Consider the following 57,671-nt stretch of genomic DNA (forward strand, 5'->3'; position numbering starts at 1 on the left):
TTCGAATACATCGAAGTATTTTATAACCGCATACGTAGGCACTCGGCTTTGGGCTATGTCAGTCCGGCAGAGTATGAGCGCAAATGCGCATAACCTAGTGTCTACTTTTTGTGGGTAGGACCAGAACGGCGCAACTGGCCAGGAGTGACGCCCAACTTAGACCGCAAGACCCGTGTCAGATGCGCCTGATCCGAGAAGCCGCAGTCAAAAGCGATCTCTTTGATCGCCAGCACCCCCTCCTGCAGCATCTGGCGCGCCTTATCCACCCGAAGTGAGGTGACATAAGCATGAGGCGAACAGTCAAAAGAGTCAGCAAATTTACGTGAAAAGGTCCAGACACCCAAGCCCACGACATCCGCCAGATCATCCATCCGAATCGTATGTTGAATATTGGCGTGAATGTACTCAACCAGACGTCGTTTTTGTGCCGGTGTCAGGCCACCCAGAGAATCGCGATCTTTAAAGGTCACATTGGCATAGTGACGCAGCAGATGCACCGCCAGCTGCATCCCCAGCGACTCGGCATAAAGCGCCCCACCTAAACCCGAATCATGGGCTTCTGCATGGATCGCATCCACAATGGAAAGCAGCACCGGATCCTGCATCTGCAACAGATCATGCAGAAACACCTCTTCAATCGGCCGATCCAGTGCATCTCCCGCCACCCGGGACATCAGGTCATTCGACAGATAGACATGATCCACGTCGATCTCTTCGGTCCAGTGCCAGTGAGAGTCATTCATGCTGGTCAATAATGACAGGTCACCGGACGAGCAGACCTTTTTGCTCCAGCGTCCGTCAAAACAGCGCTGCATGGGGGTATGGCCCTTGCTGTAGCGGACAATCATATAATGGTCGATGGGTGGAATCGGCACATCTTGCCCCTGATAGCGGTAGGACCGCTGCGCAATACCGTTCCAGCCCAGATTATCGCTGGTGCTGAGCAGTTTGCCCGGCACCCATTTCGGAAGTTCATGTGGTTTGATTATATTCGGCATATGCATCAACTCTCCCAAACCTCAGCGACGCACTGAACTCACAGCAGCCACATCGGTTCGGCTTTGTCTTTTTTTATTTTTATCACGCACCCAACGTCGTGCATTGTCCGCCCAAACTCAACAGTGTGGACATTACGTATTCAGCAAGCCATATGCCAAAACAGGCATGACCCGTTAATGTATTGATTTAAAGCGACTTTAATTACAGGGATAGTAAACAGACAGCAGCAAAAGCGTTCGAAATTCAAACGTTCTGTTTGAACTTCATACGCATCATCCGTCCGATGCGAGGTCATCAGCAAACACCCTTAGAGTTAGGCCAGGGCGTTTCAGGTCAGCCTGAATGGTAAAAAAATGGGGGCGCAGCAGCGCTTTGCCCCCCAAAAAAATATTGACCAGCATCGGCGACGAATGCTGCAACATGTCTCCTCTGGATCATGTCAATCGGGGATCAGATGACAGTCCAGTATCTGCCTCTAGGACAGAGGTCTGATGGTGGCTGCAGAGATTAACTCTGCAGCAACGCATTCAGATAAGTATCCAACTGCTCCAACATCGCCGGATCTGTGCCAAACAAGCCCAGATGGCCATCAATGGATTGCAGTGGACGAAACTCACTGTCGGGAATCAACTGTTGCTCGGCCTGAGCATCAGCTGGCGGGAAAAACATGTCATGACTGATCGGCATGACAAAGGTTTTCGCCTTGATCCGTCCCAGTGCAGCGGCCAGATCACCCGCCGTATGACGACTGACATCAGCACGCTGCCATTTCCAGATCATCCGCAACAGGTTGTTGGGGTCCATCGGAGCAAAGTACCCGGTCATAAACTCATCAACAAAGGCACGCATGGAGTCGAAGCCCAATTCCCGGTGGCGGTTTGCCGCAAAGAAATCAGTGCTCCAGCCCATCACTGTCCAGAGTTTGGCATGGCGCTTCAGCCCGGCGATCATCTGCTCTGATGAAGCATAATGACCTTCTTTGTAGTTCGGGTCTGAAAGCAGTGCCTCGGCCAGGGTTTCAGCGAACATAAAATCATGCTCACTGTTTTTCGCCGTACCTGCGATCGGTGCCGCACGCTTCACGAACTCCGGATAGCGCACTGCCCATTCATAGGTTTGCTGGGCGCCCATTGATCCACCCACCACCAGCGCCAGGCTTTCAATGCCAAAGTGCTCGGTCAGCAGCCGGTATTGTGCTCTGACATCATCACTGATGCGCACAAATGGGAACGCAGGCCCCTGAAGACCCTCCCCCGCATTGCTGGGGGAGGTCGACAACCCATTGCCAATCTGGTTAACAATGATGATGAAGTACTTGGTGGGGTCCAGTGCGCGGCCTTCGCCGATATACACCTGCTCCATGATCTTACTGGTACCGGAGTACCAGGTCGGGATCAGGATGGCATTATCCTTGGCTGCATTGAGCTGTCCGAAAATGGACACTGCCAGCTTGCAGTTAGGGATCTTACCGCCCTCTTCCAGGTTTAAATCACCAATATCGATGAGTTCAAACGGGCCATGATTTTCCTGTGAGTAATAACCACTCATATCATTCACCTCTTATTATGATTAGGGTGTAAGCCTTTCAGTTTGAAGCCCGAATTACTTCATCTCGAAGCCAGGGTAACCCTGAGCTGCAACGTCATCACAATGCTTGTGGTAGTTACCCACACCGCCGATGTAAGAGATCAGGCGACGCGGTTTACCTTCAACGTTGGAACCCATGTACCAGGAGTCAGTTTTGACCACCAGTGTCTTGGCTGCCACCTCATCATGGTGTTCAACCCACTCAGTTTCAGTTTCCTGAGACACCTCAACCACTTTCTTGCCGTTTTTAATGGCGTGATCGATGCAGTTGGTGATCCAGTCCACCTGATACTGCAGACAGGTCGTCATGTTGCACAGCGCAGCAGACGGCGCCAGCGGTGCACCCGTGGTGAACAGGTTTGGATAACCGTGGATCTGCATGCCCATTGCGGTAGTGATCTCTTTCTGCCACTGCTCTTTCAGGGAGCGGTTACCACGACCACGGAAGTCGATACGACTCAGCGCGCCGGAACCGGCATCAAAACCGATCGCCAGAATGATCACATCCACTTCATGCACTTTGCCATCGGCGGTTTTAATGCCTTCAGCCACAAACTCTTCAATCGGTGCAGCCTGGCAATCCACCGCTTCCACGTTGTCCTGCAGGTAGACTTCAAGATATTTGTTTTCCAGCGGTACACGGTGGGTACCAAAGCCGTAGTCATCCTTGCCTGGAATCAGCAGGTCACACAGACGCTCATCATTGCCCAGACGGCTGCGCATTTTGCCGCGTACAAACTCAGAGATTTCTTCACTGACGCCTTCATCTACAAACATCTCAGGGAAAGATGCCAGCCACAGTGCCAGAGAGCCATTTTCCCAACGGTCTTCCAGAAGCGCCTGACGCTCTTCCGGTGTGCAGTCTGCCCAGGCTTTATCATGGAAATCGTAATCAAAACCGGCAAAGGTAGTACGCACTTTGGCTTTCAGTTCATTGAAACGATCACACCAGCCCGCCCAGTCTTGTTCACTGTATTTAGGGTTACGCATAGGGATGATGTACTGCGGCGTACGCACAAATACCTTCATGGAGCCCACTTCTGGGGCAATGGTCTGGATCACCTGAATACCGGTGGCGCCGGTACCAATCACCGCCACACGCTTGCCTTTCAGATCAACTTCACCTTTTGGCCACAGACCGGTGGTATACACTTCGCCTTTGAAGTTCTGCTGGCCTTTGAAACGATTTTCCAGTGGCGCAGACAACATGCCGCAACAGGCAACAAGGAACTGACAGTTAATTTTTTCACCGGCATCGGTGGTTACATTCCAGCGGCCAGTGGCTTCATCGAAATGCGCAGAAGCGATACGAGTGCTGAACTGAATATCTTTTTTCAGATCCAGGCGGTCGGCCACAAAGTTCAACCACTCTTCTGTTTCAGGCTGCGCAGGAAAACGCTCGCTGGGCTTCCAGGACTTATACAGCTCTTCAGAGAACCAATACTGATAAATTTCAGCCTGAGAATCGAAACGCGCACCCGGGTAACGGTTCCAGTACCAGGTACCACCCACACCGGTGCCGGTTTCATAGGCACGTACATTGAGTCCCATTTCACGTAAGCGGTGTAACTGGTATAAACCTGCAACCCCTGCACCAATTACCATTGCGTCTAATACTGTTACATTTTCAGAAGAAGGATTCATAACACATCTCCGTTTTTTATGATTATCCTGACTAAGGTCATGACATTGCTTAAACTTGCGTTTAGGCTGCCCCTATCAAATACCCTTTAAAACTATTCTCAGCGCGCCCGATTTTCTTGAACAAACTCAGGGATCTTTTGTAAAAATGCGTGTTTTGAATAAATAAAAACCAAGAAGGGTTGAGAACAAAAAAAGGGCAAGCGGAGTTATCAGGGGCAACAACTCGGACTTGCCTAAAAGAGAAAGGAACAGCTATCGGAACGAAATTTTCTGATATTTTATTTTATTGTCGTGCACATAAATGGTGGCATCAGCCTCTTCAAAGTGAGGTGCTGCATCCCACTTGAGATGAATCAGATCACCTTCAACCGTCATAGAGTCAACCCTGATTTTCTGCCTTAAACCCAAACGCTTACGCCCCAGGCAGCCAGAGTAGTACTGCTTGATATTACTGTCGCCCAAGTAAAACTTTTCATTTACCACCAACACAGAGGTACTGTCGTAGTCCTGCATGATCTCGTCGACTACCGCAAAAACCTCGTCAGCCTCAGCGGGCATTTCAATATATTGGTTATATAGAAAAAGATGATGATTCAGTATTTTTTTGGCCGACTTTGCAGATCTTGGTTTTGAATGATTCATCATATCCACTACCTTTTATTTTTTATGAACCATTTACGTACAGCAATGCAATGGCATTACCGAGTTACGCAGAGTTATTAAATTCTGAATACAGTAACTAATTAAACGTTACTGAAGCCGATCTGCCTTTTATTGAATATTTCTTTGTTTTTTTTGAAAATCCGACCGGCCTGATTAACTAAATAAACTGCAGAGCGATAGCACACCACCCCGCCTCAGACAGACAATATCGACAGGATATTTGCGCCCCGAAACGCCCTTTTCTGTTTCAAACAGCACTTAGTGATAGGTCTGAAAAAAAGCGAATTTGAAGGTGTCTGTCGGTGGGTTTCAGGCTAGGATTAATGAAACCCACATCAGCGATAAGGACTGATCATGTATAAACAGATGTACTACACCGACGACCTGACCAACATGTCGGAAGAGATCGTCTTCAAGCAGTTGCATGAGATTATCGAAAGCGGTGAGGAAGAGATAAAACCTACAGCGATTACCGTGCAGGATATAGCGGCAATCGCCCTGAACAACATCCCCCCAAAATACATCTGTAACGTGTTGGACAAGCATAATTTCCCCGCCAGTCTGAAAGCAGAACTGGAAAGTCTGGAGAAGTTTGCCCGTTATCAGGTGCTCAAGGCGATCCAGATCGTCAGAGATAACCCCCACGACTGAAGCCGGTACCAGGCAGCCTCTAACGTTCAAGACACAGAGCGGAGAAAACCGCTCTGACAGAGGACTCAAGTTTGAGATTGGAACGATACACCGGTGCTCGTTTACTCGACTATATAGATGAGCTGGCACGGCTGAGAATCGAAGTATTCAGAGCATTTCCCTACCTCTATGAAGGCGACCCTGCCTACGAAGCTCGTTACCTGAAAACCTATATTGAATCCCCGGGCAGTGTGATTGTTCTGGCGCTGGAAGGGGACAGCGTGGTGGGTGCAGCCAGCGGCATTCCGCTCAAATATGAAACCGATGTTGTCAAAAAACCCTTTCTTGACGCCGGTTATGATATCGACAGCCTGTTTTACTGCGGTGAATCCGTTTTGCTTGATCACTACCGCGGCCAGGGTATCGGTGTTGAATTTTTCAGGCACCGTGAAGCCCACGCCAAATCACTTGGCGGTTTCAGTCAGAGCTGTTTCTGTGCTGTGCAACGCCCGGCAGATCATCCGCTAAGGCCCACCGATTATGTGCCGCTGGACGGATTCTGGGAGAAACGCGGCTATACCAAACAACCGGAACTGACGACCCAGTTCAGTTGGCGCGAGCTAGGTGAAGCGTCGGAGTCACCCAAACCGATGACATTTTGGCTGAAAACGCTGTAAAAAAGCCGGCATACGCCGGCTTCATGATTTATTTGGCGTCCGCCGCCAGTTTGTCAGAGGTGTCTCGTAAGAAGGCAATAATCTGCCAGATCTCTTCGTCAGTATGACTCTCTCTGAACGACCCCATGATGGTGTCAGGACGACCATGGATAATCACTGAATACATATATTCCGGTGTATTGCCACCACCGGGACGCCATGGACCCGTCACCAGTGACGGTGCCCGTGAGCCTTTGCCCTCCGGGCCATGACAGAACAGACAGGTGTTACCAAACAGTTGTCGTCCCATGGCGATGGAATCCGGATTACCCAGATGTTTTTCCGCCAGTGCCGACAGGGCTTCCTCAGAAATGCCGTCACCCTGAAGGCCTTCAACTCCAAATGCCCACGCTCCCGATACGACGGCTGACAAAGCAACCGTCAGCGCCATTTTTTTAATCTGATGCATAGATAGATCCTAAAGTTCTGAGTGGAGCGGGCCTGCGACCCGCCCCGGATGTTACACCGTTAAACGGCCTTTATTTTTTATGCAGTGCGAACACAAACAGACCACCGCCTTTGGTGTTGTGTTTGAAGAATTCGCCATACACCAGTGGCCACAGGCTGCCACCGCCAGGACCTACCAGCACAGCAACATACTGAGTGTCGCCAACCATGTAGGTGGTTGGGTTAGAGTGAATACCGGTACCCACGTTGTATTCGTACAGGGTTTCGCCGGTATCGTCCTTAACAGCGCGGAAGAAACCTTCAGCATCACCGTTGAAGACCAGACCACCCGCCGTTGCCAGCACACCGCCTGTTGCAGGAACGTTCTGAGAACGCATCCATTCCAGTTCACCGGTGGTGCCGTTAAAGGCTTTCAGGTAACCCGCACCCGGATGCAGACGCAGGGTGTTGGTGCCCAGGAACCACTGACCCGGTTTAAACTCCTGCTTCTTGGCTTCCAGATCCATCGACATGTCGATAACAGGCACGTAGATCATGCCGGTACGCTTACTGTAAGCGGCCGGATGCCACTCTTTACCGCCACCCAGGGTAGGCGCGATATCAGTAGTTACTTTGCCTTCTGTTGGCACTTTATCCGGGTTCACTTTTGGACGGCAGTTGCTGTCAAAGCTCTCAACCCAGTTAACCCGCTGCATTGGCACAACCCAGTTACACTTGTAGGTATTGCGGTCAATGGAGTACAGGTGACCATTACGGTCAGCGTGCAGATAGGTTTTACGGCCTTCTTTATCCTTGATCAGGATCGCTTCGTTGGTACCGTCATAATCCCAGACATCGTGTGGGGTGTACTGGAAGTGTTTAACGATGGTGCCGTCTTTTGGATCGATCGCAACAGTAGAGCCGGTGTAGAGGTTATCCCCTTCACGGACACTGCCGTCAAAATCCGGTACCGGGTTACCTACACCGTACAGGATGTAGCCGGTCTCTTTATCATAAGAAGGCGGCAACCAAGGTGTACCACCGGCTGTTTTCCAGGAATCACCCGCCCAGGTTTTGGCAATTTTTTCTTTGCCGGTCACTGGTACTGTATGGGTTTTCCAGATCAGCTCGCCGGTATCGGCATCCAGCGCATACACAGTACCAGGGTTTGCACCCAGGTCACCGCCGGAGTTACCGATCACGATCATGCCGTTAATTACCATCGGCATTGAAGTCAGGATTTCACCAGTTTTGTAATCACCCAGTTTTTTCTCCCAGACGACTTCGCCGGTGTTGTTATCCAGCGCCACCATATGGGTGTCCAGAGTTGCCATGTAGACCTTGTCTTTGTACACAGCAACACCGCGGTTTACAGAACCACAGCAGAGTTTAGGACCCAGATCACCTGGCAATGCACGCTGATACTTCCACAGAACATCACCAGTGGTGCCATCCAGCGCAAACGCGATGTTATGGCTGGAGGTGACATACAGACGACCATTGACAGCCATGACCTGGCTGTCCTGAGCGCCAATCACGCCAAAAGACAGGTTCCATTTAGGCACCATGTCACTGACATTTTCCTGATTAATCTGGGTTAGCGGTGAATAGCGGGTACCTTCATAATCCCGGCCATAATGCAGCCAGTTGTTGGGGTCTTTGTCAGCATTCAGCAACATGTCATCGGTGACAAAGTTATTCAGGTGCGTACCTTCCAGTACGCTCACACCCAATGCGTGACTGTTCATCGAAACAGTCAGCGCCATCACTCCGATGCTGACGGCCCGTCCTACGCCAAATCTAACTGTCATATTTATGCCTCTTATATGTTTTTATGAACAAAAATATCGACAAATATCCCACTCTGCGGGTTATTTAATCATTTTGGTTTTTGGTGCAGGCATAAGAGGCGCAAAGGACATGCCAAAATCACATATCATTGATTTATATATCTTTATTATTAAACCCGACAGATTAAGTCGGAATTTTTAGAACAGACTGTGGCAACTGCGACAGTATGCCGCGAGACAAAAACAGAAAAGCCATGCAGAGCATGGCTTTTAAAGTAGAGAGGAACGCAGAATCAGTCTAATTCGTACTCTTCAGACTCAATCAGCAGGCCGTATTTTTTGATTTTACGGTGCAAAGTGGAACGACTCACACCCAGTGCCTTTGCGGCACGGGTCACAACCCAGCGATGCTGTTCCAGGATCTGTTCCAGCTCCTCTTTTTCTGACAGCGGTGCTGCTGCAGACTCATGATGACTGATAGATACCATGCGGGATGGCGGGTAACTACTTGGCACCTCTTCTTTCGAAGTTTCAACCGGTGCCAGTCTCTCTTCCTGAAATACTTCTTCAGGCAGATCTTCCAGTCGGATCATATCCTCTTCACGCATACAGAGTGCAAACTGCAATACGTTTTTCAGCTGACGGATGTTACCCGGCCACGCATAGTGAGACAGTTGCGCCAGGGCATCTTCGGCAATAAAGACCGTAGAGGCTTCACCCTCTTCACGGCAAAGCTCAGACAGCACACGGTTGATAATATGGGGTCGGTCCTCGCGCTCGCGCAAACTTGGCAGTCCAATTCTGAAACCACTGATACGGTAGTAAAGGTCTTCCCTGAAATCGCCACCGGCAACATACTCTTTCAGGTCACGGTGGGTAGCACAGATCACATTCAGATCGACCTTGATCGGATTTACATCACCCAGCGGAATGATCTCTTTTTCGGCCAGCACACGCAGCAGGCGAGCCTGCAGCTCCAGCGGCATATCACCGATCTCATCCAGGAACAGGGTACCGCCATTACTGGCCTGAATTTTACCCACCTTGCCGGACTTCAGTGCGCCAGTGAATGTACCGGCACTGTAGCCAAACAGTTCACTCTCAATCAGAGATTCCGGAATTGCAGCACAGTTAAGGGTGACAAATGGCTTATCACGACGTTCACTGCTGTTGTGCAGAGCCCGGGCCCATACCTCTTTACCGGTACCGGTTTCACCCTGCAGCAGAATACTGATGCCTTTATTCACAATACGTAGGCAGCGCGCTGCTTGTTTCTGCAGCCCAGAATCCTGGCCAGCCACTTCTTCCAGCGGATTAATATCCTGCTGAGGGGCTGAATTTTTACCCTGTTTTTTGACCAGATCCTGATTACGCATGTACGCCTTGGTAATCAGAGTGGATTCATTCACCGGTGGAATCAGGGTGGCAAAGAATTTACGACGTTGCTGACCATAACGGACATAATGTTCAACAATCACATTCTGTTCCAGTTGTGAAAAGGTCAGATCAAAGGTTTCGCAGAACTTACGGCCAACCAGTTCATAACGATCACGGCAGCCCAGGGCAAGCAACATCGGAGTTGTTGCAGCAATAATGGTGTCGTTGTCATTCACTGCAATGAGTGCTGTGGTCGGCGCCATCATCAGTGAAGTGGACATACTGATGACACGCTGGTTTTCATAGGCTTCGCGGAAAATCAAAGTTTCAATCTCATCCGCCGTTTCGCAGACCAGATTCAGTGCCAGCGCCTGCCCCATGCGATTACCGGTGGCGAAGGTAGAGACATCCAGCGCACCAAAGGGATTACCATCGGGTGCAATCAGTGGTGCGGCGGAACAGCTGAAGTTATGCAGGGTTGATCCGTAATGTTCTTCAGCATACACAGTGACAGGCAAGGCTTCAGTCAGACAGGTGCCAAGACCATTGGTACCCACCAGCGACTCGGTCCACAGACTGCCCTGACGCAGGCCTCTGGACTCCAGCTCGTGACCTACACCCGAGTCACAGAACGATTTAACCACTAAACCTTCAGCATTGGTCAGCAGTACTGTATAGCCACTGTTTTTGGAAACGGCCCGAATTTTGTCGAAAACCCCGGCTGAATCGGCCAGTAGTTTTTCCAGCGGTTCACGTTTTTGGCGAACCTCGGATTCGGTCAGATTTAGGACTTCGACTTTGGATTCCGGATCGATTTTGTAACGGTCGCGGCATCGGGTCCAGGAATTTTGAATGTACTGATTAACTTCGCTCTCGCCGCCATCCTTGCGGGTTGTGTCGGAACCAGCTTTGGCAGGTCCAGCCAAAAGCTTATCCTTATTATATGACATCACACTTCACCCTCACCTGGCGATCCATCTGTAATCTGCGGATGCTCAGGATTTTTTTATATTTATAGTGGTACTAAAAGTACATCGTAAAGTGTAGCAGCCCCGTAGTGCAAGCAAACCCCAAAGAATATGGGTTTTTACCTGTTTTCGGTCAGCACCAGCCCCTCGCCAGCATTCTACACTTCTGTTTTTGGTCAAACTTACCTGCCCCTTCCATTTGCTTCTCTCCAATATAGGAGAAAAAAAGGAGCGCGTTTGCACACGCTCAAAATTCTGCTTGGGAGCGCAGAAGCGAAGGTGGGACATGTCGATCAATTACAGTGCGCTAACACCGTAAGGTTTTAAAACAGTATTCAGTCTCCCGTTCTGTTTCAGGGTTTTCAGCATTTCATTAAACCGGGCTTCAGTCGCATCATCCGCTTTTCTCAGGCCCATGGCATAGGCGTAATTCAGCTTCTCATTGAGCAGCGCTTCAGCATCGTAGACCTTGAACTGATGGCCCTGCTGCTGGAAATACCCCAGTGTCACATTAGTGACGACAGCGCCATTAATTTTGCCATCCACAACCGCCTGCAGACGCGATTGTTCATCGTTAAAGCGCACTGCAATTGGAATATCAGCATGGTGTAACGCATGCGATGCAACACTTCCTGCGTTGACGCCAATCACACTATGCCGTTGTTGCAGATCAGCCAGTCCATTGACCGGATCGCTGTCAGCAGACATCACGAGTTTAAATTCAAGATTCAGGTAGGGTTGGGTAATCCGCAGATATTTGGATTCCCCGTCACCGAGACGTGCGACCCCGGTATAGAGGTCGCAGCCGGTTTTACGTGCATCACGTTTCTGCACAATCCAGGAAATTTTCAGTGATACACCCAGGGTGCTTGCCAGCTCACGCGCCAGATCAATCTGCATGCCGCCCACTTCTGGCATACGCACTGAAAACGGAGGCTGGAACGGATTAACACAGACTTCCAATTCGCCGGAGCTTTTAATTTCTTGCAGCGTATCCGCCATCAAGCCGGTGGACACCAGAAACATTAAAGCTGCGATAGCATTTCGCCCTACTCTGCAGCGCATAACTCACCTCACTCCTGGACTTCAGTCCCCAGCGATAAAATGTAGGTCACCAGTTCCCAGCGCTGTTCCGAAGTAAAACTGCGCTTCCAGGGTGGCATCACTAGCGCGCCACGGCGTTTACCGTTAGAGATAGTGTTGTAAAGGTATTCTGCTGTGAATTCGCGATTCTGCAGCTGCTTGGCTTTACCACCAGAGCCTTTATCGCCATGGCAGTAAACGCAGGTTTGGTTAAAACGTGCTTCACCGTTGGCAATGGATTCTTCCCGATCACTGAACACTTTCTCTTTCATTTCAGCGACGTATTCAGGGGTTTCAACCGGTTTTTTTGGTTTTTTAGCTTTACCGTCATCCGCTGGGGGCGCAACAGCACAGGCAACGCCACTGGCCAGAACACTCGCAACCAACAAACTACGACATACAACAGATTTAATTTCGAAAGACATACTACATTCCCAAGACTTTTACGGAGGTGAGGGGCGGTCATACCGCCCCTCTATTTTTATGTTTTTTACGCTGGATTATTCACCCAGAGTAAAGGCGATCAGTGCAGCACCGCCTGGCAGACCACCCATTTCAGGGAAGGCACTCGCCATGAAGCCTGGTGCATGAGAACCCATACCGGTTGAAGCCAGAATGTACTGCTTACCGTTTACGGAGTAGCTCACGATACCACCACGCAGACCTGAACCTGCGTTGAAGTTCCACACTTCCTTACCGTTTTCAGCGTTATACGCGTGAATGATACCCTTTGGTGAACCGTTAAATACCAGGTTACCGCCGGTGGTCAGAACACTGCTCAGACCTGGCAGTGGGTAATCAATAGACCACTTCAGTTTACCGGTGATTGGATCACGGGCATCCAGTCGCGCAGACGCTTTACCACCTGGAGGCGGTACAGCAACCAGCTTGCTAACACCCAGATACAGACCCGCCAGACCTACGCTTTCGTGCTCCTGCGCTGCAGGGACAACAACGTTACATACTTCCATAGCGTTGGTGTACCACAGACCCGTGTTAGGGTTGTATGCACCGTGGTTCCAGCTACGCGCACCCAACAGGTAAGGACAGATAGTGGTTTCTTCACCAACTGGCATTGGCAGACGTTTGCCCAGCTCACCAGTTTTAGGGTTGATGCCATCAACAAAGTTGATGTTCTGAGCCAGCGGCCATACGTTCTCGATGGCGCCATCTTTTTTATCTACAACGAATACGAAACCGCTCTTGTTCAGGTGAACCAGAACATCTTTGCCGTTGTGTTTCAGAGCTACTGCTTCATAAGAGGCGTCATAATCCCAAACATCGTGCGGGATTTCCTGACGGCCCCATTTCAGCTTGCCGGTTTTAGGATCGATCGCCAGCAGACTCGCACTCCACTTGTTGTCACCTACACGCTCAGCACCGTAGAAGTCTGGAGCCGCGTTTGCAGTACCAATGTAGATAGTGTCGGTTTTTTCATCGTAGGTGCCTGGCAGCCACGCGCCACTACCACCCACTTCACCGGAATCACCAGGCCAGCTCTTCGGATCATCTTTCTGCAGGATGTCGAAGGTCCACATAGGCTCACCCGTCTTGGCATTGACGGCGAAAATCTTACCCTGAGTTGGCTGGTCACCACCGGTAGTACCACCAAACAGCACGTCACCTGCCAGCTGTGGCGGAGATGAGAACAGGCAGCCGTAGCAGCTTTCCAGATCGGTGATCTGAGTAGACCACTTCTCTTTACCGGTTTTCTGATCCAGTGCGATGAAGCGACCGTCCAGAGAGCCGACGTATACGTTACCGTGACCAACGGTTACACCGCGGCTGGCTGCTACGTAGAATACTTCATTAACAATTTCATCCAGCTCTGGCTGGTAGTGCCAAATCTGCTCGCCGGTTGCAGCATTAAGTGCAAACACGTTGTTGTTTGGACCGATATAGTAAGCAACACCGTCGATAACAATCGGAGTCGCCTGCAGACCCATCTGAATATCACCTGGCTGATGAATCCAGGCCACTTTCAGCTTATTGATGTTACCCGCATTGATTTGATCAAGAGGACTGTAACGCCATGCATCAGAGGTACGATGGTACTGCGGCCAGTCATTCGGGCTAACCTTGGAAGAATCCGCTGCAACGGTTGTAGACACCAGACCAGACACTGCAACAGCAGATGCGATACTGGCCGACAGCATGAGTTTTCTTATTGTAATCACTTCATCTTCTCCATCTAACATTTTGAAAGCAGACCCGGACATCTTCCGTTAGAGTCGCGTCTGCGGCTGTAACCAATCAAGAGTGAGCAACAAGCAGGCCAAAATCATTCAAAAACACAACAACAAAACATAAGCCTATGTTATGTAAGTATTTTTTAATAACACTATTATTCTTTATAGACTGGCTACCGTTCTAAAAAATCCATTTAATATTTCCCGGTGACACACTCTGTTTCGTCCTGAGACAGTCTGTTCAGGATAAAAATCCCAATAAATCAAACAACCAACCGCCTGCATATCAAAATCGGTATGTCTTTTGCTTTATATTTCAGTGATGCCAATTTGCATCATTCAATAAAATGCAATGGAGAATAAAAATGAAATGGCAAAAACCAGAATTTAAAGATTTAAGAATCGGATTCGAAGTTACTATGTACTTTTCGAACCGTTAATCTGCTTCGCTGCAACTCCAGTCCCAGCCTGGAGTTGCTTCCTCTCATCAGCCACCACATCTGCACCGCCACACTCTGCAACAATTTCTGAAACAGTTTGTGCCAAACTGCACAAAACACACGACACTCACCTCAGTCTAGCTCAACCCGACAAACTTATATCATTGATTTTAAATACAAAATTAGCTGGCATGCATTTTGAATTGCTCCTACTGTTTTTTACTCAAATGGAGCAATTAAGGATGAAAAAAATAAAAACCCTTTCTGCACTGGCTTTGATGGCGGTGTTCAGTACTCAGGTGCTGGCGGGTATGCCTGGCATGCGAGGGACTCAGCATCTGGGGATCACCGTGCCAAACGTTAAAGAAGCGACTGCTTTCTTTAAAGATGTGATTGGTTGCGAGTCATTCTATTCAATCGGTCCTTTTGGTCCTTTTGATGATGACTGGATGACTGAAAACCTGAACGTAGATAAAAAAGCCGTCATCAAAACAGCTCACCTGATGCGCTGTGGCAACGGCCCTGCGCTGGAAATCTTCGAATACACTGCCCCTGACCAGAAAATGACGCCACCGCGTAACAGCGACATCGGTGGTCATCACCTGGCGTTCTATGTCGATGATATGGATGCAGCTGTCGCATTTCTTGAAGAGAAAGGCATCAAGGTTCTGGGTAAACCTCACACCTTTACCGATACCGGCATGAAAGGCCTAACCTGGGTATATTTCATGGCACCTTGGGGCATGCAGCTTGAAATCGTGAGCTACCCCTTTGGTCAGGGTTATGAAAAAGAAACCGGTCGTCGTATGTGGGATCCCCGCTACTAATACCAGATCGGCTTGACCAAATCGGGAACACCCAGCGGTGTTCCCGTTTTCGGGGGTGAACATGAAACGTTTATTTATTGCTTGTTTGTTACTGCTCAGTCAGCACGTCGCTGCACACTTTACCCATTTCGAACCCAGAATCCTGCATATCTATCAGGATAAGTCCGACATACTTGTTTTGATGCGCATGCCACTGCCGCTTGTACTGCTGGATGCCTCCTGGAAAGGAATTGATGCTAAAAATCAGGTGCCTTATACCAAACAGGCCGAGATGGAAGATGGGATCGACTATCTGCTCGACCGGGCTGCACTGACTGAAAAACCTGAACTGTTGATTGAAAAAATTTCTCAGGGCTACCGTTTTGAAATCAATCAATCACTAAGGTCAGCCCAGGTTGAGGCCATCCACCTTTTTAATTCCGATAACCGCCGTTCCTTTGTGGATATCGCTTCAGCGGAATCGAATTTTGACGGGTTCATGCTGCTTGAACCCGAAGCAATCAAGTTTTTCGATACCGGACTGGATATTAAATTCAGACTGCAAAACGCCTCGGTTATAGCGGATAACATGACCATTTTCAGTAAACTGGGTGACCAGTTTAATGCCATCAACCGGCTGGCGAATGTGGTCAATATTTACCGTAATGGTCAGCATCTATCGAATACCACGGTGGGCATTCTTGAGCTGTCGTCCCAACGCCTGCCCTCTGCATGGGAACGCGGGATCAGTGGTTTCTGGCAAGGCATGGAACACATTTTCATCGGCCTAGATCACGTACTGTTTATTCTGCTGATTTTCTTTACCTCAAACAGCATCATGCGACTGATTACACTGGCCACAGCGTTCACCATCGGGCATTCATTCAGTCTGTTGGTGGGTGACAATCTACTGATCAGTGCAGGCTTTTTCATACCCGCGATAGAACTGCTGATCGCATTATCGATTGCCGTCACGGCCGTCGCGCTGATCATGAATAAAGGGCACCATCTCACCAGCACACCGATGCTGTGCATTGGTTTTATTCATGGCTTTGGATTTTCCTTTGTGTTCCGGGAACTCGCAGAAGCATCAGGCCAGGGTAGAGACTGGCTGACACTGAGCACGTTTACACTGGGTATTGAGGCTGGCCAATTAATTATCTATTTGCTGGCATTTGGCTTTGCATGGTGTGTAAATCACTATCTCTCGCCTAAACGCTCACTGGCGTTTTATGTATCACTCTTCGCGTTGGCCGTCTCACAGTACTGGGTGCTAACGCGTATGCTGCCACTGCTTGATGCGGTGATCTGACAACAAAAAAGGCATGCTCTGCATGCCTTTTTTCCATCTATCTGGCGCTCACCGCTTAGATCACTGGTCAATGCCGTAATGCTTAATGACCCGACCTGTTTTCAGATCAACCACTGTAATGATCTGATTATTGTGCTGACGCAGCCATACCTGTTTATCCACCGCATCAACATGCAAAATGTCCGAATCCCGATTCATGTTTACGACACCCTCTGAACGAAACAGAGAAGTATCAATCACTTGCACGGATTGATCCGCTAATGCCAGATACAAACGATCATCCTTTTCATCAAACAAAATCTCGCCCCTGAAATCTCCAACCGGTATCTGACTTAACAGCGCGTTCTGCTCAAGGCTGTAAACCGAGATCAATGAACTGGCATAACTCAGTACATACAGAAGATTATGCCGATTAGACAGCCAGAACCGATCCGGACGTGACTCAAGCTTAAAGCGCTCTTTAACCGTACCAGAGGCTATATCCATCACAAAGATCGATTTCTTTTCGACATCTGCATAATAGAGTCGGTCGCCATGCAGCTTAATTTCACCCACTCTTCCTGGAACAGGCAGCTGAAAAAGACCGACCGGAGCGGACTTTAACTCATCATAAACCAGTACAGTATTATGGGATTCCCTGACAAAAGAAAACGAGGGTTTGTTTTCATCCTCAGGCATCGGAAAAGAAAAATATGCAGCTGCAGCACATAGGAGAGAAGTCGACAGCAGAACACCTGTGACTGTACGACGCTTCATAATAAAAACCTTTAGAGTTTTTAAAAAAATACCCGAAATAACATGATTTGATTTGAAGGGGCGATGAACTTAAATCATGTTATTTCGGGCGACTTCAGCCAAAACTGACTGCATCCAAACCTACCTGTATCTCGCATTACAGAGCAGACCCATTTGCATTTCGAAACACGTGCGAAGAATGTCACTGTTTTCAGTTTATTGGCCGACAAGACTCACAACACTCCATGAACTTAGTGAGGCGACAACCTGACCAAGGTCATCACTTAACTAAGAGCAATTTGAATGCCAAAATTTAAATAATTGATTTATATGAGTTTTTAATTTTAGCTTCCGCACACTATAGGCCAATCTGCAACACAGCGTTGCATCTGTGCTACACCTCGTTAATACAGTAAGCACAAATTGAACAACCACACCTGCCCGAAAATTATTTTATGGAAGGCCTCATTTTTTCCTAGGTCCCGAGTTATAAAATAACTACACAAAAAATATGAAACAGAGTGTTCCATTTTTTTGAAACACTCTGTACTAAAACACTGAGGCAGGAAAACCAACAGGTTTACCGTTCCGCAAAAAAAGAGCTTATCTAGCTGAAAAACCGTGAATTTCATTGCTCATCAACGAAATCAACACCCCCAAATCAGAAAAAACCTTTGAAATAAAGTTGGCATCAATTCTGCAAATATAAAGATGAATTGCAGAAGCATTAAGACTTTTAGCAATTCACTCGAACTTAATTAATGTTTCCGATTAAGAAAATCCGAAAGATTAGTTTTGGTATCGACAAATATACCTATGTTTCCTTAGGGGGAGTACACAGATGAATAATAAGAAAGTAACCAGCGCCAAGAAGGGTATGGTCAGCTCGCTCAAAACTCTTTCTGCCATGGTTATGCTGTCTACAGCAGCAACCACTGCTTCTGCAGACATTCTGATCGGTGAAGCCGGCGGCACCCAATTGTCCATGTTCGGTATTCTGGACGTGGGTATCCTTTATCAGGACAAAGTTTCCACCGATGGTGATGAAAAACTGGGCATGGAAACCAGTGGTCTGCGTCAGACCGTAATCGGTTTTAAAGGTTTGCGTCCACTGGATAACGGCTGGAACGCTTTCTTTAACCTGGAAGCTCACTTTGACCTGGACACCGGTATGTTCCACGGTACAGGTGATGCAACAACCGACGCTGATGACAGCAGCGGTCGCCTTCTGTTCCGTCGTCAGGCTAACCTGGGTCTGAGCGGTGACTGGGGTACAGTTATCATGGGTCGTCAGTACGGTCCTGCACTGCTGGCACACCTGGGTACTGAGCCACGTATCTTCAAAGAGCAGTTCTCTAACCTGTACGCATGGGCTTACAGCCAGTTGTTTACCACCTTCAATAGTTCTGCCAGTGAAGCGGGTCGTAACGCGAACAACGACGTAGGTATCTTCTTCAAGAACGCTGTTCAGTACCGTAACACTGTTGGCGGCCTGGACTTTGGTATCCTGTACTCCTTCGGTGGTCAGGAAGGCTCTCAGAAAGACGGTGATGTTATCGCCTTGGGTGCAGCTTACACCACTGGTGCTCTGACGCTGTCCGGTTCTTACCAGAACATGAAAGATCAGCAGACCTCTGAAGATGTAGTTGAAAGCTGGGCCGTTGGTGCCGGTTATAAAATTGGTGATGTAACTCTGAAAGCCAACTTTATGAACACCGAAAACAACGACTCTCTTGGCAACGAAGTGCTTGACCTGGATGCGCTGGGTCTGGGTGTAGATTATCAGTGGAGCGCCAAAAATACCGCTACCGTTGCTTACTACATCAACGAAGACAAAGCGCCTGCTGAAGAAGCTGAAACCAAATCTCTGGTTATCAGTAACGAATACACCATGGGCCCATCTACCGTTCTGTATACCGCACTGGCATACGTCGATTCCGATGACAACATGAGTGCCGTTTCTCAGTACGCCACTTCTATCGTTGCGACACCTGCTCCGGTTGGTGAAAAAACTACTCTGATTAACGTGGGTATCAACTTCGCGTTCTAATCGATTCGCCCCCGCAGGCTGTTGGAAGTTTCGACTTTCAACGGCCTGTTCTATTTCTGCTTCCGAGCAAAGCCTCACCTTTTTATCTTTCAATAACTAGTTTTTATCGAGCGAATCTCCGCTGCTGCTGGATAAAAGACACTTTGTCCGGTTACCTAAAACTGATATTTTGGTGGGTACAAGTTATACTCAGCGGCACTGCATAACTCAGCGTCTTTGAGGATAATTGAGCGGATGTCCATTTTCACTTCTTCGTTTAAGCACTCGTTGTGTCTCTTTTTATTAATTCAATTGGCCTCCACCGCATCGGCCTCTCCTGAGGCTAGGGTTGAGCTATCACAGGCCGAAGAATCACTTACTCCTTTATCAACAGTAAACCCAGATGCATTTAGAGTCCTGTTTATCGGGAACAGCATTACAAGACATGGTGTAAAGGAAAATATAGGCTGGCACCATGTGTCTGGGATGGCAGCAAGTGAGGAAAACAAGGACTACGTTCACATTTTAGCGAGCAAGCTGCGTAACGAGCTATCTCCAACACCAGTTGACCTTTACAACCACACTGGCGGGTCGGGTTCCGTGATCAGAAGATTCAAAACCATTGATCAAGTATTGGTAGTGAGACCAAATTTAGTGGTAATACAACTTGGCGAACATGAAAAACCTGAAACGGGATTGCAAAACATACGAGACGCTTACCACGGTTTAGTTCGTACCGTAACAGAATTGCAAACAAAACCAATAGTTATATGCGTGGGCCCATGGGCCGGATTGATAGGGAATTATGGAAACGAAGAGGAACGCATGACCCGAGCAAAATTAGAATACTCAGGGTTTAAAGGACAGGTGCAAGGCATTATGCGAGACGTTTGCGAAAGGCATGGCAGTCCATTTGTGTCTGTCGCAGATTTGACTCTAGAACCAAACTACTTCGGTTTCGGCGATACTTGGGGGGTGCGCTGGCATCCCAATGATCGCGCTCACGCTATGTATGCCGATAGAATTTATAGAGCATTCAACAAGGTAAGGCGGTGAATAGTGCGAATGTCATAAGCATTATCTATTTTTTCGTTTCTAACCATTATCTAAAATTGACTATCTTTATTCTAAATACAAAAAGTCAAAATATAATTCTAAAGAAAAAGGCACGCCCTAAGGCGTGCTAAGAACTCTCCAGAGCGACAATCTAAGAGTTTAGATCTCCCGTTTCATCATCTGATCGGCGATGTAATCAGCCTGACGAATTGCCAGAGCAACGATGGTCAGGGTTGGGTTTTCAGTACCACTGGTGGTGAACTGACTACCATCGGACACGAACAGATTTTTAATGTCATGAGACTGACCCCAGCGATTCACAACGCCATCCCTTGCGTGTTCGCTCATGCGGTTAGTACCCATGTTGTGACTGGCAGGGTATGGCGGCAGGTTATTCACCTTGATGGCACCCACTGCATCAAACAACTCCTTGGCACGGGCATAGGCATGCTCACGCATCAGGTAGTCATTCTGGTGGTCAGTTTTGTAGACCACCGGTACCGGCAAGCCATACTGGTCTTTTTCAGTTGGGTGCAGGGTGATGTTGTTGGATTCAACCGGCATGTCTTCACCACACACCCAGAAACCGGCCATCTTGTCGTAGTTGGCCAGGGAATCAGCCAGCTCGCGACCCCAACCACCTTTGCCCGGATTCAGGAAGGCAGACATAAATGGCAGACCCAGGTGCAGTGTTTCCAGCTCGTAACCGGCCAGGTGACCACGGCTAGGATCGTTGTCACGCCATTCATGCACGATGTTTGGCACCACGGTGCTCTTGTACATGTGCACCGGTTTTTCGAACTCGGCATACACGCCACCGGTGGTGTGTGTCATGTAGTTCTGACCCACCTGACCAGAAGAGTTGGCCAGACCGTCCGGGAACATAGAAGAGGCCGAGTTCAGCAGCATACGTGGTGACTCAATTGAGTTACCGGCAACCGCAACAACGCGGGCTTTCTGCAGGTGCTGATTACCATCTTTATCGGCATAAAGCACGCCGGTGACTTTACCGGTTTTATCATGCTCGATGCGCAGTACCATGGACTGAGGACGCACCTCAGTATTGCCAGTGGCTTCTGCTTTAGGAATCTCGGTATACATGGTGGACCACTTGGCACCGATACGGCAGCCCTGCATACAGAAACCATTCACCTGACAGGCTGGACGACCATCACGGACTTCAGTGTTGATCGCCAGATTGGCAGCTTCACACTTGGCACCGATTCGTTTCGCGCCTTCCGCAACCACTTTGGCGTGGTTACTCGGACTGTGGTGCGGCATACCGGTCGCTTTGGTACCAGTTACACCCATTTTGTCTTCAGCTTTAGCGTAGTAAGGCTCCATCTCTTTCAGAGAGATTGGCCAGTCCAGCACGTTGGCACCTGGCACCACGCCGTTGGTGCTTTTCATCTTGAACTCATGTTCCTGAAAACGCATGGCCACACCCGCCCAGTGCATGGTGGCACCACCCACACCTTTCACAATCCAGGCGGGCAGATTCGGAAAATCTTCTGCGATACGTGCAGGACCGACGACATAACGCTTGTCCAGCCAGGAAATTTTGCCGAACATTTTCCATTCGTCGTTTTCGATGTCATCCATCTTGAAGCGCTTACCGGCTTCCAGGACAACCGACTTGATACCCTTTTGGGCCAGTTCATTCGCCAGCGTACCACCACCGGCACCCGAGCCGATGATAACTACCAGGCTATCGTCATTCAGATCAAATTTAGTAGACATACCTTACAACTCCCTCACTTACAGCCAGTCGATATCGTTATAACCACGGTTGATATAGCCGCCTTTTTCCCAGGCAGAACCGCCATATCCGAAACGTGGCCATAGTTCAGGGTTGTTGTAGATACCCATCATCAGGGCACCTTTGATGCTCTGGAAGAAAGCGGTCGGTTCCATCGCTTTCAACACCACTACACGGTCAGACTCTTTCGCGATCTGCGTGTATTTTTTGCCAAACTTCTCAACAGACAGGGTATCGAGCTGAGCAACACCTTCAGACAACTGTTTCAACAGATCCGCATCGGTCTCTGCTGATTTAGCCATTGGTGACATCACCTGGCTGTAGTACTTGTCTTCCAGCGTGTCGTGGGGATAAATGTCCCGCGCCAGCTTCATCAGGGTTGCATTGGCATCTTTGCCAATCTGTTGGGCAGCAAAACTGTCTGGAGAAAATAATCCCCCACCCAGTACCACTGCTGAGGCCCCTACCGCCATTACCCCGGTAGTTGACAAAAAGCGTCTGCGATTCATCATCGGCCCGACCATTTTGTTATTTTTATTCATAGTGCCTCCAGTCAATTTCTTCCTTACGTATTAAGGAAAAACAAGCAATTAAGCTCTTTTAACTTCTAGATCCTTGGACTCGGTGAAATTTAGCTGATCGATGTATTTACTCATCACATCCGCCAGATCATTCATCACCTTCTGGACAAAGTACTCACCCTGCTCACCCATAAGTTGGGCCAGTGTCAGGTGGCAATCACCCTTAATAAACGGCGGTAGTTCGCAATGTTCATAGAACTGATTGCAGATCTGCCACATCTCTTGCAACGGTCCGTCACACAGAATCACTGCATGGATCAGCAGCGCGGTATCGCCACCGTGGGATACCACTTGAGCATCCCTGATCCGTTGCCAGCGCTGGGCCGTACCGGCGATTTTTTTCCCATCAACAACGAGGTTGTAATCCCCGTCGCAAAATGCACCTTTAACTGAACCGTATTCGCTTTGAATCCCGTATTTTTTCAACCAGCGACTCATCACATCACAGATCAGTTCATAACTGCCTTTGATGCTGAGCTGGTTTTTATTCAGTTTTACAACCATGGATAGGTTGATAAAACCGGGATCCTGCGGTGTCAGCTCACCACCCGTCGAGCGGGTGATTACAGGCCAGCCCTGGGCATCACAATAGGTCTTAGCATCGGCAAAGCCAGGCTTATGTGTCGCGCTTCTCGGCACGACCAGCGCCCGACGGCTGCGCCACAACAGATAACCCTTGTCGGACGCGCCGGTCATCACCGCGTCCATCAACTTTTTCTCCAGATCAAGCCCGGTCGCGATATTCACAGGCTGTGGCACCACGACCTTGGCTACACGATCTGTTTTCAAAAGCACATTACTGCTCACTTTCAATTTCCAGACAGAGATCGGTCAGAAAATCAGCAGCAGGACCGCCATCAATTGCACGGTGGTCAAATGTCAGGGACAAGCCGATCATTTTCTTGCTCACCAGCTGACCATCGTCGTCCAGCGATAACTCATCGTAGGTCTCACCGATACCCAGAATGGCAATCTGCGGCAAGCTGACAATCGGGGTAAAGAAACGCACCCGACTGCGACCCAGGTTGGTCATGGTGAAAGTACCACCGGTCATTTCTGACACCGTGAGTTTATTGGCACGGGCACGTTCAACTACATCCTTACGACACGCAGCACGTTCCTCAAGATCTTTCTGATCCGCAGAAAACACCGCTGGGGCCATCAGCTTTCCGCCAGGCAAAGCAATCGCAAAACTCAGATCTATATGACTGTAAATCCGAATTTCACCTTCTTCTACTCGACCATTGATGACTGGATGTTTTTTCAGCGCGCGAACCACATAGTCAGCCAGCAGGTCTTCAATGGAAATCTTAATGCCCTGTTCTGCTAACTTCGCTTTGCGTAACCACATGTTGTCAACTGAACACACCGCATGGTGTGTCAGTTGTGCAGCCTCATCGAGGCTGCGTCGCATGTTGTTAGCAATCATCCCCCGCAAACCGCGAAGGGGTGTAACTTTGATTGCTTCTGCGGTAGTCATGTTTACTTCCTCATCCTCAGCCGATGGTTGCGACCTGATCACCTTTGGCCACAACTTCGTCAACGTCTTTGCTGATTGTCAGCTTGCCGGAGGCTGGGGCTTCCAGTTCATACTGGATTTTCTCAACCATCAGCTCTGCAATAACGTCGCCTTCTGTCACATCACCGCCATCGCTTGCCAGCCAGGAGGTAATTACAGCTTCGGAGTCTTCTTCCCACAGATCTACAGGGATAATTACATCAGTCATACTCAGATTTCCTTCATAGTGTTAAAAGCAGAAACAATTTTTTCCGGACTTGGCAGCGCCCACTGTTCCATCGGACGGGTAAACGGAATTGGGATATCTGGATAGGCCACACGAGCGGGGGCCGCTTTCAGCGCCACGCCAGCTTCAACCACGCTGGCGATGATTTCGCCGGTCATGCCGTAGCTGTGGTAATCCTCATCCACCACAATCAGGCGGCCGGTTTTCTTAACAGATTCAATGACAGTATCGCGGTCCAGTGGTACCAGAGAACGCAGGTCAACAACCTCTGCGCTGACACCCTGTGCTTCCAGTTCGCGGGCGGCTTTAAGACCGTGATGAACACCGGAGGTGATACCCACGATGGTGACATCGGTACCTTCACGTACAACAGCAGCCTTACCCAGTGGAACTTCATAGGCTTCTTCAGGCACATGCACGATGGCGTCTTTTTCAGTACCCAGCCAGCCCATGCCCTGCAGTGCTTTGTGGAACATAAACACCACCGGGTTGTTATCGCGAATAGACGCAATCATCATGCCCTTGGCATCGTAAGCATTAGATGGAGCAACCACTTTCATGCCCGGCAGGTGGGCAAAGGTAGCGTGCACACACTGTGAATGCTGACCGGCGTCGGAGTAACCACCACCGGTAGAGGTCATCAGCACCATTGGCACTGTCACGTTGCCGCCAGCGAAATAGGTGTTTTTTGCCATCATGTTGTAGATAGCGTCGAAACACACCCCAAAGAAGTCGACAAACATCAGCTCAACAATCGGCTTCATACCATCGGAAGCAGCACCGACAGCCGCACCGATAAATGCGGTTTCAGAAATCGGCGTATCACGCACACGCTCAGCGCCAAACTCTTTATAAAGACCACGGGTATTACCAAATACACCGCCGAGCTCACCGATATCCTCACCCATGACGAAAACTTTATCGTCTGTGCGCATCTCAATGGCAATCGCTTCAGCCATTGCACGCGCAATTGTTAACTTACGTTCTTTAACCTGGCTCATTTGTTATTCTCCAAAAACTGATCAGTGGCGATTACACAAAGACTTTTTCCATCGCCTCTTCAGGCGCTGGATATTCACTGTCGCGAGCAAACTGAATTGCCTCATCAACAATGGCACGTGCCTCAGCCTTGATGGCTGCATCATCTGCATCACTAAAGCCATACTCTTTAGCCAGACGCTGCTGCATCAGCGGAATCGGATCAATTTTCTGCAACGCTTCTTTTTCGCCAGCCGGACGGTAAGCTTCACCGTCACCCATAAAGTGACCAGCCAGACGGGATGTTTCGATTTCGATCAGCGTTGGGCCACCACCATCGCGTGCACGCTGGATCGCTTTACCCACCACTTCGAAGATTTTGATCGGGTCGTTCCCCTCAATGAACTCACCCGGCATACCGTAGGCAACCGCACGGTCAGAGTTACGCTCAACAGCAGTACTGGCGCGTTTAGAAACAGAGATACCCCAGGAGTTATCTTCAATGATGAAGACCACCGGCAGTTTCCAGACACCCGCCAGGTTCAGACCTTCATGGAAGGCACCCTGGTTAGCTGCACCCTCACCCAGGTAAGCAACCGCCACACCCGGTTTTTTCTGCATCACACGCGACAACGCAGCACCTGCTGCAGGACCGATACTCTGGCCGATGATGCCGGAACAGGAAAAATTCACTTTGGGGTCAAAAATATGCATGTGACCGCCACGACCACCACTGAGGCCGGTTTTTTTACCAAAAATTTCCGCCGCCATGGCTTTCAGATCAACGCCTTTAGCAATTGCAACGTGATGTGGACGGTGGGTATGGGTCACGATATCTTCAGCCGTCAGGTGAGCACAGACACCCACTGCACAAGGCTCCTGACCATTTGAAAGGTGCATCTCACCCGGAATTGGACCGTTGGCCATATTGAAGGCCGGGCTTTTACCTTCCATGTAAATCTTCTCAATCGTTTCTTCAAAAAAACGACTGATCAGCATGTGCTTATACATCCATAATTCTTGTTCTTGGCTTGGTTTCATTTTGCACTCCCGAATCAGATAGGCAGCCACTACACAATTTCACATTGTAAAATCGCATCTGAGTCTTAGAGAGCAAGCCCCGTGCCATTCATTTAAATAATTGTTTTTAAATGATTTTATAAAGAAAAGAAGCTAACAATACAGCTCGACAGTTCAGGATGACGCAGGTGTTGCGACACTCTGTGCCAAGAAACAAGGGCGGGATTTGAAACAGATCAGTTCAGATGAACACCACGGCCGTGATAACGGCGCTCCGGCCGACCCACACTCCCATAAGCCACTTCGGCTTCAAGCTCCTGTGTACTGACCAGATATTCAAGATAGCGCCGGGCGGTGGTACGGCTGGCTCCAATGTGACTGCCCACTTCCTCAGCACTCAGACTGCCGGACTGTTCACTGAACACCATACGCACCTTTTCAAGCGTCAGGGCATCCACACCTTTCGGCAGCCTTATATCAGATGAGGGAACGGTGGTTTCCGGCGCTGAAGCAGCGGAGCGCGGCAGAAGCGTATCCACATCCTTTTGCGCCAGTGACTGCATGGCATGGAGTTTACTCAGGTGTTCCCGGTAGTTATTCAGTGCCTCCTGCAGGCGCTCAAATACCAGGGGCTTGAGGATATAATCAAACACCCCTCCCCGCATCGCTTCGCGCAGGGTATCCACCTCTTTTGCCGCCGTAATCAGAATCACATCGACCTCACTGTTTGCCGCGCGCAGGCGGCGTAACAAATCCAGTCCGGTACCGTCCGGAAACTGAATATCCAGCAACAAAAGGTCCGGGCGAAAAACCTCAACCAGATCTTCTGCCTGAGCCAGACCATGGGCAATGCCCACCAGCTCAAAGCCACTGATTTTTTCCAGAAACCGCCGCTGGATTTCAGCAATCTGCCGGTCATCCTCGACGATAATCACTTTAACCGGCTTCACTCTGCCTCCTTGTGTTTTGGGATATACACAATAAACCGGCTGCCGCCACTGTCTGCCGATTCAACCGTTACGGTACCGCCCAGGTTAGTCAGCAGATTCTGCACCAGATGCAACCCCAGACCATGGCCTTTTTCTGCTTTAGTGCTAACCCCCTTGAGGAAGATCTGCGCTTGCTCAGCCTCGCTCAAACCCGGCCCCTGATCTTCTATTTCAAAGATTAGATCATTCCCCAGATCCGTCATGGAGAGATATACCTCGCCCCCTGCGCCACGGGATTTCAGAGTCGCTTCAAGTGCATTATCAATCAGGTTGCCAATGATGCTTACCAGTTGCTGCTTGGGCAGATGGGCCGGCAACTCATGCATCTGACTTTCTGGATCTATTTCCAGCGTCAGTCCCATCTCTCTGGCCCGGTTATATTTACCCAACAGACACGCAGCCAGTATCGGATCAGTAACGGCCTCCACCAGCAGATGAATCAGTGCCTGATGACTGTGAGTTTCCTGGCCTATCAATGCCAGTGCTTCACCGTGGGCCCCTAACTGAATCAGTCCGGCAATGGTATGCAGTTTATTACTGTACTCATGGGACTGACTGCGAAGGCTGTCGGCATATTGTTCAATACGGGTCAGCTTTTCGCTGACGAGATCCAGCTCATCTTTACGTCGAAAGCTGGAAACCACACCGGTGATTTTTCCATCCTGCTGCAACGGTAGTCGGTTAACAATCAGATTGTGGTCATCGCGCCAGACCTCCAGATCGTACTGCGGCTCACCACTATTTAGTACATCAAGCATCGCACTGCCGGGTAAAACGTCTTCTATTTTGCGTCCACTGAGACGGGTATTTTCATCCAGCCCCAGCGTTTTGACTGCGGCTGCATTAAAGGTAGTGATCCGGCCCTGCGCATTGATGGCGATGATCCCCTCACGCACGGTTTGCAGGGTCGCTTCCTGCTCCCGAAAACGCAGTGCGATCTGCTCAGGTTCCAGACCGAAAATGGCTTTTTTGAAATGGTACGCAAACCAGATAGCGGTCAGCGCACTGAGCAGAAAAGACAAAAAGATCACCGCCAACAGAGTCAACTGATAGCGACTGATCACCTGCTCTACTCTGCTCAGGTCATAACCAACCGACACGATACCGATCACGGCTCTGCCCTCGGCAGCAAAGATCGGCGCTTTACCCCGCATCGACCACCCTAAACTGCCAAGATCCTTGGTAATGTAGCCCTGTCCTTGCTTTAGCACCCGGTCATTGTCATCCGTATCATCATCAGACATGGAGCCGCCAATTTTGCTGGCGACCGGATGCGCCAGACGCACACCATGTTGGTCACCAATCACGACAAAACGTGCTTCTGTGGTTTTTGCCAGCGCCTGAGTTAAAGGATAAAGAAACGCTGAATCCCGCTGCTCCACCGCACGTCTGATTTCAGGCATTGCCGCAATGGTTCGGGCCACATGCAGTGCCCGTTGCCCCATCTGTTCATCCAGTGACTGCTGCAGATACACCACTGCAAACCAGCCGATTAATCCGGTCTGTAACAGCGCCATCAATCCAAGAATCAGGATCATGCGGGTTTTAATTTTTAACCGGCTGAACACAGCAGTTTCCTCACGGGCCTTTAAGACATGCTAACGAATAGCATATGCCTACACCCGTAAACTTTATGCACAAAATGCACTTTATGCATTAAAAAGCCTTTAATTTCATAAACTTTTATATAGAAAAGCAGCGAGGTAGGTTTACTGACGACAACAATAACGAGGGCAAACCGATGCCACCTGAGGGTGGGTAATCAGCCCATAACGTCAGAGGTAATAAACCATGTTGAGCGCATTCCGTTTTCGCAGCCATAAATCCGTAATGGCTGCCATCTTTGCAACCTGTATTGCTGGCACGCCAATATATGCATCCGAAATGGAGAATTTGCATCTCTTGATTCCCGGTGGTGCCGGTGGCGGCTGGGATAATACGGCCCGGGGTATCGGTGAAGCCCTGCAGAAATCAGGCCTGGTCCAAACCGTCTCCTATGAAAACCAGTCCGGCGGTGGCGGCGGTAAAGCCATTGCCCATCTGATTGAAACCGCAGCACAGAATCAGGACACCCTGATGGTGAACTCAACCCCCATTGTGATTCGTTCGCTGTCAAAAGTGTTTCCGCAATCCTTTCGTGATCTGACCCCGGTGGCGGCCACCGTCGGAGATTACGGTGCATTTGTCGTTAAAAAAGACTCCCCTTACACCAGCTTTACTCAGGTGGTTGAGGATTACCGCAAAGACCCGGCATCGGTCAAAGTAGCCGGTGGTTCTGCTCGTGGCAGCATGGACCATCTGGTCGCAGCCATGGCCTTTAAAGCCGCTGGCGGCGATGCCCGACAGGTCCGGTATGTTGCCTATGATGCAGGTGGTAAAGCGATGGCTGGCCTGCTGTCAGGTGAAGCGCAGGTACTGTCTACCGGATTCAGTGAAGCACTGGCTCTGGCAGACGCCGGTGAGATTCGCATTCTGGCGATGACCGGTGAAGAACGGAATGCGGCAGCACCCGATGTGCCAACGCTTAAAGAACTGGGCTACAACGCCACCTTTGTAAACTGGCGCGGACTGTTTGGTGCACCGGGTCTGCCAGAAGAGAAGAAACAAGCCTTTATCGCAACGCTGGAAAAAATGTATAGCACTCCTGAGTGGGAGACCGTGCGCAGCCGTAACGGCTGGAGTGAACTGTTCCGCCCGGGTGACGAATTCAACAGCTTTCTTGAAAAACAGGAACAGGAAGTTGGCGAGCTGATGCGCGAGCTGGGCTTCCTGCGCTGAGCTTTATTTCTCTCCATTGAAATGGCCCAACCTTGCTCCGGTCATGTCAGCAGACCGCTGACCGGAGATTTTTTTTCAACAACTCATCATCCATTCTGAATGCTGGCCCACTGCCACTGGAGTGCCATATGCAGATCACCAAAGACCATATCGGTGGACTGATATTTTTACTGTTATCTTTCACCTACGGCTACTACGCCGGACAGATACCGCTACTACCCGGCGATGATTTTGCCCCTTTTAATGCCCAAACCCTGCCCAATGCGCTGACCCTTATCGGACTCGTCCTCTCAGTCGGACTGTTAGTGACTGCCTCGCGTGACAAAGCCGACGCATTGAAACTGTCAGGTTACGACTTCAGCCTGGTTGCCAAGCTACTCGGCCTGGTAGCGATCTTTGGATGTGCCCTGGACTGGCTGGGTTTCTTTGTTGCGACTGTGCTGTTTTTACTTGGTGGCTACTGGTTATTGGGCGAGAGACGTCCCAAAACTTTGCTGGTCGCGTCCCTGCCATTTGCTGCAGGCATCTGGCTGATTCTGACCCAGTTGCTGGATATTTATCTAGCACCGGGCCGCGTGTTTTCTCAATTATTCGGAGGCTGACCCCATGTTAGACGGAATCTTTACCGGGCTGACCACTGCGGTTATGCCCTTTAACCTGCTGATGGTGGTGATGGGCTGTTTTGCTGGCACCTTTATTGGCATGCTACCGGGGCTCGGGCCTATCTCTGCGGTAGCCCTGATGATCCCAATCACCTACGGGCTGGACCCGGCATCCGGCATTATCCTGATGGCCGGTGTCTATTACGGCGCAGTTTTTGGTGGTTCCACCTCATCCATCCTGATCAATGCACCTGGCTGCGCCAGTACCGTGGTCACCGCATTTGATGGTTATCCGTTGGCCCAGAAAAATCAGGCCGGTAAGGCGTTGGCACTGGCCGCCTATTCCTCATTCACTGGTGGTACGGTAGGTGCAATTATTCTGCTGTTTGCAGCACCCGCTCTGGCCAGCGTCTCACTCAGTTTTCAGTCCAGCGATTATTTCGCCCTGATGCTTTTGGGACTCACCGCTGTAGCGGCTTTCTCCGGCAAAGGTCAGGTGATTAAAGCACTCATCATGACAGTGCTGGGCCTGATGATTGCTACTGTGGGCACCGATGTTACCTCAGGCACCACCCGCTTTACCTTTGGCAGCGTGGACTTGATAGACGGTGTCAGTTTTCTGTTGCTGGCCATGGCAACCTTCGCGTTAACGGAAGTCATCATGACGGTGCTGAAAGGACAACATCGCGAAGAAGAGGCACAGGTCGATATGTCCAGGCTTGGCAGCATGAAGCTCAGCCGCGAAGAAGTAAAAGAGGTCGCACCGACCATTGCACGCTCCTCGGTGTTTGGTTTTCTGATTGGTGTATTACCCGGCGCCGGTGCCACCATAGCCTCCTTCCTAGCCTATGGGCTGGAACGCAATCTGGCATCCGCCAAGGAGAAACTTAAATTTGGTAAAGGTGCACTGCGTGGTCTGGCTGCACCAGAGTCGGCCAATAACGCGGCTTCCACCGGCTCTTTTGTGCCGTTGCTGACTCTGGGCATTCCCGGCTCTGGCACAACCGCGATCATGCTCGGTGCCCTGATCGCGTATGGCATTCAGCCGGGGCCTCGCCTGTTTGTGGATAATCCGGATGTATTCTGGTCCGTGATTATTTCCATGTACTTCGGCAATCTGGTGCTACTGATTTTGAATCTGCCGCTGATTCCGTACATCTCAAAACTGTTAGTCATTCCGCGACCCATTCTGATACCGCTAATTCTGTTTTTCTCCATCACCGGTGTCTATCTGGTGAGCTTCAACACCTTTGATATCCAGATGATGGTAATCATTACAGTGGCTGCAATCTTCCTGAAGCTGCTGGAATTCCCGATGGCACCCATGCTACTGGGCTATATCCTGGGTGGATTGATGGAAAATAACCTGAGCCGGGCCCTGACCATATCGGATGGCAGTTTCTCATTCCTCTGGGAGCGCCCGCTGACGCTGACCATTGCCAGTATCGCCTTGCTGGTGTTGGTCACACCACTGTTACAACGACTGTGGCAACACTATCGGCATAAACCATTTTCCAGCCCGGGTGCGGAAGCGGCTGTGAATGAAGGGGAAGGATAACCGCACCAATAACAGCCGCTTTTTAGCGGCTGTTTTCTATTGGGCGCTATAAGACTGAGCAGAATAATCGGTAAAAATGATAAACCGCAGACACAAAAAAACCTGCCATAAGCAGGTTTTTTACTGCTCCCAGTTGTGAAACTGAAAGCTAAGAATTTGGTGGAGCCTAGGGGGATCGAACCCCTGACCTCAACGCTGCCAGCGTTGCGCTCTCCCAGCTGAGCTAAGGCCCCAAAAGCGGGTGCTATGGTAAGCAGTCACGGTTGATGAGTCAAGTCAAAAATCTAAAAATATGAAAACAAAAATATCTTTTATTTCATACAGTTAAAAGCCCCGAATCAAGCTAAAACGGGGATTTTGACTTTATGCTTACTCGGTTACCAACTGAGAACGGATAGTCTGAAACTCTTTCTCCCAGCGTTTACCCTCTTTTTTGGAAGGACCGCCGACAATATTCAGTGCATGCCGCAAACGCGCACGCGTCATATCCGGCCCCAGAATCGCCATGGAGTCCATGACGGATACGGTCTGATTAGTACCGGCAATCGCAATAAACAGCGGATAGAGAAAATCACGGATTTTCAGCTCCATACCATTGGCCAGCTGTTTCAGCTGGTTAAAGAGCTGATCTTTATTCCACTGAGTCTCAGTATCAAGTAGCCAGGAGGAAAACTGCAGCACTTTACGCACCTGCTCCTCATCCAGCCCTTTGTAGTCAAAATCAGCGGCCTGCAGATTCAGCATGCCAGACAGGAAGAATCCCGCCAACGGTGCCACGTCAGAGAATTTCTCAACCCGCTGCTGAATCAGCGGTACGATCTGCATCAGGTATTCAGGGTTCAGCGCCCACTGCTGATAGGCCAGAGCAAACTGCTCAGCAGAGAGATCTTCCCTCAGCCACAGTCCATTCAGCCAGCTCAGTTTCTCCTGATCAAAGATTGGACCACCCAGAGAAACACGCTGAATATCAAAGTTGTCGAACATCTGCTGACGGGAGAACTTTTCGCTTTCATCCGGCATCGACCAGCCCATACGGCCCAGATAGTTGAGCAATGCTTCAGGCAGATAGCCCATACGCTGGTAATAAAGAATACTGGTAGGGTTCTTGCGTTTGGACAGTTTAGATTTATCCGGATTGCGCAACAGCGGCATATGGCACAGTTGCGGCATATCCCAGCCGAAATACTGATACAGCAACTTATGCTTAGGCGCAGAGTTAATCCACTCCTCACCCCTGATAACGTGGGTGATCTGCATCAGGTGGTCATCAACCACGTTGGCCAGGTGGTAGGTCGGCATGCCATCTGATTTAAGCAAAATCTGACAGTCCACCTGCCCCCAGTCCAGCTCGATGGTGCCGCGCAGCATATCATCGATAACACACACGCCCTCTTCCGGCACTTTCATGCGCACCACATAGGGCGCGCCAGCGGCACGACGCGCTTCCACCTCTGCTTCAGGCAGCGCAAGATCACTTTGTTTGAGCGCAGTGTGCTGACCTGATTCACGGCGCGCATCGCGCAACTGATCCAGCTCGTCTGCTGTCCGGTAGCAAAGGAAGGCGTGCCCCTCTTCGACCAGACGCATTGCATAGTCATGGTAACTGTCTTTACGCTCACTCTGGCGGTAAGGGCCATGCGGACCGCCTACATCCGGACCCTCATCCCACTCCAGACCCAGCCACCGCAGAGAATCCAAAATCGCCTGTTCCGATTCAGCCGTACTGCGGGTCTGATCCGTATCTTCGATCCGAAGAATGAACTGACCACCATGCTGACGTGCAAACGCCAGGTTGAATAAAGCGATGTAAGCGGTGCCGACGTGCGGATCACCGGTTGGCGACGGCGCAACACGAGTACGAACGGTCATGGATATCCTTGGTAATTAAAACAGCATTGGAATAGAGGGTGAATTATACCCGGGTAATTCAGGGAGCTCTACCAGCCTTGGTTCTGCCAGATGACCGCCCCCCAGATGAGTGCTCCAATCAGCAGAGAAACCAACACAACTGCAGAACCCAGGTCTTTAGCCAGACCCGCCAGCTCATGATACTCGGTACCCGCCCGGTCAACCACGGCCTCAATTGCAGTGTTCACCAACTCAAACGCCATCACCAGCAGACAGGTGGAGATCAGTGCGGCCAATTGCAACGGCCCCTGCGCAACAAAAAAGGACAAGGGGATCAGGACTGCACTGCCCCAGACTTCATAACGGAACGCGGGCTCTTGCCGGTAAGCGGCTTTCAGGCCCTGCCATGAATAGATCGTTGCATAATAAAAACGTTTAAAGCCGGTATTTTTGGGGGAGCCACTCATCATGATTTCCATTTTAAGGCCGAGTTTTCTGGCTGAGCAATTCTAGCAAAGCCCAGGCTAAAACCACACGCTTCGCGGGCATTAGGTCGCCAGTTCCTATATAATGCGCCGCAGTTGAACAATATTTTATTGCCTGATCATGACAGTTAACCCACCTAAGCCGGATCGTCGCTTCTGCGTTGCGCCCATGATGGACTGGACCGATAGACATTGCCGGTACTTTCATCGCCAGCTAACGAACAATGCCGTTTTATATACCGAAATGGTTACCACCGGGGCGTTGATTCATGCGGACCCGCAGCGGTTTTTGCCTTTCAATCCAGAAGAACAACCGGTGGCACTGCAACTCGGCGGTAGCAATCCCGATGAATTGGCCCGATGCGCAAAAATGGCTGAAGAGTTCGGTTACTGTGAGGTTAACCTGAACGTCGGCTGTCCCAGCGACCGGGTGCAGAACAACATGATTGGCGCCTGCCTGATGGCTCATCCTCAGCTCGTTGCTGACTCATTACAGGCGATGCAGGAAGCTGTCTCTATCCCGGTCACAGTCAAACACCGACTCGGTATAGATGATCTGGATAGTTATGCTCTGCTGGAACAGTTTGTGGATACTGTTCGCCAGTCCGGATGCTCCACTTTTATCATTCATGCCCGTAAAGCGATTCTTCAGGGCCTGAGTCCAAAAGAAAACCGTGAAATTCCACCGCTAAAATATGACTGGGTTTACCGTATTAAACAGGATTTTCCGGAACTGGAAATCATCTTGAATGGTGGCATTAAAACACTTGCCGAGTGCGAGGATCATCTAAACCATGTAGATGGCGTGATGCTGGGACGAGAGGCCTACCATAACCCCTATCTGCTGGCAGAAGTCGATCAAATCATCTATCAGCAGGACCGGCCAGTTATCAGCCGGATGGATGCTGCCCTTACCATGCTGCCCTACATTAAACGCCAACATGAGCAGGGTGTATCTTTTTACCATATCGTTCGCCATATGCTGGGATTGTTTCATGCTCAGCCTGGCGGCAAACAATTCCGTCGTTACATCAGTGAGAATGCTCATCAGGCCAATGCCACGCCCGCCGTTTTTATTGATGCGCTCAACTGCATTCGGGCCTGAAATTAGAGGAACTAATTTGTTATGACTCACCAGCTGGACCAGTTAAAAGTGATAACCACGGTCGTAGCCGATACCGGTGATATTGAAGCAATTGAACGTTTCAAGCCGGTTGATGCCACCACCAACCCATCGCTGTTATTAAAAGCCGCACAGCTGCCTCGTTATGCTGACCTGATCAAAAAAGCGCAGCACCAGGCCGAAACCCTTGGCGGTAATCAGCAAACCCTGCTGGACAACATGACCGATCATTTTGCAGTGGCGATTGGCCAGGAAGTCCTGAAGCTGATTCCTGGACGCATCTCTACCGAAGTTGATGCCCGCCTCTCTTTTGACAAGACCGCAACCCTGAACCGCGCTCGCAAGCTGATCAGCCTTTATGAATCAGCAGGCATTCCGCGAGACAGGATCCTGATTAAGATCGCCTCTACCTGGGAAGGCATCAGTGCCGCCAGAGAGCTGGAACAGGAAGGCATCAATTGTAACCTCACACTGTTGTTTGGCTTTGCCCAGGCCGCCGCCTGCGCCGATGCTGGCGTCTATCTGATTTCACCCTTTGTCGGACGGATTCTGGATTGGCACAAAGCGCGAGATAACGCCGATTTCAGTGGAGCCAACGATCCCGGGGTGCAGTCGGTCAGTCGTATTTACCACTACTACAAAGCGAATGATTACAAGACCATCGTCATGGGCGCCAGCTTCCGCAATACCGGAGAGATTCTGGAACTGGCAGGCTGCGACCGCTTAACCATTGCCCCTGCATTGATGGAAGAACTGGAGCAAAGTCAGGCGCCTCTCAGTATTAAACTGACACCTCAGAACGCAACATCCACCCAGGAACGCTGGGAAATTACAGAAGCTGAATTTCGCTGGCATATGAATGAAGATGCCATGGCCACTGAAAAACTGGCTGAGGGCATTCGTAATTTCGCGGCGGACCAGATAAAGCTTGAGCAACTGCTGCTCTCAAGCTAAGCACCATAAAAAAAGCCCGGAGGCTAACCAGCCACCGGGCTTTTTCCACCAGCATCCATGCTGGAAACCAATCAATCCTTAATTGGTCGAAGTCGAAACGCCTCCGTGCGCTGTGACAGTTCCATCTGTCTCGACCCCTAACAGCACTCATTTTAATGAGCTTCATAAGGATCGCTATTAGAATTTTTCCTATTTTTTATTAAAATTGTATTAAATTTGAATTAACGACGTTTCAGGCATCTTCGAGTGTCGTCATCAGATCTTTAAACGCTTCACGATTGGATTCGTTCAAATTCATCAGGATACGGTGCGCTTCAACAATTCGCATCCTGATTTCATCTGCAGACTCTTTAACCAGCGGCAACTGTTCCAGATCACTGGTGCTTTGTGGAAGGCTGTCCAGCAGGACAAAGATATGATCAAACCCCATGGTTAACAGCACACGGGTTATATCAGGATTAGGCGAGACAATGGTGGGTTTCGGCAAGTGACTCTGTTCTGCGTAGATCGACAGTTTGGCAATCAAACCCAGAGTGGTGCTATCGATACCATCCGTTTCCGTCAGATCAACCAGAATATCCTGAATATAACTACGATCCAGAACCGATTTAAGATGCTGATCAAGTGAGGAACACAGGGTTAGCCTGACATCCCCAATAAATTTAAGGATGTAACGGCCACCCATCAGGGCATAATATATTGAGCCATCGTGCATGAGAATCAGTGCCTGGCCACAGTCATTATGGCAATATCATCAGGAGTCTCACCCAGTATAGCGGGAAGCAACAGCTGTTTCAGTTGCTCAGGGCTACCTCCTTTGGCGGTAATGACGGCCTGCATTAAACACTGTTCTTTTGCAGCAAGGTCTGGCGCGTTGATTACTTCCAAAATACCATCCGAAAATAAAGTCAGCTGAAAGGGTGTACTGAGTACCAGTTTGCGCTGTTCAAACTGCGGGTTATCAAAAAGCCCAACGGGCATGCCTCGCCCTTCAAGAAAGTGACTACCTGTTTTGTCGGTCAGGATAGGCATCGGGTGATGGCCACCTACAGCATAGGTCAAAGTACAGTCTCTGCTGTCATAAAGCCCAAGAAAAATACTCAGATGCTTTCCTAAACCTGTATCCAGCACTTCAGCATTGATGCGCCTTAACGTATCAAGCGGCGAGACAATATCAAAACTTGAACGCCGGCGGAAGTTCCTCAGCAATCGATGCGTCATGTTTTTAAGCAAAACAGTGACCAGTGCCGATGACGCACCATGACCGGACACATCAGCGAGATAAAACATACTGCGATGACCATCAATCTCGACAAAATCCACAAAATCCCCGCTCAGGTAAAGCGAAGGGATGAGCAGATATCGTGCTTCAAGGTCTGCTAACTGCATATGTTCAGGCGGCAGCATATTTTGCTGTATTTGCAGTGCTGCCTGCTGATCCGCCCTTAGCTCAGCGTAACTGCGCTCTAGCTCTTCCTGCACCTGATGATGTTGTTCATACAACATCGACTGCTGCAGTAACTTCAAAATGGCCGCTAACAGACCCGGACGATCAATATTAAGTGCCGTCTGCATAAACACATCAGATGATCCTGATCTCAGTAGTGATAACACCTGATCATTATCTGAGTGGCTCAGCATTGAAATGATGGGACGCGGCGCTTGCTGTCCAGCCAGATCACCGAACTGCGCCATGCTGAGCTCATCAACACCGACAGCCGCAATCACCAGAGAAAATACGTTTTTATCAAGTTCAGACTGCGCTTCACCCAGATCATGGGCCGTCACTACAATGATTGGCGGAATTTGAGGAGGAATAAACTCTTGCAGAAACTCAACGATCGCTTCCGGATTTGAGTCGATCACCAATACCTGCTGATGGGCCTGATTCATAGCCAGACCTTATAAACGGCAGATGGAAACATAAGGGTAACCATCAGAAGCGGAGACAAGTTAATTTACAGCAACTCGGTTTCATGGTTGAACCTTAAATCCAAGCCATCTTATATGCAAGCAGATAAAAGAAAGGGGCAATGTTCACATCGCCCCTCTATCCGTTAAAAATTACTGGAATCGTAATTTTCTGCGCCATCCGTAATGTCATATGCACGTTTTTGTAGATATGCATCACGTATGAAGGTGTACTTATCACCTGAGATCAATTTTTCAACTTTCATCAGCTGCGACCGGGTGTCGATTACACGTAAGGTATACAGTGCATTTCGTGCACCCGCATCATCCACCTGCATGACCGGATCGATCATCGCATCCGGGATACGACCCAAACCATCACGCACAGTCGAAGGACCAAAAAACGGCAGAACTAGATAAGGGCCACTAGCGACACCCCAAGTTCCAAGTGTCTGACCGAAGTCTTCTGATTTTTTCTCAATACCCATCGGGGTTGCCACATCAATTAACCCAGCCAGACCAAAGGTAGTATTGAAGCCCAAACGCGCCAGACTCATCAGCGCATCATCCACTTTGCCCTGCAGCAAGTTATTGAAGGTATTACTGACATCACCAAGATTGGAGAAGAAGTTATTAACACCACGCTCACCCAGGTCAGGCATCACAACCTGATAACCTTTTGTAATCGGTTTCAGCGCATAGGTGTCCAGCCCTTCATTGAAACTAAACATTGCCCGGTTAAAGCCCTGCCAGGGATCCGAAGCTTGCTCTTCAGCAATTACAGCAGAAGAAAGCGTCATGCTACAAACCATAGCCACCATCCAGCGGGCATACGATGTTTTCATCGAACAATCCTTACATTTCAAACACAAGAGCTTTTATTCTAGTCAATTTATGCGCTGCAATAAACAGATTCCAACGCTTATAAATCACCGACATAGACAAAAAAAGGCTCCCTAAGGAGCCTTTTTTCAGAGATTCAAATCAAGAATGATTAGAAGTCTACGCGGTAGCCTGCAACAGTACGATCAGTTGCCAGTACATCTTCGCTGTCGTTGTTCACGTGCTCCAGGAAGACCATACCGTGGCCCATTTTGTGCTGAACACCGATGCCCCACTGCTGCAGATCACCGTCAACCAGGTCAGAAGACAGCTCATAGTCAGAGAAACGACCGTAGAAAGAGGTAGTGCCTACGGTGTAACGTACGCCAGCTTCCCACACGTCCTGATCAGCATCAGCCAGAGTCATGCCATCAAAAGACAGTGAATCATCTTCACGATCTTCATAACGAGCCATCATTTCCAGCGCATTGATTTTGTACTTAACAGAAACACCCCAAACGTCAGACTCATCACCACTGTCTGCTTCGGTAGTAGCAATAGAGGCAGCCAGAGTCAGGCCGTTAACAGAGTATTTAGCTGCAACGTTGTGACCATCCAGATCTTCATCAGCATCATCACCAGAACCATCTACAACTGCAGCTACAAAGAACTGGAAGCCGCTCAGGTTTGGAGAAGCGTAAGTCAGAGTGTTGTCTACACGCTTATGGTTGGAGTTACCCAGGAAGAAACGCTCACCGTAGCTGCCAGAACCTGGGTTAAAGATACCCAGTGGTGCGTTGATCAGCAGGTAGTGAGGGTGGTACTGACGACCGATAGCAGCCATACCCCAGTCACCTTTAGCACCGGCATAACCCAGGCGCTTGCCGAACATCTGACCGTAGGTGTCAGAATCAGCAGTGTTGATATTCGCTTCCCAGTGGAACAGACCTTTAGTGTCTTCCAGGCCCAGATCTACGTCACCTTTGATACCAACGCGTGAAGACAGATCAGAAACATCTGCATCAGCATCTTTAACTGCAGTTACACCGATACGGAAAGAACCGTACAGAGTAGCGTCAGCCTGAGCAACCATTGGAGCCGTCATTGCACCAGCAACAGCCAGAGCGATAATTGACTTCTTCATCAACTTTTCCCCTTCGATTTTTAATTCAACATACTAGTTGTGAATCTTTATTTTTCGTGGCATCTGAAGCAGTGCCGCAGATACGCTATGAAAATACTATAAAAAAAATATATTTCAATTAGATGAAATGTTTTTCCATATAATACTTTCATCGAAACTTTTTTTTCTGAACGTGGTCACAATCCCTTTTATGACTCTGTGTTTACTTCCTGGTCAACCTTCAGAAACATCGGCCAAAACAACCTATAAGTCGTAGGCCTTCCGTATTACAGCACAAGCTCCAGTATGGTGCAACTGCGTTTACCCTATAAATATCCTACATTTAGACTAAATACGGAGTAGGTTGGCCGCGCACTTGCGCCCTTCTTTCAAGCACTTTACGCTCAAGAGCTTAACCTGTGCTGACTGATGCCCAAAGCTGACGCAATCGTTTTTCAGAAACTGGATACTGGGTACCCAGTTGTTGAGCAAAAAGAGAAACCCGATATTCTTCCAGCATCCAGCGGTAATCTTCCAGCAACTGCAAGTCAGCATGCTGCTCTTGCAACACCTTTCGACGGTTCTCATAATTTTTAAACAGCTGCTGCAAAGCCTCGCTCTGCAATACATTCTCTCGCAAGGTGCGTCTGAATTTTTCCAAACGAATTTCAATCGCCTGCAGATAACGCGGATAATGCTGCAGATATGCCCAGGGGGTATCGGCAACAAAATCCGTGTGCAGCAATGCGGCTATTTGCTGTTTGATATCATTTAATACCGTGATTTCATTCAGCTGCACCTGTCCTTTCAACTGCTTATTTATTTGATGCACTCGAGCTGCGCACTGTTGCAGCCAGACCAGCAGTTCTTCATAGCGTTCAATTAAACAGCCACGGCACAACAGCAAGCTTTCTTCGAAAGCGTTTTGTTGCAGAGGTAATTGCTGATCAAGCTCCATCAGTTGTCTGATCGCCTGACCGATCAGCTGCTGCTGCAACTGCTGTGCCGGGAAATCTGCCCCCAATTGAAGTACCACTGTTGAGAGGCGATTGAGTTGCGGTTTTTGTCTCAGGTATTTGAGAGGTTCTGGCAGCGACAGCATAGCCAGTCGTATCAGACCATGCAGGGTCACCGCCCTGGCATCAGCCGCCGTCGTTTTGAGGCAGAGTGTAACTGAGCTGCCCTTATCTTCCAGAGCGGGATAGGCCTCGACTTCAACACCAGCGTACTGACTGATACGCACACTGGATCTGATGTCACCAAAGTCCCAACGGGTGATCTGTTCTCTGCCCCACTCCGCCGAGGGTTCAATATTCAGCTGCTTTTCAACTTCTTCAGCAAATCGTTTTTGCAGCGCATGCAGATCACGGGACTGGGCGAGCAGCTTTCCTTTTGCATCAATCAACTTGATGTTGATAAGGCAGTGATCAGGAAGAGTCACTTTTCTCAACTCAGCCTCATCTACCCTGATCGCGGTCTGACGCAGTAAGTGATGGGCCAGGGTGCTATACAGATTACCCTCTGCAAAAACACAGGTCTGAACAAAACCGGAAGCAAAATCCGGCACCGGCACAAAATGCTTTCTCAGCTGCTTGGGCAAACCTTTTAATAAAGCGGTACTTTTTTCCTCGAGCATGCCGGGCACCAGCCACTCCAGCTTTTCCATGGGCAACTGCTTTAACAGCGGCAGAGGAACTTCAAGCGAGACCCCATCATCCAGGGTTCCCGGAGCGAAGTTGTAACTCAGCTTGAGTTTATGTTTCCCCCAACTGAACTGATCTGGATAGGCGGCGGCTGATACATGACCTGTCGAACGCTGCAATACGTCATTTTCGGTCAGTTCAAGCTGCTTCTGCTGCTCAGCGGGTAGCTGACGGAACCACTTTTCAAACCCTACCCCATTGACGATCTCTCGCCCGCCAAGCGCAGCTAGTCGCTCCTGATAAAACTCATAAAGCTGCTCCTCATCCACCAGCAGGTCACGGCGGCGGGATTTATCTTCGAGCAGGGCAACACTGTCCAGAAGCTGTCGATTATGGGCGATAAAGGACAGGCGTGCGTTGTATTCACCCTCAACCAACGCCCCGCGAATGAACAACTCATGAGCCACAACAGGATCAATCTTGCCGTAATTGACTCGGCGGCCCGGCACAATCACCAGGCCGTATAACAGGACCTGCTCTGTCGCCATCACCTGCGCACGTTTTTTATGCCAGTGTGGTTCGCTGTAATTGCGCTTGATCAGATGCGACGCCAGCGGTTCTGCCCACTCAGGCTCAATCCGTGCCACACAGCGCGCATAGAGCTGACTGGTTTCTACCAGTTCCGCAGCAATGATCCATTTAGGCGGTTTTTTATAGAGCCCCGAACCCGGGAACAACTGAAAACGACGATTGCGCGCCCCCAGATATTCTTTCTTTTCCTGACGAAACCCCATATGGCTGAGCAACCCTGCCAGGAGGGCCTGATGAATTTCAGCATAACCAGCGGGTTCAGCACGCTCAACAAACTGATGATCAGTCGCTTTAATCTCACGGCACATCAGATGCAACTGGCGATGGACATCACGCCACTCCCGCATCCGCATAAATGAGAGAAAATTTTTCTGGCAATAACTGCGCAGCTGATTCTGACTCAGTGCTTGCCGTTGCTCCTCGTAGTGTTGCCACAAATTAACCAGGCTCAGAAAGTCCGATTCTTCATGGGCGTATGTCCGGTGTTTTTCATCGCTGGCCTGCTGTTTATCTGCAGGTCGCTCTCTGGGGTCCTGAACACTGAGAGCACTGACAATGATCAGCATCTCGGACAAACAGTCCTTGCGGGCAGACTCGATGATCATCCGGCCCAGACGCGGATCCACAGGCAGTCGTGCCAGAATACGACCGGTATGCGTCAATGCACGCTTTTCATCGACGGCGCCGAGCTCCTGCAACAACTTGTAACCATCATTGATAAAGCGATTATCCGGTGGGTCAATAAAAGGAAAGTCCTTAATATCGCCCAGTTTCAACGCCAACATCTGCAGAATGACGGCAGCCAGATTAGTGCGTCGAATTTCAGCATCGGTGTAGTCCGGACGACTGTTAAAGTCCTCCTCGCTGTACAAACGCACACAGACACCCGGCGCAATGCGCCCGCAACGACCGGAACGCTGATTTGCGCTGGCTTTTGAAATTGGCTCTATCGGCAGGCGCTGGACTTTTGAACGGTAGCTGTAGCGACTGATTCTGGCCGTGCCGGTATCAATCACATAGCGAATACCGGGCACCGTCAGCGAGGTCTCAGCGACATTGGTCGCCAGCACGATTCTGCGCCCCCGGCGTGAATCGGTATTAAACACGCGATTCTGCTCCGCCAGACTCAGACGCGCATATAAAGGAAGAATCTCAGTGTGTTTCAGGGCGTTTGAAAAAGCCTGAGCTTTACGCAGATAGTTAGCTGATTCCCTGATCTCCCGTTCACCACTGAAAAAGATCAACACATCCTGAGGCCCATGCCCGGCAGGTTCAGTTTCAATCAGTGTCTCGAGTGCCAACAGAATCTGCTGCGGCATCGAATCAGCCTCTTCAGTTTCGGTGGCCGGCTGGTAGATCAGTTCCACAGGATAAGTACGACCTGACACTTCAATGACCGGTGCATTATTGAAGTGTTTTGAGAAACGCTGCAGATCAATGGTGGCAGAGGTAATGATCAATTTAAGATCAGGGCGTTGAGGTAATAAACGTTTCAGATACCCCAGCAGAAAATCGATATTGAGGCTACGCTCATGCGCCTCATCGATAATGATCACCTCATAATCAAGCAGCAATGGATCTGACTGAATGGCCGCCAGGAGCAAACCATCGGTCATGAGCTTCACCTGCGTGCTTTCACTGACCGACTCATGAAACCGCACCTGATAACCCACCCGCTGGCCCAGAACACCTCCGAGTTCTTCAGCGATCCTGTTTGCCACCGTCCTTGCCGCCAGCCTTCGAGGCTGAGTATGGCCGATCAGGCCTTTGCAACCGTAACCCAGCTCCAGACACATTTTGGGTAACTGGGTAGTTTTACCGGAGCCCGTCTCACCGGCCACCACGACCACCTGATGCGCAGCAATGGCGGCCTTGATCTCTGCTTTCTTTTCCGCCACCGGCAGATCGGGGTAGTTTATCTCTCCAGACTGGGCACGCGCCTCAACCTGAAGGATCGACTGTTCTACGCGCGCCATCATTTCAGCAACAAGCTTATCGACAGGTTGTCCTCGTTTGCTGCGCTGTTGGGCATTTGCGAACTTGCGTTCAAGCCAAACCCGGTCCTTAATCAGACACTTTGAAAAGGCCGCCTGCAGATCGTTTAATGATGTGGATGACATGGTGTCCCGTATACAATCAAATCAGACCGGCATTATAAGCGGCGATGACGTAAGCACAACCAGACACGTTTAACAGACGGGGCGCTAAACTTAACGTGAACCCGCTTGTCGAACCCCTATTGCGGATGAAGAGAAAAGATGACGTCATTACAACAGTCTAACCAGACTCCGGCTGAGGCCAACTTCAAGCCTCTGGTGCTGGTGATTGAGGATGACCCTCACATAGCGAATCTGATCCAGACCTATCTGGAGCATGAAGGTTTTCTTGCACTTATCCGACATGAGGGTGAAGCAGGTCTGCAAACGGCACTGACGGAGCTGCCCCATCTGGTTATCCTTGACCTGATGTTGCCGGGCATGGATGGCTGGCAGGTTCTGCAGCAACTGCGTGAGCAGTCTGATATTCCCGTGTTAATGCTGACAGCCCGCGGTGAAGAACGTGATCGTGTTCAGGGCTTTTCTCTGGGTGCTGATGACTACGTCGTTAAACCCTTCAGCCCTCATGAACTGATGGGGCGGGTAAAGGCCATCTTACGTCGAATCCAGCAAGTGCATCAGCACCAGAAAATACGTCAGGGCAACCTGCTGATGGATCAACAGGCGCATCAGGTGTCTATCGGTAACAAAACCCTGGCGCTGACCCCGACTGAATACAAACTGCTGGAAGCGCTGATGCAGCATCCGGGTCAGGTTTTGTCCAGAGCCGCTCTGCTGGAGTGGATCAACACTCAGGGAGAAATTGTGGTGGACCGGGTGATTGATGTGCACGTTGGAAAACTGCGCCGCAAGCTTGAAACCGATTGTCACAGTGGAGTGTCGATTGAAACCGTGCGAGGCATTGGCTACCGACTGGCAGCACCCGGCAAATGCACAACTGAGGTAACAGCATGAAACACCGTTTACTGTGGAAGTTCCTGATCATCAATATCGCTGTGATTGCGACCCTGATGATTGTTGTCTGGTGTGCGATCGATTACCTGGCAGCCGATTATTTTATGGTGCTGATGAACCAGTATCATATTGAGCCGGATGATGCCCACAGCCTGTTTCTGAATACCGTACACCGCTACCTGATCTGGGGATCACTGCTCGGTTTATTTCTATCATTGCTGCTGAGTTTTTTACTGACCCGACGCTTACTAAGGCCTCTGTCCAATATGGTCGAAGCAACCAAACGCCTTGCGGCCGGTGACTATCAGGTTGAGTTACCGATTGAGGGTAATGATGAGATCACACGGCTGTCACTCTCCTTCAATCAGATGGCGCAATCCCTGGCCCGAATTGAACATCTGCGCGAACAGATGGTAGCCGATGCCGCCCATGAACTGAGAACACCTCTCAGTAATATTCAGGGTTATCTGGAAGCGATGCGCGACGGCGTCATTGCCCCCTCCAATGAGACCCTGTCCATGTTACATGGTGAAGTGTTGCGACTGGCTAAACTGGCCGAGTCGTTGCTGAATCTGGCCCGTGCCGACGCAGCCTGCACAGATCTTAATCCGCAGCCAGTTGCACTAAGTGCAATGATCAAAGAAGCGCTTGAACTGGGCCGACCGCAGCTGGAGCTACAGAAATTAAACGTGAACCTGGATTTAGCCCCTGAGCTGAACATGATCAGTGTCGACCCGGATAAGTTTCGGCAGGTGTTACGTAATCTGGTCGAGAATGCCGGGCATTACGCCACCGCAGGCGGAAAACTCAATATAGAAACGCTGTCACAAAATCAGGGCTTGTGCGTGCGTTTCAGTAATGACGGGCAAACATTCAGCAACGAGGATGCGGCTTATATATTCGAGCGTTTCTTCCGTGCGGACCGATCACGTTCGAGAGGTTATGGTGTAGCCGGTCTTGGACTGGCAATCGTGAAGGAGCTGATTGAAGCCCATGGTGGACAGGTGGGTGCGCAAGCCGATTCTTCGAGCATGACCCATATCTGGTTCTGGTTGCCTGCCTCGGTCATTATCAAGGAAAGAGAAAAACCGTCACACTCGCCAGCCAGGGTCAGCCCTGCTGTGGCTGTCGCCAAACAGGGTTAAATATGGCGCCGCTGACGCTGCGCTTTGCGCATCGCTTCTGTGAGCAAAATCTGATGCTGGATTTTACCCACATCAGATTTTGGCAAGGAACTGCAAAATTCAACCAGTTTGGGTACCTTGTAGGCCGTCAAACGCTCCCGGCAATAATCACGCACCTGCTTAACCGTCAGCCGACGGCTGATGCTGACAACAAACAACTTTATTACCTGCCCGGAGGCACCATCCGGTAATCCCACCACAGCACACTCCATAATATCGGGGTGGCTGCTAATAATATTTTCCAGTTCCTGCGGGTAGACGGGGAATCCACTGATATTCAGCACATCCTGCTTGCGCCCGATCACTTTGAGTGTACCATCCAGACAGGCCCGCACAATATCACCGGTGGCCAACCAGCCGTCCGCGTTAACACCACTCTCTTCAAATCCCCAGTATCCAGACATGACCTGCGGTCCTCTGACATACAATTCGCCACTTTCACCGGGGTTTAACAACTCCCCCTGCTCACCGATCACTCGAATTTCAGTGAGCGGCAAGGGTGTACCCACCGATCCGGGCTTAGCACTGCGCGGATCCGTCAGCGCCACCGTCGGCGATGCTTCAGTCAACCCATAACCCTGCTGAATTTCTTTACCCGTAATAGCTTTCCAGTGACGGGCAACGGATTGCACCAGGGGCATACCCCCCGACACGGTCAGTTTCAGATGACTGAAATCCAGCTGCTGGAACTGAGGATTCTGGCACAGCGCCACAAACAGACTGTTAAGTCCGGTAAAACAACTGAATTTAAAATCCCGAATCACCCGAACCATGTCATCAATATGACGTGGATAGGTTATCAGCACGGTATGTGCCGTCAGCATTGGCTGCACAATACAATAAAATGTGAAGCCATAAATATGCGTCATGGGCAGCGGCGATACACAACACTCGCGCCCCTCTGAAAGGTACCCATGCAGACGCTGTTTGATCTGCAGCGCATTGGCTATGAGATTACGATGGCTCAGAACAACACCCCGCGGAGACATTCTTGATCCTGAGGTAAATTGAATCAAAGCGGGTTGTTCCAGCTTCATCACACAACGACTGGGTCGACGCCTGCATCCCAGTTCAAGAGCTTTTCTCAGGCTGAGAGCATGCGGCAGTTGATGACTGAGCCCTTTGTTGTGTCGGTAACGGTTAGCGAGGTTAATTTTTTGGCGCCGAAGCCAGGGGTGCAGGTCACCAGGCTCCGTCACAATCATATGCCTGATGGCAAAATCAGGCAGCAATCTGTTTAACTGCCTGGCGCAATTTGACATCACTACGATAGCCCGCAGGTCAGTTTCCTGAATACGCTGACGCAGGTCCTCATCACTGCCATGGGGGTTCAGATTGACCACCACCAGACCTGCCTGCCACGCGCCATAGACCACCACCGGGTACTGCAGCAGATTGGGTAACTGAATACCAATGCGATCGCCCGGAAGCAGGTCCGTACAGTGTTGCAGATAGGATGCAAAGCGACGGGCGTGCACAGAGATATCGGCATAGCTGAGCGTTGAGCCCATATTGGTGTAGGCCGGATGATCGGCAAATCCACGCCAGTGCTGATCCAGAAAATCAGGCAGGTTCTGGTATTGCTCAATGTCACTTAGCTGCAGGGCCTGCATATTGTTATCGTTATTCCCTGAAAGGTTAATTGCCCTGGGGCACACCTTTGATAAATGTAACCAGTTCACCGGCACGGATTGGTTGCCAGACTTCATCCTGGGTCAGTGGCTCAGTTGCAACCACAGTCACAATGTCATTCGGCGTCGTTTCATGGCAAAAATCCACCTGCATGTCACGGTCTGTCAGTGAGGCGGTACCAAAGGGTGCAGAGCGGGTAATCCATGAAAGTTTGGTACTGCAGAACGCGAACAGATGGATCGATTCGGACAACAGCATATTAAACACACCCAACTGCCTCAGTTTTTCACAGCGCGCCTGAATAAATGCATACAGCTCAGCAGGATTATCGGGTTGCTCAGGAAAGGCTTTGCGTATTTCTCCCAGCAACCAGCAGAACGCATACTCACTGTCTGTCGTCCCGACCGGGTGATAAAAACTCAGCGGTAGTTCAAAGAGCGCTTCGCTCAGTTGTCCGTTGTGGGCAAAGGTCCAGGTATAACCCCATAACTCACGTTGAAACGGATGCGTATTTTCAAGACATACACCACCCACATTGGCCTGACGGATATGACTGATCACCACATGACTTTTAATAGGGTGTTCGCAGATCAGTGAAGCTATCTTAGATTCAACACTGGGTTTGGGGTCATGAAAACAACGCGCACCCTTGCCTTCATAAAAGGCAATACCCCAGCCATCGCGATGCGGTCCTGTACCACCGCCGCGCTGCATCAGGCCAGCAAAGCTGAAACAGATATCTGTTGGTACGTTGGCACTCATGCCCAGCAGTTCACACATGGCATAACTCTGCAGGTCAGTTGTCAGGCTTTCTGTTTGAGTACTACCTTGTCGGGCAGGCTATCGATCGCCTCTACCCCGGATTTGCCAGCGTTCTGGTTGGATGCAGACGCAGATTCCGACAACGATTTTGTTTTATCCTTGATACGTCGTTCACCCACAAAACTGCCCCGCGGACTGATCGACATTTCAACACTTTCTACCGTAGCGTGTACCTGACCACCGGGCTCTATGTGCATCTCATCACAGATAACCTCGCCCTCAAGCAGGCCACATACATCAATCGTACGCGCTTTTATCAAACCTTTCACATGTCCGGCTTTCCCGATAGTAATGCCATCCAGTGAAGAGATATTGCCCTCAAAAATGCCATCAATATGCATTTTGCCGATGATGCTCATGTCACCACAAAACTTATTGCCCTGAGCAATTATAGTAATGGCTGACGGCGCTGATTTAGCGGGTACATTTCTCTTAATGATGCCCATTGCACACCCTTTACCTTCTCAAACAGTGAATCAAAGTCGGTGATGCTCCAGGCCAGGAAGGGACCGGGATCCAAAGGGGTATAGAGGTATCGGATCTCATAGTGCAGGTGCGGACCTGTTGAACGCCCCGTGTTACCGCTTAATCCGATCAGTTGCCCCTTGGTGACAAACTCACCGCTTTTCACTTTTATTTTGTCTAAATGCCCGTAGTAGGTTTTAAACCCGAAATTGTGTTGCAGAACAATCAGTTTGCCATAACCGCTGCTTTTCTGATAGGTCGCCGTGTCCACTACACCATCAGCGGTTGCATAGACGGGAGTGCCCCGGTCAGCCTTAAAATCGATGCCGTTATGCATGACTTTTTTGTGTGTAACAGGATGATTACGCATACCAAATTTATCGGTGACACGCAGTCCCTGAATCGGCAGCCCGTTAGGAATATTATGCAGAAAAAACAACCGCTCGGTCGCCGTAACTTTAAGAGACTCGGCCCGCTCCAGCGTCATCGACTCTGACGCATTCATGCCGAGCAGGTTTTCCAGCATATAGAGGGATGAATCAAGGGTTTCATTTAACTCACCGACCCGCTGGTTTTCCTCATGCAGCTCATCACGCTCGGTTTTCAACACACTCAGTGTGCTACTGAGTGTTTCCAGCTCATTTTTATAGAGCTGCTGGGTACCCAGCAGGTATTCGTAACTTTCCGTCAGCTCCTGATGGTCTTCCTCCAGTGTTGCGAGGTTATCCGTTGTCGCCATCAATAAAGCGTTTGAAACAAAGAAGCTGAACGCGGCCAGCAGAAGGAACAGCAGCAAAACATATTTTGCTACCTGATTGAGCGTATACTGGCGTGATCCATACACCGTTGTAAGCGTGATAACCAGCTTATTTCGCAAAACAGCAACCCAAAAAAAGACCCGGTAAAGGTTTTGTTATTGTATTAACACCAGCCTCAGGCTGGTTTGTCATAAGGGGGTAATATAACGACTTTGGCCCAACTCGCCTAGCGCCCTGTGGTCGCATAACCCGGTTCAACGCCTCCTGACAAACCACCCGCGGCTTATTCGCCCTGTTCTTTGCCACCCACACTGGGCGCATGCTGCAATATACGATCCGCCAAACGGGAAAACGGTAAACTCTGAACCCATACACTACCCGTACCAGACAGCGTCGTCATCCACAGCCCCTCGCCACTGAACAACATCGACTTTAATCCCCGCACCATTTGAATGTCGTAATCAATATCGCCGGAGAATCCTACCAGGCTGCCGGTATTAACCCGCAAGGTGCTGTTATTCAGTTCTTTACGCACCACAGTACCCCCGGCCTGAATAAACGCCAGGCCGTCACCCCGTAACCGTTGCAGAATAAAACCCTCACCGCCGAAAAAACCGGCCCCCAGACGTTTGGAAAAAGCGATATCCAGCTGAGTACCCAGTGCAGCGCAGAGAAATGCATCTTTCTGGCAGATTACTTCACCTCCCAGCGCTTGCAGGTCAAGCGGCACAATGGAGCCTGGGTAAGGCGCAGCGAATGCCAGTGACTGCCTCTCACTGGCGGTGTTTTCAAAATGGGTCATAAACAGTGATTCGCCGGTGATCAATCGCTTACCGGCAGAAAACAGCTTACCAAACATACCCTGTTCGGCCGCAGAGCCATCGCCCATACAGGTCTCAAACTGGATGCCTTGTTCCATGTAATTCATGGTGCCCGCCTCGGCGACGACCTTTTCACCCGGGTCCAGATCAATTTCGACCACCTGTAAGCCTTCACCCAATATCCGGTAGTCAATTTCATGACTGCGCATTATCTGCCCTCTTTTTAAACGCCTGAGCTGTTTTTCGATCTGACAGATCCTATCAAGTAAAGTGCTGCTGACCTAGGTCGTTACATCAAGCTGATCTACACTGACTGAAACGCAGCCAGCAGCCTATTCCATGCTAAATCCACGCTTTTATTTTTCTGACGAGTTCGCCCAGTACACCGCAGAGCATTTCTGGCAGCAACTGGACGACTGTTATCTCTGTGATGAGCAGACACTCGTGCAAACGCTACTGCCGCTTCTGGAGGAATCACCGCTCATTCAGGACAGAGCCGAGCAGTGGGTTACTGATATCCGTTCCGACAAACATTCCAGCCTGGCCGTGGCCGAGCTGATGCAGCAATTCGATCTGGCCAGTGATGAAGGGCTGGCGCTGCTCAGTCTGGCAGAAGCATTGCTGAGAATACCGGATGAGACCGGCGCACTGGGTATACTGCAGGACAAACTGAGTCTGCTGGATCTGTCCCGGTTTATTGAAGAGCAATCGCTGCACCAAAGTCAGATCTGGGCACTGGCACTGGCGCAGCAGATTGTCAGCCATGAGGATTGTCCAACCTCACTGCTCGGGCAGCTCTGGCGCAAGATGGAGCACAAATCCCTGCTTGCGGCCGTACGCAAAGCGATGCACCTGTTGGGTGATCAGTTTGTCTTTGCCCAGACCATTGAGGATGCCCTGCAAGAGCAGTTTGATCAGGCCACACCGCTAACCCGTTTCTCCTTTGATATGCTGGGCGAAGCAGCGGTGTGCAAAGCCGATGTGGACCAATACTTTTCAGCTTATCTGAATGCCATTGAAGCCGTGGGCCGCAGCAGTAACCGGGCGGGCTGCAGTGTATCCATTAAACTCTCCGCCCTCTGCCCGCGTTATGAAAACCTGCAACAGGAAAAAGCGATTCGTCAGATTGGGGATCGTCTGTTACAACTGCTGTTGCAGGCCAGAGATCTCGATGTCGCCATCACCCTGGATGCTGAAGAGGCTAGCAGGCTGGAACTGTCATTACAGATTTTTGCCGAGCTGCTGCAGACCGAGATCTGTCGCAACTGGGGTGGCTTAGGTCTGGCCGTACAGGCGTATAGTAAACGAGCCCTGCCGGTTCTGGCCTGGCTGGAGAAACTGGCACAAAAACTGGATACCCCGATTCCCGTCAGGCTGGTCAAAGGAGCCTACTGGGACAGCGAAATTAAATGGGCACAACAACAGGGCCTTACGGACTATCCGGTTTTCACCTGCAAAGCTGCGACCGATCTCAACTATCTGATCTGTGCCCGGTTTCTGCTGAGTGAGCCGTGTCAGTATCTGCAACCACAGTTTGCCACGCACAATGCGCTGACCCTAAGCCAGCTCTGCCAGATCAGCACCTCCAAATCATTTGAGGTGCAGCGTCTGCACGGCATGGGTGACCAACTGCACCAGCGTATGCAGCAGGAATACCCCATTCCCAGCAGGATCTACGCGCCCATTGGTGATTACCGCACACTGCTGCCCTATCTGGTTCGGAGGCTGATGGAAAATGGTTCCAGCGCGTCGTTTGTTTTTCAGTTGAACCAGAAACATCAGGCCACATCTGCCCTGTTACGCCCGATCAGCGAACGCCTGCAGACGCATCAACAAATCATCCCTCTGCCGCAGGATCTGTTCCTGCCCTACAGAAAGAACTCCAGCGGCATCAATACCGGTTCGCTGCAGTTGCTGCATCAGCATTATCAACACCTGCAAAAAACACTGCCTCTATTTGAATGCCACCCGATTATCGGCGGCGAACTGTGTGAAGGTCACGACCTACATCAGGTGTATGCTGCGCATGATAACCAGCGCCTGCTGGGATATCTCAACCACTGCTCTGAATCACAGATTAAAGACGCCCTCAACACAGCAGAACACTTTCAAACAACCTGGCAAAATACGCCGGTTGAGACGCGCGCGGATTATCTGGAAAGTTATGCAAACGCCCTGCAAGCCCACGCCAACACACTCATCCCCCTGTGCATGGCCGAAGCTGGCAAAACCCTGCCCGATGCGATCGATGAACTGCGTGAAGCGATTGATTTTTGTTACTACTACGCCCAGCAGGCACGGGAACAACTGCAACCGGTTGAACTGCCCGGCGTGACCGGTGAAAAAAATACCCTCCACTATCTGGGCAAAGGGGCTGTGCTCTGTATCAGCCCCTGGAATTTCCCGTTAGCGATCTTTACCGGACAGATTGCCGCCGGTCTGGTCACCGGTAACTGCGTGCTGGCCAAACCCGCCTCAGCCACCTCTCTGCTGGCTGCACAGGCGGTCAGTATCTGGTTTGAAATCGGCCTGCCCCCGCAGGCTCTGCAACTGATCCCCTATCGGGGGGGCGCCTTTACTCAGCAGTTGCTGGAGGATTCGCGGCTGACCGGTGTTGTCTTTACCGGCTCAACTGAGGTCGCCAGCGCCCTGAATCAACAACTGGGTCAGCGCACCACCGGGCCAATCGCCAGTCTGGTGGCCGAAACCGGGGGTATCAATGCGATGATTGTGGACAGCTCTGCTCTGCCAGAACAGGTGATTCATGATGTATTGCGCTCAGCGTTTAACAGTGCCGGACAGCGTTGCTCCGCCCTGCGGGTACTCTATCTGCAGCGAGAGATTGCCGAGTCGCTGGAAGCCCGCCTGATCGGTGCCATGAAAGAGTTGACTATAGGCGACCCGATGCAGATGGCCACCGATGTCGGCCCGGTAATCAATACACCGGCCCAACTCAAAATTCTGGAACATGTCGAGCGCCAGCGTCTGGCACGCCGGGTAATGTTTGAGATGTCACTACCACCGGAGACCGATTCGGGCTGTTATGTTCCGCCAACCCTGATTCGCCTGCACAGCCTGGATGAACTGACGGAGGAGGTGTTTGGTCCGGTGCTGCATATCATTCGTTATGATGCAGATCAGTTGGACCGTGTGCTGGCGGAGATCCGCCGCAGTGGATTCGGCCTGACGCTGGGTATCCACTCCCGCAACAACCGTACCATTCAAACCATTGTTGATCATGCCCGGGTGGGCAATATCTACATCAACCGCGATCAGGTCGGTGCGGTTGTGGCTGCCCACCCCTTTGGCGGCATGGGTCTTTCAGGCACAGGGCCAAAAGCAGGTGGACCTGATTACCTGAAAGCGTTTTGCCGCGAGCAGAGCGTGTGTCGCAATACCACCGCCGAAGGGGGTAACCGGGAATTACTGGGCTCCGCTCAGGCCGGCACCACGGAGTAACAGGGTTTGTAATCCCGGTGGTTGAGTTTCATGCGACGCTGTTCCACAAACGACTGCAATAATTGGTCGAGTGGATGCATCAGACTGGATTCACCACAGATTCGGAAAGGTCCACCCTCTTCAATGGCTCGAATACCCTGCTCTTTTACATTGCCTGCCACAATACCGGATAACGCGCAGCGCAGATTAGCCGCCAGCAGATAATCCGGCTGATTACGACTCAGATTCAGCTGTGCCATATTGGCATGCGTGGGTTCAAACGGCTGCTGAAATTCAGATGGAATATGCATCTGCCAGTTAAAATGGAAGGACTCCCCGGTCGCCTTGCGGTAATCGGTCACCTGCTGCATGCCCTCTTTCATCTGGCTCGCCACCAGATGCGGGTCGGCAATCACGATCTGATAACGCCCCGCAGCCTTAGTCCCCAGCGTTTCACGGATAAACGCATCCACAGAATTCAGATAGGCTTCGCTGGATTCAGGCCCCGTCAGAATCAGCGGGAACGGCAGATGAGTATTCTTTTCATGCAACAGAATACCCAGAATGTAGAGAATCTCTTCCATGGTGCCCGCGCCGCCCGGAAACACCACAATGCCATGCCCCAGACGCACAAAGGCCTCCAGACGCTTTTCAATATCCGGCATGATGATCAGTTCATTGACAATCGGATTGGGGCTTTCTGCTGCAATGATGCCCGGCTCGGAGATACCCAGATAACGACCATCACGAATACGCTGCTTGGCGTGGGCAATGGTGGCACCTTTCATCGGTCCTTTCATGGCCCCAGGACCACAACCGGTACAGATATTCAGACCTCTCAGTCCAAGTTCGTAACCAACCTTCTTGGTGTATTCATACTCGGTACGGTTGATGGAATGTCCGCCCCAGCAGACCACCATATCGGGTTTAACATGCGGCCGGATCGCATTGGCATGTCGCAGCACATGAAACACGGTATTGGTGGTGGCTTCACTGTCAATTAATCCCGGACAACACTGATCGAGTTCATCGCCCACATAGAGCAGATCACGTAACACCGAAAACAGATGCTCACGTATACCGGTGATAATCTCTCCATCCACAAAAGCGGTAGCCGGTGCATTGATCAGATCAAGCTGCACGCCCCGGTGTTTCTGGGTAATGCGTATATCAAAGTTACGGTGTTTTTCCAGTACGCGTTTAGTGCTGTCCTCCTGACTGCCACTGTTCAGTACCGCCAGCGCACATTTTCGAAACAGGTTATAGAGACCACCTTGACTGGCATCACGCAGCTTTTCCACCTCAAACGGAGTCAGGCTGTTGAGGCTTTCAAGCGGAGTTACACTGGTGGTAATAAATTGTTCCGTCATCATATTGTTATCCACCTTACATTCGGACCACCTGATGCGGTCACTTTATGTTCTGACTATAGGGTAGGCCCAAAGGTTTCGCAAAATAAGTATAAAAATCAACCACTTTTAGAACAAAATTTGTACAATCATACGACCGATGCCTGGTTTTACAGCACTCTCGATCCAGTCAGCGGAGCCATTCTGAGCACGATAACAACATGCAAAAAAAAAACCTTGTGTTTATCAGTTAAGCGGGGTTAACTAAAAAACAGACGGCGATGGCGTGATCGCCCGTAAACATCACTTGTTGACCGCTGGCAACCATGTCTGACCAGACACAGGGCCACCTGGAGAGCGCAGTTCAGCTGTGGACTATATTCACGACCGTACAACCATCATCCTGCTTCCGGCAACCGAGCTGACCTGCTCCCTTGCGCCTCCACGTTCTCAGTTTTTCCCTAAAAATTTCATACTCCCCGGCCGCAGAAGGAACAGTCTATGACTGCCTCAAAACTCTATATATTGGACACCAACGTACTGCTGCACGATCCTAAATGTCTGTATGAGTTCAAGGAACAGGACATCGCCATCCCCATGACGGTGTTGGAAGAGCTGGACGATATTAAAGACCGGAAAAAAACCGTTGCCCAGGAAGCGCGCGCCGCGATCAGGGCGATCGATCAGATCATCAGCACGGCCAAGGACACCTCTGAAATTACCAAGGGTGTGCAAATCACCATTCCCGGTACGATTGAAACCACGCATAAACTCGGGAAGCTGAGCATATTTCCCGATCATGAACTGACCCGGGGTCAGGGTTTCCTGCCAATCAGCTCCAATAAAGACAACCACATTATCAACTGTGCCCTGCACCTTCAGGCCACCAACCCGCACCGCCACATTATTCTGGTCACCAAAGATATCAATATGCGCCTCAAGGCGCTTGGTGCCGGGCTGAAACGGGTTGAGGATTACCGCACCGACCAGCTGGTCTCTGACATTGAGCTGTTGCCCGCAGGGCATCATCACCTGGAAGGTAAGTTCTGGGATAGGGTAGAACAGGTCGAAAGTTATCAGGAAGGCAGTCACACCTATCACCGTATTGACCGTTCCCTGCTGCCTAACACCTACCCCTGTGAATATATTTTCGATGATTCTGAAGATTTCTGCGCCCGGGTAGTGTCGGTATCGGATGAGTCGGTTGTCCTGCAGGATCTGGGTTTTGAACATCTGATGCAGCAAAACTGCTGGGGCATTGAACCGATCA

The 57,671-nt window shown here is 50.3% G+C and carries 50 protein-coding genes and 1 tRNA gene (1 of these 51 running past the window's edge); 17 read left to right on the forward strand and 34 right to left on the reverse strand.

Going from position 1 to position 57,671, the window contains the following annotated elements:
* On the forward strand, nt 1-93 hold a 93-nt coding region (locus P2G53_RS07765; RefSeq protein WP_275815263.1), incomplete at its 5' end, for an IS3 family transposase.
* A gap of 8 nt (nt 94-101) precedes the next feature.
* On the opposite strand, the gene P2G53_RS07770 is transcribed toward P2G53_RS07765, so the two are convergent.
* The 4 genes from P2G53_RS07770 to P2G53_RS07785 all read right to left on the reverse strand — a co-directional run bounded on the left by P2G53_RS07770 (nt 102) and on the right by P2G53_RS07785 (nt 4,788).
* On the reverse strand, nt 102-998 hold the full coding sequence (locus P2G53_RS07770; RefSeq protein ID WP_275815903.1) for an AraC family transcriptional regulator: 897 nt from the start codon (nt 996-998) through the stop codon (nt 102-104).
* A 508-nt stretch (nt 999-1,506) separates the two neighbouring features.
* Nucleotides 1,507-2,547, reverse strand: coding sequence for an alpha/beta fold hydrolase (locus P2G53_RS07775; RefSeq protein ID WP_275815905.1), 1,041 nt, complete (start codon nt 2,545-2,547; stop codon nt 1,507-1,509).
* A 54-nt stretch (nt 2,548-2,601) separates the two neighbouring features.
* On the reverse strand, nt 2,602-4,230 hold the full coding sequence (locus P2G53_RS07780; protein ID WP_275815907.1) for an NAD(P)/FAD-dependent oxidoreductase: 1,629 nt from the start codon (nt 4,228-4,230) through the stop codon (nt 2,602-2,604).
* A 252-nt stretch (nt 4,231-4,482) separates the two neighbouring features.
* Entirely contained in the window at nt 4,483-4,788 is a 306-nt protein-coding gene (locus tag P2G53_RS07785; protein ID WP_275815909.1) for a hypothetical protein, read from the reverse strand.
* Between the two features lie 459 nt (nt 4,789-5,247).
* Between P2G53_RS07785 and P2G53_RS07790 the strand changes: the two genes are divergently transcribed.
* Nucleotides 5,248-5,544: a late competence development ComFB family protein gene (locus tag P2G53_RS07790; protein WP_275815911.1), complete on the forward strand. Its 297-nt coding sequence runs from the start codon at nt 5,248-5,250 to the stop codon at nt 5,542-5,544.
* A 71-nt stretch (nt 5,545-5,615) separates the two neighbouring features.
* Nucleotides 5,616-6,200 carry a GNAT family N-acetyltransferase gene (locus tag P2G53_RS07795; protein ID WP_275815913.1) on the forward strand — a complete coding sequence of 195 codons (585 nt, stop codon included), beginning with the start codon at nt 5,616-5,618 and terminating at the stop codon, nt 6,198-6,200.
* A gap of 28 nt (nt 6,201-6,228) precedes the next feature.
* Here the strand turns inward: P2G53_RS07795 and P2G53_RS07800 are convergent, their stop codons facing one another.
* From P2G53_RS07800 to P2G53_RS07825, 6 genes are all read right to left on the reverse strand, one after another.
* Nucleotides 6,229-6,648 carry a cytochrome c gene (locus tag P2G53_RS07800; protein WP_275815915.1) on the reverse strand — a complete coding sequence of 140 codons (420 nt, stop codon included), beginning with the start codon at nt 6,646-6,648 and terminating at the stop codon, nt 6,229-6,231.
* Between the two features lie 70 nt (nt 6,649-6,718).
* Nucleotides 6,719-8,437, reverse strand: a complete 1,719-nt coding sequence (locus tag P2G53_RS07805) for a PQQ-dependent dehydrogenase, methanol/ethanol family (RefSeq protein ID WP_275815917.1) — start codon at nt 8,435-8,437, stop codon at nt 6,719-6,721.
* Nucleotides 8,438-8,709: 272 nt separating this feature from the next.
* Nucleotides 8,710-10,743, reverse strand: a complete 2,034-nt coding sequence (locus P2G53_RS07810; protein ID WP_275815919.1) for a sigma-54-dependent Fis family transcriptional regulator — start codon at nt 10,741-10,743, stop codon at nt 8,710-8,712.
* A gap of 315 nt (nt 10,744-11,058) precedes the next feature.
* Nucleotides 11,059-11,826, reverse strand: a complete 768-nt coding sequence (locus P2G53_RS07815) for a transporter substrate-binding domain-containing protein (protein WP_275815921.1) — start codon at nt 11,824-11,826, stop codon at nt 11,059-11,061.
* A gap of 8 nt (nt 11,827-11,834) precedes the next feature.
* Nucleotides 11,835-12,269: a cytochrome c gene (locus tag P2G53_RS07820; protein WP_275815924.1), complete on the reverse strand. Its 435-nt coding sequence runs from the start codon at nt 12,267-12,269 to the stop codon at nt 11,835-11,837.
* A gap of 75 nt (nt 12,270-12,344) precedes the next feature.
* A complete protein-coding gene (locus P2G53_RS07825; RefSeq protein WP_275815926.1) occupies nt 12,345-14,042 on the reverse strand; it encodes a PQQ-binding-like beta-propeller repeat protein in 1,698 nt (565 codons plus the stop codon).
* Nucleotides 14,043-14,398: 356 nt separating this feature from the next.
* On the opposite strand from P2G53_RS07825, the gene pqqA reads away from it, so the two are divergent.
* The 3 genes from pqqA to P2G53_RS07840 all read left to right on the forward strand — a co-directional run bounded on the left by pqqA (nt 14,399) and on the right by P2G53_RS07840 (nt 16,591).
* Nucleotides 14,399-14,473 carry a pyrroloquinoline quinone precursor peptide PqqA gene (gene pqqA / locus P2G53_RS07830; protein ID WP_275816586.1) on the forward strand — a complete coding sequence of 25 codons (75 nt, stop codon included), beginning with the start codon at nt 14,399-14,401 and terminating at the stop codon, nt 14,471-14,473.
* A gap of 242 nt (nt 14,474-14,715) precedes the next feature.
* Nucleotides 14,716-15,300: a VOC family protein gene (locus P2G53_RS07835; RefSeq protein WP_275815928.1), complete on the forward strand. Its 585-nt coding sequence runs from the start codon at nt 14,716-14,718 to the stop codon at nt 15,298-15,300.
* Nucleotides 15,301-15,361: 61 nt separating this feature from the next.
* Nucleotides 15,362-16,591 carry a HupE/UreJ family protein gene (locus P2G53_RS07840; RefSeq protein ID WP_275815930.1) on the forward strand — a complete coding sequence of 410 codons (1,230 nt, stop codon included), beginning with the start codon at nt 15,362-15,364 and terminating at the stop codon, nt 16,589-16,591.
* Between the two features lie 60 nt (nt 16,592-16,651).
* Here the strand turns inward: P2G53_RS07840 and P2G53_RS07845 are convergent, their stop codons facing one another.
* A complete protein-coding gene (locus tag P2G53_RS07845; RefSeq protein WP_275815932.1) occupies nt 16,652-17,146 on the reverse strand; it encodes a hypothetical protein in 495 nt (164 codons plus the stop codon).
* Nucleotides 17,147-18,167: 1,021 nt separating this feature from the next.
* Between P2G53_RS07845 and P2G53_RS07850 the strand changes: the two genes are divergently transcribed.
* Nucleotides 18,168-19,376: a porin gene (locus P2G53_RS07850; RefSeq protein WP_275815934.1), complete on the forward strand. Its 1,209-nt coding sequence runs from the start codon at nt 18,168-18,170 to the stop codon at nt 19,374-19,376.
* Between the two features lie 234 nt (nt 19,377-19,610).
* Complete coding sequence (locus P2G53_RS07855) at nt 19,611-20,411, forward strand: SGNH/GDSL hydrolase family protein (protein ID WP_275815935.1); 801 nt, start codon at nt 19,611-19,613, stop codon at nt 20,409-20,411.
* Between the two features lie 159 nt (nt 20,412-20,570).
* Here P2G53_RS07855 and P2G53_RS07860 read toward each other — a convergent pair whose 3' ends face one another.
* The 9 genes from P2G53_RS07860 to P2G53_RS07900 all read right to left on the reverse strand — a co-directional run bounded on the left by P2G53_RS07860 (nt 20,571) and on the right by P2G53_RS07900 (nt 29,051).
* Nucleotides 20,571-22,151: a GMC family oxidoreductase gene (locus P2G53_RS07860; protein ID WP_275815937.1), complete on the reverse strand. Its 1,581-nt coding sequence runs from the start codon at nt 22,149-22,151 to the stop codon at nt 20,571-20,573.
* An 18-nt stretch (nt 22,152-22,169) separates the two neighbouring features.
* The gene (locus P2G53_RS07865; protein ID WP_275815939.1) at nt 22,170-22,712 is read right to left on the reverse strand and encodes a gluconate 2-dehydrogenase subunit 3 family protein; all 543 of its coding nucleotides are present in this window, start codon (nt 22,710-22,712) and stop codon (nt 22,170-22,172) included.
* 48 nt (nt 22,713-22,760) lie between these two features.
* Nucleotides 22,761-23,558, reverse strand: coding sequence for a lipoate--protein ligase family protein (locus tag P2G53_RS07870; protein WP_275815941.1), 798 nt, complete (start codon nt 23,556-23,558; stop codon nt 22,761-22,763).
* Nucleotides 23,548-24,231 carry a 2-oxo acid dehydrogenase subunit E2 gene (locus P2G53_RS07875; protein ID WP_275815943.1) on the reverse strand — a complete coding sequence of 228 codons (684 nt, stop codon included), beginning with the start codon at nt 24,229-24,231 and terminating at the stop codon, nt 23,548-23,550. The genes P2G53_RS07870 and P2G53_RS07875 overlap by 11 nt, the downstream gene beginning before the upstream one ends.
* A gap of 16 nt (nt 24,232-24,247) precedes the next feature.
* Nucleotides 24,248-24,478 (reverse strand): lipoyl domain-containing protein, encoded by a 231-nt coding sequence (locus tag P2G53_RS07880; RefSeq protein WP_275815945.1) that lies wholly within the window; start codon nt 24,476-24,478, stop codon nt 24,248-24,250.
* A gap of 2 nt (nt 24,479-24,480) precedes the next feature.
* A complete protein-coding gene (locus tag P2G53_RS07885) occupies nt 24,481-25,497 on the reverse strand; it encodes an alpha-ketoacid dehydrogenase subunit beta (protein ID WP_275815948.1) in 1,017 nt (338 codons plus the stop codon).
* A gap of 31 nt (nt 25,498-25,528) precedes the next feature.
* Nucleotides 25,529-26,485 carry a thiamine pyrophosphate-dependent dehydrogenase E1 component subunit alpha gene (locus P2G53_RS07890; RefSeq protein ID WP_275815950.1) on the reverse strand — a complete coding sequence of 319 codons (957 nt, stop codon included), beginning with the start codon at nt 26,483-26,485 and terminating at the stop codon, nt 25,529-25,531.
* A gap of 245 nt (nt 26,486-26,730) precedes the next feature.
* Nucleotides 26,731-27,444, reverse strand: a complete 714-nt coding sequence (locus P2G53_RS07895) for a response regulator (RefSeq protein ID WP_275815952.1) — start codon at nt 27,442-27,444, stop codon at nt 26,731-26,733.
* A complete protein-coding gene (locus tag P2G53_RS07900) occupies nt 27,441-29,051 on the reverse strand; it encodes a sensor histidine kinase (RefSeq protein WP_345799203.1) in 1,611 nt (536 codons plus the stop codon). Before P2G53_RS07900 ends, P2G53_RS07895 begins: the two co-directional genes overlap by 4 nt.
* A 223-nt stretch (nt 29,052-29,274) precedes the next feature.
* Here P2G53_RS07900 and P2G53_RS07905 point away from each other — a divergent pair, with 223 nt between their 5' ends.
* The 3 genes from P2G53_RS07905 to P2G53_RS07915 all read left to right on the forward strand — a co-directional run bounded on the left by P2G53_RS07905 (nt 29,275) and on the right by P2G53_RS07915 (nt 32,421).
* A complete protein-coding gene (locus tag P2G53_RS07905) occupies nt 29,275-30,261 on the forward strand; it encodes a tripartite tricarboxylate transporter substrate binding protein (RefSeq protein WP_275815954.1) in 987 nt (328 codons plus the stop codon).
* A gap of 128 nt (nt 30,262-30,389) precedes the next feature.
* Nucleotides 30,390-30,863, forward strand: a complete 474-nt coding sequence (locus P2G53_RS07910; protein WP_275815956.1) for a tripartite tricarboxylate transporter TctB family protein — start codon at nt 30,390-30,392, stop codon at nt 30,861-30,863.
* Nucleotides 30,864-30,867: 4 nt separating this feature from the next.
* The gene (locus P2G53_RS07915; RefSeq protein ID WP_275815958.1) at nt 30,868-32,421 is read left to right on the forward strand and encodes a tripartite tricarboxylate transporter permease; all 1,554 of its coding nucleotides are present in this window, start codon (nt 30,868-30,870) and stop codon (nt 32,419-32,421) included.
* Nucleotides 32,422-32,578: 157 nt separating this feature from the next.
* On the opposite strand, the gene P2G53_RS07920 is transcribed toward P2G53_RS07915, so the two are convergent.
* The 3 genes from P2G53_RS07920 to P2G53_RS07930 all read right to left on the reverse strand — a co-directional run bounded on the left by P2G53_RS07920 (nt 32,579) and on the right by P2G53_RS07930 (nt 34,736).
* A tRNA-Ala gene (locus tag P2G53_RS07920) sits at nt 32,579-32,654 on the reverse strand.
* A 136-nt stretch (nt 32,655-32,790) separates the two neighbouring features.
* A complete protein-coding gene (gene gltX / locus P2G53_RS07925; protein WP_275815960.1) occupies nt 32,791-34,290 on the reverse strand; it encodes a glutamate--tRNA ligase in 1,500 nt (499 codons plus the stop codon).
* 68 nt (nt 34,291-34,358) lie between these two features.
* A complete protein-coding gene (locus tag P2G53_RS07930; protein ID WP_275815962.1) occupies nt 34,359-34,736 on the reverse strand; it encodes a diacylglycerol kinase in 378 nt (125 codons plus the stop codon).
* Nucleotides 34,737-34,875: 139 nt separating this feature from the next.
* On the opposite strand from P2G53_RS07930, the gene dusA reads away from it, so the two are divergent.
* Together dusA and tal are read left to right on the forward strand one after the other, a co-directional pair.
* Nucleotides 34,876-35,859, forward strand: a complete 984-nt coding sequence (dusA, locus tag P2G53_RS07935) for a tRNA dihydrouridine(20/20a) synthase DusA (RefSeq protein ID WP_275815964.1) — start codon at nt 34,876-34,878, stop codon at nt 35,857-35,859.
* 21 nt (nt 35,860-35,880) lie between these two features.
* On the forward strand, nt 35,881-36,831 hold the full coding sequence (gene tal, locus P2G53_RS07940; protein ID WP_275815966.1) for a transaldolase: 951 nt from the start codon (nt 35,881-35,883) through the stop codon (nt 36,829-36,831).
* A gap of 232 nt (nt 36,832-37,063) precedes the next feature.
* Here the strand turns inward: tal and P2G53_RS07945 are convergent, their stop codons facing one another.
* From P2G53_RS07945 to hrpA, 5 genes are all read right to left on the reverse strand, one after another.
* A complete protein-coding gene (locus P2G53_RS07945; protein ID WP_275815968.1) occupies nt 37,064-37,546 on the reverse strand; it encodes an STAS domain-containing protein in 483 nt (160 codons plus the stop codon).
* Between the two features lie 5 nt (nt 37,547-37,551).
* Entirely contained in the window at nt 37,552-38,724 is a 1,173-nt protein-coding gene (locus P2G53_RS07950; protein WP_275815970.1) for a SpoIIE family protein phosphatase, read from the reverse strand.
* Between the two features lie 164 nt (nt 38,725-38,888).
* On the reverse strand, nt 38,889-39,587 hold the full coding sequence (locus P2G53_RS07955) for a VacJ family lipoprotein (RefSeq protein ID WP_275815972.1): 699 nt from the start codon (nt 39,585-39,587) through the stop codon (nt 38,889-38,891).
* 149 nt (nt 39,588-39,736) lie between these two features.
* Nucleotides 39,737-40,708: a porin gene (locus tag P2G53_RS07960; RefSeq protein WP_275815974.1), complete on the reverse strand. Its 972-nt coding sequence runs from the start codon at nt 40,706-40,708 to the stop codon at nt 39,737-39,739.
* Between the two features lie 391 nt (nt 40,709-41,099).
* Nucleotides 41,100-45,041 carry an ATP-dependent RNA helicase HrpA gene (gene hrpA / locus P2G53_RS07965; protein ID WP_275815976.1) on the reverse strand — a complete coding sequence of 1,314 codons (3,942 nt, stop codon included), beginning with the start codon at nt 45,039-45,041 and terminating at the stop codon, nt 41,100-41,102.
* 138 nt (nt 45,042-45,179) lie between these two features.
* On the opposite strand from hrpA, the gene P2G53_RS07970 reads away from it, so the two are divergent.
* Both P2G53_RS07970 and P2G53_RS07975 read left to right on the forward strand, forming a co-directional pair.
* Entirely contained in the window at nt 45,180-45,932 is a 753-nt protein-coding gene (locus tag P2G53_RS07970; protein WP_275815978.1) for a response regulator transcription factor, read from the forward strand.
* Nucleotides 45,929-47,077 carry an ATP-binding protein gene (locus P2G53_RS07975; protein WP_275815980.1) on the forward strand — a complete coding sequence of 383 codons (1,149 nt, stop codon included), beginning with the start codon at nt 45,929-45,931 and terminating at the stop codon, nt 47,075-47,077. The genes P2G53_RS07970 and P2G53_RS07975 overlap by 4 nt, the downstream gene beginning before the upstream one ends.
* Here the strand turns inward: P2G53_RS07975 and P2G53_RS07980 are convergent.
* The 5 genes from P2G53_RS07980 to P2G53_RS08000 form a co-directional block, all read right to left on the reverse strand.
* Complete coding sequence (locus P2G53_RS07980; protein WP_275815982.1) at nt 47,074-48,729, reverse strand: AMP-binding protein; 1,656 nt, start codon at nt 48,727-48,729, stop codon at nt 47,074-47,076. The two genes, P2G53_RS07975 and P2G53_RS07980, sit on opposite strands and share 4 nt — an antisense overlap.
* Nucleotides 48,730-48,754: 25 nt before the next feature.
* Entirely contained in the window at nt 48,755-49,528 is a 774-nt protein-coding gene (locus P2G53_RS07985; RefSeq protein ID WP_275815984.1) for a class II glutamine amidotransferase, read from the reverse strand.
* A 23-nt stretch (nt 49,529-49,551) separates the two neighbouring features.
* Nucleotides 49,552-49,929, reverse strand: coding sequence for a polymer-forming cytoskeletal protein (locus P2G53_RS07990; protein ID WP_275815986.1), 378 nt, complete (start codon nt 49,927-49,929; stop codon nt 49,552-49,554).
* Between the two features lie 29 nt (nt 49,930-49,958).
* Entirely contained in the window at nt 49,959-50,912 is a 954-nt protein-coding gene (locus tag P2G53_RS07995) for a M23 family metallopeptidase (RefSeq protein ID WP_275815988.1), read from the reverse strand.
* Nucleotides 50,913-51,076: 164 nt separating this feature from the next.
* On the reverse strand, nt 51,077-51,823 hold the full coding sequence (locus tag P2G53_RS08000; protein ID WP_275815989.1) for a TIGR00266 family protein: 747 nt from the start codon (nt 51,821-51,823) through the stop codon (nt 51,077-51,079).
* A gap of 130 nt (nt 51,824-51,953) precedes the next feature.
* On the opposite strand from P2G53_RS08000, the gene putA reads away from it, so the two are divergent.
* Nucleotides 51,954-55,073 carry a bifunctional proline dehydrogenase/L-glutamate gamma-semialdehyde dehydrogenase PutA gene (gene putA / locus P2G53_RS08005; RefSeq protein ID WP_275815991.1) on the forward strand — a complete coding sequence of 1,040 codons (3,120 nt, stop codon included), beginning with the start codon at nt 51,954-51,956 and terminating at the stop codon, nt 55,071-55,073.
* Here the strand turns inward: putA and ppnN are convergent.
* Nucleotides 55,052-56,425 (reverse strand): nucleotide 5'-monophosphate nucleosidase PpnN, encoded by a 1,374-nt coding sequence (ppnN, locus tag P2G53_RS08010; RefSeq protein ID WP_275815993.1) that lies wholly within the window; start codon nt 56,423-56,425, stop codon nt 55,052-55,054. The genes putA and ppnN overlap by 22 nt on opposite strands.
* 477 nt (nt 56,426-56,902) lie before the next feature.
* On the opposite strand from ppnN, the gene P2G53_RS08015 reads away from it, so the two are divergent.
* A protein-coding gene (locus P2G53_RS08015) for a PhoH family protein (protein ID WP_275815995.1) crosses the window boundary here: on the forward strand, nt 56,903-57,671 show its 5' portion. Its footprint extends 623 nt past the window's final position; the window shows 769 of its 1,392 coding nt (coding positions 1-769); it begins with the start codon at nt 56,903-56,905; the stop codon falls past the right edge of the window.

Origin of the sequence: Neptuniibacter sp. CAU 1671 (assembly GCF_029222905.1) — a bacterium.
Classification (GTDB): Bacteria; Pseudomonadota; Gammaproteobacteria; order Pseudomonadales; family Balneatricaceae; genus Neptuniibacter.

What these genes read in the sequence shown, in the direction of transcription:
- P2G53_RS07865 (WP_275815939.1), bottom strand. Translation starts at nt 22,712, where the DNA reads ATGAATAAAAATAACAAAATGGTCGGGCCGATGATGAATCGCAGACGC.
- P2G53_RS07840 (WP_275815930.1), top strand. Translation starts at nt 15,362, where the DNA reads ATGAAACGTTTATTTATTGCTTGTTTGTTACTGCTCAGTCAGCACGTC.
- P2G53_RS07880 (WP_275815945.1), bottom strand. Translation starts at nt 24,478, where the DNA reads ATGACTGATGTAATTATCCCTGTAGATCTGTGGGAAGAAGACTCCGAA.
- P2G53_RS07835 (WP_275815928.1), top strand. Translation starts at nt 14,716, where the DNA reads ATGAAAAAAATAAAAACCCTTTCTGCACTGGCTTTGATGGCGGTGTTC.
- P2G53_RS07890 (WP_275815950.1), bottom strand. Translation starts at nt 26,485, where the DNA reads ATGTATAAGCACATGCTGATCAGTCGTTTTTTTGAAGAAACGATTGAG.
- P2G53_RS07825 (WP_275815926.1), bottom strand. Translation starts at nt 14,042, where the DNA reads ATGTTAGATGGAGAAGATGAAGTGATTACAATAAGAAAACTCATGCTG.
- P2G53_RS07990 (WP_275815986.1), bottom strand. Translation starts at nt 49,929, where the DNA reads ATGAGCATCATCGGCAAAATGCATATTGATGGCATTTTTGAGGGCAAT.
- P2G53_RS07960 (WP_275815974.1), bottom strand. Translation starts at nt 40,708, where the DNA reads ATGAAGAAGTCAATTATCGCTCTGGCTGTTGCTGGTGCAATGACGGCT.
- P2G53_RS07820 (WP_275815924.1), bottom strand. Translation starts at nt 12,269, where the DNA reads ATGTCTTTCGAAATTAAATCTGTTGTATGTCGTAGTTTGTTGGTTGCG.
- P2G53_RS07950 (WP_275815970.1), bottom strand. Translation starts at nt 38,724, where the DNA reads ATGAATCAGGCCCATCAGCAGGTATTGGTGATCGACTCAAATCCGGAA.
- P2G53_RS08000 (WP_275815989.1), bottom strand. Translation starts at nt 51,823, where the DNA reads ATGCGCAGTCATGAAATTGACTACCGGATATTGGGTGAAGGCTTACAG.
- P2G53_RS07850 (WP_275815934.1), top strand. Translation starts at nt 18,168, where the DNA reads ATGAATAATAAGAAAGTAACCAGCGCCAAGAAGGGTATGGTCAGCTCG.
- P2G53_RS07860 (WP_275815937.1), bottom strand. Translation starts at nt 22,151, where the DNA reads ATGTCTACTAAATTTGATCTGAATGACGATAGCCTGGTAGTTATCATC.
- P2G53_RS07770 (WP_275815903.1), bottom strand. Translation starts at nt 998, where the DNA reads ATGCCGAATATAATCAAACCACATGAACTTCCGAAATGGGTGCCGGGC.
- P2G53_RS07970 (WP_275815978.1), top strand. Translation starts at nt 45,180, where the DNA reads ATGACGTCATTACAACAGTCTAACCAGACTCCGGCTGAGGCCAACTTC.
- P2G53_RS07985 (WP_275815984.1), bottom strand. Translation starts at nt 49,528, where the DNA reads ATGTGTGAACTGCTGGGCATGAGTGCCAACGTACCAACAGATATCTGT.
- ppnN (WP_275815993.1), bottom strand. Translation starts at nt 56,425, where the DNA reads ATGATGACGGAACAATTTATTACCACCAGTGTAACTCCGCTTGAAAGC.
- P2G53_RS07885 (WP_275815948.1), bottom strand. Translation starts at nt 25,497, where the DNA reads ATGAGCCAGGTTAAAGAACGTAAGTTAACAATTGCGCGTGCAATGGCT.
- P2G53_RS07800 (WP_275815915.1), bottom strand. Translation starts at nt 6,648, where the DNA reads ATGCATCAGATTAAAAAAATGGCGCTGACGGTTGCTTTGTCAGCCGTC.
- P2G53_RS07790 (WP_275815911.1), top strand. Translation starts at nt 5,248, where the DNA reads ATGTATAAACAGATGTACTACACCGACGACCTGACCAACATGTCGGAA.
- gltX (WP_275815960.1), bottom strand. Translation starts at nt 34,290, where the DNA reads ATGACCGTTCGTACTCGTGTTGCGCCGTCGCCAACCGGTGATCCGCAC.
- P2G53_RS07810 (WP_275815919.1), bottom strand. Translation starts at nt 10,743, where the DNA reads ATGTCATATAATAAGGATAAGCTTTTGGCTGGACCTGCCAAAGCTGGT.
- putA (WP_275815991.1), top strand. Translation starts at nt 51,954, where the DNA reads ATGCTAAATCCACGCTTTTATTTTTCTGACGAGTTCGCCCAGTACACC.
- P2G53_RS07815 (WP_275815921.1), bottom strand. Translation starts at nt 11,826, where the DNA reads ATGCGCTGCAGAGTAGGGCGAAATGCTATCGCAGCTTTAATGTTTCTG.
- P2G53_RS07945 (WP_275815968.1), bottom strand. Translation starts at nt 37,546, where the DNA reads ATGCACGATGGCTCAATATATTATGCCCTGATGGGTGGCCGTTACATC.
- P2G53_RS07875 (WP_275815943.1), bottom strand. Translation starts at nt 24,231, where the DNA reads ATGACTACCGCAGAAGCAATCAAAGTTACACCCCTTCGCGGTTTGCGG.
- P2G53_RS07775 (WP_275815905.1), bottom strand. Translation starts at nt 2,547, where the DNA reads ATGAGTGGTTATTACTCACAGGAAAATCATGGCCCGTTTGAACTCATC.
- P2G53_RS07855 (WP_275815935.1), top strand. Translation starts at nt 19,611, where the DNA reads ATGTCCATTTTCACTTCTTCGTTTAAGCACTCGTTGTGTCTCTTTTTA.
- P2G53_RS07915 (WP_275815958.1), top strand. Translation starts at nt 30,868, where the DNA reads ATGTTAGACGGAATCTTTACCGGGCTGACCACTGCGGTTATGCCCTTT.
- P2G53_RS07905 (WP_275815954.1), top strand. Translation starts at nt 29,275, where the DNA reads ATGTTGAGCGCATTCCGTTTTCGCAGCCATAAATCCGTAATGGCTGCC.
- P2G53_RS07955 (WP_275815972.1), bottom strand. Translation starts at nt 39,587, where the DNA reads ATGAAAACATCGTATGCCCGCTGGATGGTGGCTATGGTTTGTAGCATG.
- P2G53_RS07805 (WP_275815917.1), bottom strand. Translation starts at nt 8,437, where the DNA reads ATGACAGTTAGATTTGGCGTAGGACGGGCCGTCAGCATCGGAGTGATG.
- hrpA (WP_275815976.1), bottom strand. Translation starts at nt 45,041, where the DNA reads ATGTCATCCACATCATTAAACGATCTGCAGGCGGCCTTTTCAAAGTGT.
- P2G53_RS07780 (WP_275815907.1), bottom strand. Translation starts at nt 4,230, where the DNA reads ATGAATCCTTCTTCTGAAAATGTAACAGTATTAGACGCAATGGTAATT.
- P2G53_RS07910 (WP_275815956.1), top strand. Translation starts at nt 30,390, where the DNA reads ATGCAGATCACCAAAGACCATATCGGTGGACTGATATTTTTACTGTTA.
- P2G53_RS07980 (WP_275815982.1), bottom strand. Translation starts at nt 48,729, where the DNA reads ATGCAGGCCCTGCAGCTAAGTGACATTGAGCAATACCAGAACCTGCCT.
- P2G53_RS07975 (WP_275815980.1), top strand. Translation starts at nt 45,929, where the DNA reads ATGAAACACCGTTTACTGTGGAAGTTCCTGATCATCAATATCGCTGTG.
- P2G53_RS07930 (WP_275815962.1), bottom strand. Translation starts at nt 34,736, where the DNA reads ATGAGTGGCTCCCCCAAAAATACCGGCTTTAAACGTTTTTATTATGCA.
- P2G53_RS07785 (WP_275815909.1), bottom strand. Translation starts at nt 4,788, where the DNA reads ATGCCCGCTGAGGCTGACGAGGTTTTTGCGGTAGTCGACGAGATCATG.
- tal (WP_275815966.1), top strand. Translation starts at nt 35,881, where the DNA reads ATGACTCACCAGCTGGACCAGTTAAAAGTGATAACCACGGTCGTAGCC.
- dusA (WP_275815964.1), top strand. Translation starts at nt 34,876, where the DNA reads ATGACAGTTAACCCACCTAAGCCGGATCGTCGCTTCTGCGTTGCGCCC.